This is a genomic window from Flavobacterium sp. CLA17 (assembly GCF_013112255.2).
Lineage (GTDB): Bacteria > Bacteroidota > Bacteroidia > Flavobacteriales > Flavobacteriaceae > Flavobacterium > Flavobacterium circumlabens.
On record NZ_CP068294.1, the window covers coordinates 1,211,099 to 1,268,769 of the forward strand.

Genomic DNA, 57,671 nt, shown 5'->3' on the forward strand with positions numbered 1-57,671 from the left:
AACAAAAAAAATAGAAATTGGTTTACCTTTGCCCTTATTGAAATGTAAATATGAAATTCTAATAATTCAAAAATCATATCTGTTCAGAAGAATTACAAATACCATACCTTAAAATTATATAACCTAAAGATGAAACATTTATTACCTAAATTTATTTTTATTTTTTCTTTCCTGCTCCTGGTTGGATGTAAAAAAAATGAGGAGACAGTAGCTGCCAGTACTGCAACAGCAAAAAACAGTATCGAGTATGCTTCGGGGCTTTCTATTGTGAAACACGAAGGATATTCGGTGGTAACGGTTTCAAATCCATGGCCAAATGCCAATAAAAAATTCACTTATATCTTAAAGGAGAAAGAAGCTAAAGTACCGGACAGCTTACAATCGTATACCACCATAAAAATTCCTTTGGAATCAGTTGTAGTAACTTCAACAACCAATATTCCGTTTCTTGAAATGCTGGAAGTAGAAACTAAACTGGTAGGTTTTCCTCATACGGATTATGTTTCTTCAGAGAAAACAAGAGCATTGATTGATAAAGGTTCTGTTAAAAATGTTGGACAAAATGAAAAATTAAATGTAGAACAACTAATCGAATTGTCACCGGATCTGATTGTGACTTTTGGTGTAGACAACAACAATCCGATGCTGGATAATTTAAAGAAAAGCGGCCTGAATGTTTTTATCCAGGCCGACTGGATGGAGCAGTCCCCACTTGGAAAAGCAGAATGGATTAAACTGTACGGAGCCTTATTTGGTAAAGAAGATAAAGCAAAAGAATTGTTTGATAAGATTGTTTTGAGCTACAATCAGGCTAAGAAATTAGCAGCAGATCAAAAAGCAACTTCAACAGTTTTGTACGGATCGATGTATGAAGATGTCTGGTATGTTGCGAAAGGAAACAGCTGGGTAGCACAGTTCATGAAAGATGCACATGCCAATTATTTATGGGCAGATTTAAAAGGAACCGGAAGCGAAGGTTTATCCTTTGAAAAAGTTTTGGTGAAAGCCAAAACAGCTAATATCTGGATAGCGGCCGGATCGTTTAAAACGCTGGAGGAGTTTGGGAACACGAATCCGCATTATACTCAGTTTGATGCTTTCAAAAATAAAAACGTGTACACTTTCGAAAGTCAGTTTGGAGCAACAGGAGGAATCATTTATTATGAATCGGCACCAAGCCGCCCCGATTTAGTTTTAAAAGACTACATCAAAATTTTTCATCCTGATTTGTTACCGGGTTATGAACTTACTTTTGCATCCAAATTAAATTAAGCCAATTGATTCATAAAAAGCGAAATATAGTCCTGTTTATTGTGCTGGCTGTAGCACTATTGTTTATGTTTTTTCTGGACATTAGTTTAGGGTCGGTTACTATTCCGTTTAAAGAAGTGTATACCAGTCTGACGGGTGGGAATGCCAGTAAATCGACCTGGGAATACATCATCATTAATTATCGCCTGCCGAAAGCGATTACGGCTGTGTTGGTTGGCGTTGGGTTGGCTGTAAGTGGTTTGCTGATGCAGACTTTATTCCGTAATCCGTTGGCAGGCCCGGATGTTTTGGGATTGAGTTCAGGAGCTATTTTAGCGGTGGCTGTTGTTATTCTGGGCGCCGGTTTTTTACCGTCTTTTTTCAATACCGTTTTACTATCGCCATACGCAATTGTATTAGCGTCAACTTTAGGCAGTATTTCAGTATTGCTTTTGGTTTTATTAGTGGCACAAAGGCTAAGAAACACAATGGCAATCTTAATCGTCGGACTTATGTTTGGCAGTTTTACCAGTGCTATTGTGGGGGTTCTGACTCACTTTAGTTCAGCAGAACAGTTGCAGAAATTTACCTTTTGGTCACTGGGAAGTCTTGGAAATCTTTCCTGGACGTCAATTTGTATTTTGGCAGTCTGTGTAAGTTTAGGTCTGCTTTTAAGCGCGAGCAGCATTAAACCCTTAAATGCATTGCTTTTAGGCGAAAATTACGCTAAAAGCATGGGGCTGAATTATAAGAGGGCCAGACTAATTATCATATTTGCAACCAGTATTCTGGCCGGAAGTATCACCGCCTTTGCCGGTCCGATTGCTTTTATTGGTCTGGCAGTGCCTCATATTGCAAAGCTTACTTTTCAAACCAGTAATCACAGAGTTTTATACTGGAGTACGTTTTTTTATGGTGGAATCATTATGCTGTTTTGTGATATTGCCTCACAGTTACCGGGATTGGAAACAACCTTGCCAATTAATGCCATTACTTCTATAATTGGTGCGCCTGTTGTTGTATGGTTATTAATGAAAAAAAGGAATTTTCAATAAACACAAAAAGTCAGAATCTTAGCCGCTTACAACTTTAGCACCTAAAAAAATGAAAACAATTCTATCTACTTCAGATTTAAGTATTGGCTACAAGTCCAAGAAAACAACTGTGACTATTGCCCAAAACCTGAATTTAAATCTGGGTGCAGGAAAACTCATTTCTCTGATTGGAGCAAACGGAATAGGAAAATCGACTTTATTAAGAACCCTCACAGGAATTCAGCAGCCGTTAGCAGGAACCGTTTTTCTCAATAATAAAAATATAAATACCTATAAACCTTTAGCTTTAGCACAGAATTTAAGTCTGGTGCTGACTGAAAAACTCCCGCCCAGTAATCTGACTGTTTTCGAATTAGTCGCCTTGGGCCGCCAGCCATACACCAATTGGATTGGAACTTTAACGCCCGAAGATATTACCAAAGTCAATGAGGCTTTAGCGCTAACCCAAATCAGCCATCTGGCACTTAAAAAACATTTTGAAATAAGCGACGGACAATTGCAAAAAGTACTGATTGCAAGAGCGTTATCGCAGGACACACCGCTCATAATCCTTGACGAACCTACAACGCATCTTGATTTGCTTCACAAAGTTTCGCTTTTCAAATTATTGAAAAAACTAACGCAGGAAACCCAAAAATGTATTCTCTTTTCGACTCATGATATTGATTTGGCAATTCAATTAAGTGATGAGATGATTATTATGACTCCCGATGTAATTGTTCAGGATGAACCTTGCAACTTAATTTCAAAAGGCAGTTTTGCAACTCTATTCAAAGACGAACATATTGCTTTTGATGCCGAAAAAGGGAAGTTTATTATTACTTAGATTTTTTTCAGGAGCTAATCCTGCTGTCCACTATATCTTTTGTGGTGAACCCCACCACAAAAGGATGCCGTTCCCATCAGGGCTGGGAGATCAGTTTTATAAAAAAATAGTAAGTTACAATTACGAAATATTATTAAATCTCATTTTACCATTCAATAATTGATATCAGACTAAACCTTTAATCCAATTTGTCTTTTAGCTTCACCCACTACAAAGGCAACAGAATTGGCAATATTAAAGCTTCGGATCAATTTTGACATGGGAATCGTTAAGTGGTTTTCAAAACGGGCCAGAACTTCTTTGCTTAAACCTACGCTCTCTTTTCCGAAAACCAGCCAGTCCCCATCCTGAAAATCGGTTTGCAGGTAGGATTTTTGCGCATGTGAACTCATCAGGAAGACACGCGACTGATCCGGAATTTGCTTTATCCATTCCTCTATATTGGCATACTCGGTTACATCAAGGTGTACCCAGTAATCCAGGCCGGAACGTTTCAGGTTCTTGTCATTAATTACAAAACCAAAAGGGTGAATTAAGTGCAGACGGCTTTCGGTACCCACACACAATCGTCCAATGTTTCCGGTATTATTTGGAATTTCCGGTTCTACGAGAACAACGTTTAGCATTATTTTTTTGAGTTATGAGTTATTAGTTATGAATTATAAGTTATTAGTTGTAAAAATTATCAAATTGCCTCATTATCAAATTGCCTCATTATCAAATTTAAAAAAATCCTGAACTTCAAGAACTTCTCCGGCTTTTAAGTTTTGCAAATATACATTTCCTATCCGGACCCGAACCAATCGTAAGGTTGGAAAACCAACAGCAGCGGTCATTTTTCGTACCTGACGAAATTTACCTTCATTGACCGTTATCGATGCCCATGAAGTCGGACCGTGGCGTTCGTCCCTGATTTTTTTGGCTCTTGGTCCAAAATCAGGAATTTCTGTAACGATAAAAGCCTTGCAGGGCCTGGTTCTGTACTTGCCGCCATCAAAACCAATTTCGACACCTTTTTGCAGTTGTTCGATGGCTTCGGCAGTAATGACACCATCGACCTGTACATAATATTCTTTATCGACTTTTTTGCTTCTGATTTGTTCGCTTACCTTTCCGTCGGTTGTCAGTAAAAGTAATCCCTCAGAATCTTCATCTAAACGGCCGATTGCCATTGTACCTTCGGGAAAATCGTGTAATTCCCCCAGAAGCTTTTTCTTTCTTTTTAATTCATAAATAAACTGGCTCAGATAGCCGTAAGGTTTAAAAAGAATGAAGTGCTGGTGCATGTTTTAATTTTTAGGCAAAGATAGTTTTGTTTGATTATAATTGAAAGAAGAACGTTTTATTATCCAAAAGCTATGTTAAAGCATTCCGTTTTCGGATATAGAATTCGTAATATTATAATAAGAATTTTAAAATATAAAAATATGGAAACTAATAATTTAGGCTCTAAAAAAATAAACGGAGTACAAAAAGACATTGAAGAATCTAAAGGTAAAAATGTTTCTCATGATCATAAACCGGAAACAAAATTGCAGAAAGAAGTAATCACAGATACAGATGGCAACAAAGAGGTGGTAAACCGTGCCAGAAATGAAAATGAAAAAATAGATAAAGTTTCAGATCAAACCGATAGCGAAAATTCAAATCGCGGTGTTGCTACAGAAGAAGAAGTAAAAAAAACGGTTGAAAACAAAGACAGGAATTCTGATGTCACGCCAAATCGTTACCCAAATTCCCACCCGGATAATCATGAAGACAGAGGAAACATGAAATTAGATGAATAGTATGTATTGATTTTAAATTGTGGCACTTCTTAAAATCGTTGGCATACCATGGGTTTAGATGTATTTTCGGATGTAAAATTAAAGACTTTCTAATTTTGGAAGGTCTTTTTTTTTGTTTATTTTTCACATAATAAAAATAATAATCTAAGGTTATTTCTTATAAATCACTATATTGTAAGTAAATTTTTCGGATAATGTATAATGCTGTTAAACCTTGTTATAGCTGATAATAATGAAATAAATTTGCTGATAATTTCCTTTTAGTTAGCAGATGTTCATCAATTTGGATGCAATAAGTTTAAGATTTTACAATATTCCCTTAATATTAAAGACTATAAATTTGATTTCTAAAAACCCCTATTTTCAAACGTATGAAAAACATTTACTCTTTACGCAACGTAATCGCTTATTTTAGCTTTTTTTGTTGCTTTTCGATGAGTCTTGTGGCGCAGACCATGCCGGCAGCTCAAAGTTTACCGTATACACAGGACTTTTCGTTTGCTGCAACAGTAGCGACGTATCCGGCTGGTTTCCAAGGCTGGACGGTATCAACATCAAATCCTTCAGGGACAAGTCAATATGCCACAGCTGCCACTATGGTTGCCGACAGACCTTTGGCAATTAGTAGTACCGCTGCCATAAGTAGTGGTAATTTTCATAATTACGATGGAAAAATCGGCTTCCTGAACACGGGTTCTCTTGATTTGGCTATAGGATTTGCTTTCTCAACAGTGGGTCAGACTGCTATTCAGGTTAAATATGATGCGATGACCATTCGTAATCCGTATGATATACCACCAGCAACCGGTAGTACACGTATAAATGAAATGGTGTTACAATATCGTGTTGGCACAACTGCTGCTTTTGTTTCCTTATTGCCAACTGCTTATGTTAACAATGACGTAAAACAGATCACTGCTGTTACCACACCGCAGAATTTAAAAACCATAAAAGTAACCTTGCCGGCAGAATGTGAAAACCAGCCTGTTGTGCAAATTAGATGGATTTCCAAACAAAATTCAGGCGGAGGCTCACGTCCTTCTTTTGCGATTGATAACGTAGATGTAAGAAGTGATATTGCAGCTCCGGTAAACGCAACAGGTTATCCACAAGTAAGTACTGTATTGTCAGACGGTTTTGATTTCTCTAATAAATTAGATGAAGCTGGTAAAACGTCTTATGTTTTATTGCCTTCAGGAAGTGCAGAACCAACGGCAGCCCAAATAAAATCGGGTCTTGATGCCAGTGGAACTGCAGCTTTACAATCCGGTTTTTTAGACATTACAGATCCTTCACAGGTGTATGTGAAAACCTTTACAGGTTTGGTTATTAATACTTCGTACGCTGTTTTTTCTATTTCTGAAGATCTTTACGACAATATTCAGTCCACAGTAAATAAAGTTGAGGTTACTACTTCAAGTGTTGTAATTCCGTCTTTATCCACATCAACTACTTCATTGGATTTAGGATTTTCTGAAGCAAATTTTGATTCGGAAACATTGTCTTATCAGATTCAGGGAAGCAATCTTACGAATGATGTTGTAGTTACTGCGGGAGCTAATTTTTCAATTTCTAAAGACAATATCAATTTTCAATCTTCTTTAACGTATAATGTGCCTGATTTTGTTTCAAATGCAACACCAACGGTTTACGTGAAGTTTGCTCCAAATGCAACAGGTATTTTTTCGGGTCAGATCACACATGAATCAACCGGCGCAGCAACTAAAACGGTTACTCTTAAGGGAACGGGAATTAATCCTTATGTACAGGGTTTTAATGATACCAATGTTTTTACCAACAGTGGCTGGACTCAATTTAATATTGCGGGTACCATTAATAAATGGTCAACGACTACGGTAGCAAGAAATGTGAATTCAGGAACCGGAGCGGTTCTGATGAATGGCTTCTCAGATAATGGAGCCAGTAAGGATTGGTTGGTTTCACCAAGATTACGTTTAGATAATTTTAATCAATTTCCTTTATTGTCCTTCTACACGCGTAAGTTTTATGCAGGTCCGGGTTTAAAATTGATGGTTTCGGTTGATTATGACGGGAAAAGCAGTCCTGAAACTGCTACATGGACAGAAATAAATGGTAATTTCCCAACTGCAACAGGAACTTACGTACAGTCACAATATATAAATTTAGGCGCTTATAAAACAAGTCATACTTATTTGGCCTGGGTTTATGAAACGACAGCCGGAGGATCTAATAATGCTTCAGAATGGTCTTTTGATGATTTTGCTGTTACTAATGAGACAGGTTATGTGGCTTCAAATCCTGTTTTAGATTTTGGCGACGTAAGTCCTGACACCGTATCGGCTGGTAAAGCCTTTGATTTTAAAGCGGATGGTTATGGGGACATTACCGTTACTGCCCCTTCAGATTATCAGATTTCTTTAGATAATATTTCTTTTCAATCCAGTATTGTTGTCAATGCTGCAGACGCAGTGGCGGGTAAAATATTGTATGCACGATTTACACCTTCAGTAAAAGCATTAACGATTGCCGGTGCCTTAACGGTGACCGGAACGGGGCTAAACAAACCAATCGGAGCGTTAACCGGTTCGTCTTTGCCAAAAGCAGAAACTTTTGATGTTGTGACGTATAATCTGGAGTTTTTCGGTACCGACGTAAAAGATAAAAGCGGAACTGAATTCGGCCCAACTGATGATGCTTTACAAATAGAGAATGTTGCCAAGGTAATGAATAAGCTAAATGCCGATGTATATGTGGTACAGGAAGTTTCGGATGATCCTGCTATAGATGCTTTGATCCAGAAAATAAATATAAACGGAAAAACATTCGATAAAACAACATCCACTTCCTGGTCTTACTCTTTTCTTCTTAATGCAGACCCCTATTTTCCACCTCAAAAATTAGTGGTTCTTTATAACACACAAACTACTACTGTAAAAAACACGAAAGTGTTGTTTAAGGATGTATATGATGCTGTTCGTGCCGGAACTACAGTTTTACCGGGTTATCCCGGAACAGAAACTCCTCAAATTAATGATGATAGTTTTTTCTCCTCAGGCCGTTTGCCTTATTTGGTTCAGATTGAAACTAATATTGGCGGAATCAAAAAAGAAATTAACCTGATTGACATTCACGCACGTGCCAATAGCGGAAGTGATATGATGAAATACAATCAGCGTAAATATGATGTGGAATATTTAAAAGACGCTTTAGATACAGAATATCCAAATTCAAATTTAATGATTTTGGGAGATTTTAATGATGATGTAAAAATATCAGTTGTGGGACCAACTATCCCTTCGTCTTATCAAAAAATAGTAGAAGATACAGACCGTTACAATGCATTAACATTAGGAATCAGCCAGGCGGGAGCTTATAGTTTTTTAAGTTCAGGAGGATTTTTAGACCACATTGTTATTTCGAATGAACTAACAGATCAATATATTCCGAACTCAATTGCAGTATACGATCCGCGTACGGATATTTCAGGTTATACCACTACAACTTCGGATCACGGACCGGTAATTGCCCGTTTTGAATTAAAAGCGGATAATCTGGCTACAACTGATTTTGAAAACAAAAACGGATATTTTGTTCAGGCCTATCCTAATCCTGCTTCAGATGTTGTAAACGTTACAGTGAAAACAGCTGATGATAAAAATCTGAAATTAAGAGTTTATGATCTATCAGGACGTTTAGTAGTGAATCCGATTGAAGTAAAAGGAACTCAGGAAAAAAATAATTTAGTGATTCCGGTCGGTAATCTTAAAACCGGCGTTTATATTTATACTTTGACTGAAAATAATAAGGTTATTTACAGTGACAAAATTATTAAGAAATAGACAAAATTATATTCTTTAAACCAGAAAGGCAGCTTAATTTAAGCTGCCTTTCTTTATTATTTCAGTTTTTAATCATTGTCAAGTAAACTTTTGACGTGATTTAAATCTGTAGGTGAATTAATGGGAATTTCATAGAAAAAATTCAATTGCCAATGCTGGGTTTTCTGTGCCTGCTTGCTGGTGGTCTCGTCCCAGGGCGGATAAACTCTTGTGGCTCTTATTCCTTCCCTGGCAGCGGTAGAAAATATTCCTTTCACTAATAAAACTGATTTCGGAAAAATAAACTGTCCAAACAGTTCCTTGTTTCTGACACTGATTATCACATAATCAATCGCATCTGAAGCATCAAAGGGTTCAATAGTTTTTGATGATTTATTACGTTTCCATAATGTTACAAACTGACCCGTTTTTGTGGGCGTAATTTTGGCTTCACGATAGCAAATGTCCTTCCTGTTCAATTGGAAACGATAAGCACTGTATTCCGTACTTTCTGCTTCAGGATGAGGTTGGCTGCATTCCAGATCAAGCTGGTCATAAACCAATTCCCTGGCCATAAGTAAGTCCCGCGGAATTGAGTTTGGGGCATTCCAGTTGTTTTTAATGCTCATTTTAAGAGAGTTATTTTTGTTGCTTTTTTTTTGAAAATTACAACAAAAAAGAGTCTAAAACGAAACATTCAATCCAAAATTCAATCCCCACTGAAACTGATTGAAAGACTGATTACTTAAAGGGTTTAAATAATAGTTCATAGCCGGTTCAACAAAAACATTTGTCTTTTTGTAAATGCGATATTGCACAGTGCTGCTTAGTACAGAGCCATAAACAAAGTCATTAGCGTCAATATTTTTCCCGATACTGTTACCGTCCAAAGCCACATTATTTGAAATTAGTTTCCCAACAAAACCACCTGTATTTAGACTTATACTCGTCTTGTTTTTACTAAAAACGGCATAAGAAACTTCTAAGGGCATTTCAATATATTTTAAACTCTGATCTAAATTACCAGTCTGAAGATTGTTACTTTTCAGGACCTCTTTGCTGCTGTTCGAAACAAATACATAGTCACTGTTTGTCGCAATTTGTGGCGTAGCCGAACTTTGAATGTAATAATCACTGTAGCTTGCGAGAGCATTATTTTTTTCACTCACATTCACATACGAGACATTGGCAATACTCTGACCCAATTCGTTGATTTTAAAACCGGAGCCAACTGCCCATTTTTTATTGATTTTGTATTTTGTTTTTACACCGTAGGTATTACTTTGCTTAGAGTCATTTACGTGGCCTAAAGTCTTCTCATTTTTATAATTTTCAGAATTAGCGACACCTGCAAAAACTTCAACAGCCCATTTTTCGGCATTAGATTTAGCTTTTATTCCTTTTTCTGTTTCCTTTTTATTTTCTGGATCATTGATCCCTTTTTCTAAATTCTGAAGGACTGCCAACTGAACAGAATCCTGTTTACTTAGTACAACATCGTTAAATTTTGAATTGCTTTTTTGATTCTCAACAGCTGATTTTTCAGCGATACCCAATTCGTTTTTTGATTCTTTTCCGCTTTTATCAGTTTTACTTTGCGACGCATTTAAAAATGTAGCTGAAGAATTTAAAGCGAAACTGTTATTGCTGTTTGGGTTGTTTTTCGAATTCTGCTTTCCTTCAAAAAGAGAATTTGATAGCTGATTTTTTGAATTTGCATTAAATGGATTCTGCGTTCCGGCGTTAAATGTCTTTTCGGCAAGAATCTGATTTGCTTTTCTTTTGCCAGCATCTAATGTTTGCGTTGAAGCAACATTAAATAGATTTTGCTTTTTAGTGCTAAATGTTTTCTCCGCCACACCTTGATTTGCGTTTCCTTTATCAGCAGCTGAAGGTTGATTTTTCGAAGCAGTATTAAATAGATTTTGCTTCTCAGTGCTAAATGTTTTTGCTGCTAAACCTTGATTCACATTTCTTTTCTTAGTGCTTACTATTTGATTTTTGGAAGTTGATTTTAATGCGTTTTCTTTTTCTGTTACAGCTGTATTTTCAGCTACCGCCTGATTTGCGTTTTTCTTTCCGTTACTCAGTTCCTGATTTGAACTGTCTGAATTGGTGTTGTTATTTGCGTCAGCATCAGCAACCGCTGTTTCCTGTTTTTGTACTTTTTCGTTGGAAGAACGGGATTGTTTTAAAAGCTCTTGCGAACTGCTAACAGTGCCGGATTTTGAGTTGATCGTATTTTGCTCCGCAGAAACTGTTTTGTTTGAAGTAGATTCTGCCTGGTTTTCTTCCAGAACAACACTATTGTTTTCTGTAGCATTCGTATGAACCTCTTTAATTTCAGACACTGAATTAAAATGGAAAATCGAAGGGAGCATTAAACCTAATAATAAGCATGCAGCAGCCGACCACCAAAGAATAGCTCTTTTCTTCTTTTTGGGTTTGTTAAGTTTTTCTTCAATCTGACCCCATAATTCGGGTGGCGGAACACTTGAAAAGTTTTCCATTGATGAAAAAATATCTTCTATTTTTTGCTTCTTCATGCTGTCTTAAAATTTTTTATGCTCAAAATTCTTTTTTGCAAAATTCGCTTGGCCCTGTTTAAATTTGATTTTGATGTTCCTTCTGAAATTTTCAATACTTCAGCTATTTCTTTATGTTTCATTTTTTCGAAAACATATAAGTTAAAAACGGTCCTGTATTGATCGGGTAAATCCCGAATGTACTCGAGTAATTTTTCCTGTTCGATCGGAATACTTTCCAGTTCTTCCTCTTCAGTATAATCGGTATCAGGGTCAAAAACATCCAAAAAGAAATTTTCTTTTTTCTTCTTGTTTAGAGTCTCAATAAGTTTATTGATGAAAATACGTTTCAGCCAGCCTTCAAAACTTCCTTCAAACTTGTATTGACTGATTTTTTGAAAAACAATCACGAATGCTTCCTGAAAAACATCTTTGGCATCGTCTTCGTTTTTCATATATTTCAAGCAGATTCCATACAAAACAGGAGAAAACAACTGATAAATTTTCAGTTGTCCTTCTCTTTCATTTTGCATGCATTGCCTGATATATTTTTCTAAATCGTCTTTCAAAAATGGGATTAAATTAGTTTTGGCAAAATTAGTTTTTTTTAACTCAGAAAACTATCTTTTAAAGATAGTCTGAGTTGTATTCTTAGGATCACTTAAAACTGTTATGTTTTGATTTACAGTATTTTGTGGTGGTAAATTTGGTTTTCAAGAGTAATAACTTCATTTTCTGAATTACCCGATTCCGGAATGTCAAGAGTGATCAAAACCGGAACCGATAATAAAGTATAGTATTTTGCTATTATTTCAAAAGTGTTATTTTATCCTGAATTGCCTTTTTGAAAGTTTTTATTGCTGCATTCTGATCGTCGGTGTCCGTGTTGTCAATATAGATTTTGGTAGTGACTGCCCCCTGACGCAGTTCAAAATAAACACCACCGTGACCTGCTGCATCCGGAGAACCGTATGTTTTTGTTTGTCCTTTTAAGGCAGTAATCTCAGCCGGTACATTTTTCAGGAATAAAGTATATTCACTTCTCTTGCCTGTTGCAGTGTATTTATATTGGTTAAAATCATAGCTTCCGGCTACTACATTTTGAAATTTCAGAATATTGTAATCATTCAGTTGAAAAAACTTCTGACAGTCAGCACCTGTACATTGGTTGGTAAAACTTCCAATTACGATTTTATCTGAACTTTCATTAGTTCTGTTAAAAAGAATGGTTTTGGCTGTTTTAGGAATCAGAATAAAATCAGAAGGATAAGTTGGCGTTTGTGTTATCGCCTCACCGGCCAAAGGTGCTTTTTCATAGAAATTAATAATGACTTCACAGTTGTTTTCAACAATCGATGTCATTTTTATATCATAACCGCTTGTAGGTTTTGGTCCGGAAAAAATACCTACTAAATAATATTTGGTAAAATCGATAGCCGGATCACTTGGATTTGGACAGGTATTTTCGTGTTTCGTGAAATAAGTTTCCAGTCTTTCCTTTGTATTGATTATGTAGGCAGCGGGATTTGGAGGTAGTGTTTTTACACTGTAATTACATAAAAATGGAATTCCTGTAAAAGGGGAGTCTACATTTGATCCGCAATCAACATTCAGATCATCATTGCTTATTGAACAAGCGCTAATTCCAAAAGCTATAAATAAGCCAAGTATTAATTTTTTCATGATTTTTTTAAATAGGTTATATTTAGAAGATGTAATTTTAGAAAATGGTTGCGTGGTAAAACATTTTTTATTCGAAATGTTTGTTTAATTGAGAATTGCCGGTTATTCGTGAAATTTCAATTTTAAAGATTAGGCACTACGTATTATTGCATACTTTTACTTAAAAATAAACTTGCTTATGTTTGACTTTCTTCCGGTTTTGTTTGCTTTTATAGTCGCTTTGTTCTTAGGCATATACTTAGGTAAAGTATTGTTTTCGGCCCGTTCTGAGTCGGAAAAAGTAAGCCTGAATGAGCGATTAAATGCTACTTTCAATCAATTGCAATTGCAGAAAGAACAGTCTGAAAAAGAAAGAATTGCTTTTGAAAAACAGCTTTATTCCAATAATTCGGAAAAAGAAAATATCCGTACCGAAAAAGACAGTTTAGCCATTCAGCTTTCCAAAAAAGAAGTTGATTTTGAAAATTTATGGGAGCGCCATAAAGAGCAAAAAAACGAAATAACCGAATTACAGGAAAAATTTACCAAAGAGTTTGAAAATTTAGCCAATAAAATTCTTGAAGAAAAGTCGGCTAAATTTACAGAACAAAATAGTGAAAACATGAAAAATATCCTGTTGCCCTTACAGGATAAAATTCACGGTTTTGAACAAAAAGTCGAGCAAACCCATAAGGAAAGTATCGATTATCATGCGGCCCTACGCCAACAGATTGTGGGTCTGAGTGAAATGAATGCCCAAATGAGCAAAGAAACCCTAAATCTGACCAAAGCACTCAAAGGCGACAGTAAAATGCAGGGCAATTGGGGAGAACTGGTTTTAGAACGTGTTCTGGAAAAATCAGGTTTGGAAAAAGGACGCGAATATGAAGTGCAGCAAAGTTTTACCAACAGTGAAGGCGCGAGAGTATTCCCGGATGTCGTTATTAATTTGCCGGACGGTAAAAAAATGATTGTAGATTCTAAAGTTTCTTTGGTAGCTTATGAAAGATGGATCAACGAAGAATCTGAAATTCTGAAAACGGAATTCCTGAAAGAACATGTTAACTCAATTAAAAGGCACGTTGAGCAGCTCGGCAATAAAAATTACCACGATTTATATGAAATAGAAAGCCCGGACTTTGTGCTGCTTTTCATTCCCATAGAACCCGCTTTTGCAATTGCTTTAAACGAAGATTCCGCATTGTACAATAAAGCCTTTGACCGAAATATAGTAATTGTTACACCAAGTACGCTGCTGGCGACTTTAAGAACTATAGACAGTATGTGGGCCAATCAGAAGCAACAGGAAAATGCTTTCGAAATTGCCAGACAAGCCGGTGCACTATACGATAAATTTGAAGGTTTTGTTATGGATCTGGTTCGGATTGGGAATAAAATTAAAGATACCAAAACCGAATACGATAGTGCCATGAACAAATTAGTAGACGGAAAAGGAAACCTGATTTCAAGCGTTGAGAAGTTAAAGAAAATGGGTGCCAAAGCTAAAAAAGCGTTACCCGAAAATATTATCGCCAGAGCCAATACTGACGAAAATGAACAATTGAATTAAAAATAAATACTAAAAATAATACCAAATGACTGCCGATTTCAAACCCGTTTCTTCTTCCAAAGTAAGTATTTCCGAGCTAATGCTTCCATCACACACCAATTTTAGCGGTAAAATACACGGAGGATATATTTTGCTTTTACTGGATCAGATTGCTTTTGCCTGCGCTTCAAGATTTTCCGGAAACTATTGTGTGACTGCTTCTGTTGATACCGTAAATTTTCTGAAACCAATTGAAGTGGGTGAATTGGTCACTATGAAAGCTTCTGTAAATTATGTGGGAAGAAGTTCTATGGTCGTAGGGATTCGTGTGGAGTCGGAGAATATTCAGACCGGAGCTGTAAAACATTGTAATTCCTCTTATTTTACGATGGTTGCTAAAGATAAAGAAGGGAAAAGCGTTCCGGTGCCGGGACTTATTTTATCTAGTCTTGATGAAGTACGCCGCTTTAGAAAATGCATCAAACAAATTGAAACTAAAAAAGAAATCGAAGAACATGCTAAAATTACCAGCGTAAACTCTATTGAAGATCTTGCAAGCCTCGACAAGTATAATGTGCTCCTGGAAATAGGATAGTTTTCCTGTCAGGTCAAATAAGGTTTTGTAATAACTTAAAAAGAGAGAAAAATGATAAAGTTCGGATATACTATTTTATATGTTGAAAATGTGGAAACAGCAGTTGCTTTTTACGAAAATGCTTTTGGATTTTCAAGAAAGTTTGTAACGCCCGAGAATGATTATGGCGAATTGAGCACAGGGGAAACAACCCTTTCATTTGCATCAAAGAAATTGGCAGCTCAAAATTTAAAAGAAGGTTTTATTGAAAGTAATCTGGAAGCAAAGCCATTTGCAATCGAAATAGGTTTTATCACTGACGATGTAACTGAAACAGTACAAAAAGCAACCTCTTTCGGAGCTGTATTGGTCAAAGAGCCTGCCTAAAAACCATGGGGACAAATTGTGGCTTATATCAGGGATTTAGATGGATTTTTAATTGAGATTTGCACAGAAGTGGAAGGTTAAATGAGTTATGAGTTAAAGGTTATGAGTTAGGAGTGAAATGTTATAACGATTTTTTGTATAGATGAAATACCTGTTGGGTAAACCCTATTTTCTATTTCTTTTCGTGATAGCAGCCTTTTTGATTGGTGGTTTTTTGAATGCTGAAAAAACACTGGACGTAAATATTCATGATATTTATTTCGTTATTTCTTATTGGCATTTTGCAATACTTTTGTCTTTTATATATAGCTTCATTGCCTTAATTTATTTTGTTGCAATATGTTTAAATTTTCCTTTAATTAGATGGATTACAGTTGTGCACACTGTAATATCTATTGGAGGTATTTTTTTGATCGGGTTATTTTTTCAACTTATTCGAGAAACAGCTCCCGGAGATTTTGAATCTCTCTTAGATGATATTGATTTTAATGCTAAAATGAATTGGGGAATATGGATTACTTTCTTGAGTATTCTCGGCATGCAGGCCGTATTCGTTATAAATGTATTTCAGGCTCTGTTTAAGGGAAAAAGATAATTTTTAAATCATCTTACATCTCACAAAAAAAACATTTTACAGTAGCGATTTTTTCACAAAGATTTAAGATATATCAAGAACTGTATGGCAGATAATTTCGTAACTTTAAGTACATGGTTTAGGTTACTAAGTTTTCACGGAGTATTGCCATTTGATTTTTTCAGACTTACTTAAGTTCAGTTTTTTTCTCCTCTTAAATTAAAAAGAATCGAATGACATAATTGTTTAATTATTGACGATTATGAAAAAAACTACTTTATTTATTTTTCTTTTTACCACATTCTCCTTACTCGCCCAGGATAAATTCAGAACCAATTCGGCGGTTGTAAATTTTCAGGCTTCCGTTCCTTTTTTTGAAGAAGTAAAAGCGGTAAATAAGCTCGGGACTATTGTTTTGGAACCTCAGACCAGTACGCTTATCTGTACGGTTATTATCAAGGATTTTCGTTTTAAAATGGATTTAATGCAGGAACATTTTAACGAAAATTACATTGAAAGCCACCGTTATCCAAAAGCTGTTTTTAAAGGTAAAATCGAAAAGTTTGACTTGAAAGACATTAGTGAAGATGAAAAAGAATATGATATAAAAGGGAAACTTTACCTTCATGGTAAATCCAAGGTAATTGCGGTAAAAGCTTTAATCAAAAAGGTTCCTGATGGAATACAAATCGTATCTAATTTCCCGCTCTCGGTTTCGGATTTTAATATCGAAATTCCATATGTCGTGGCCAATAAAATTTCAAAAACGGTCCAGACCGATCTGAGCGGTATTATGATGAAATGATTTTTTATTTTAAACAGCTGGAAAGTGCGATCTCGATGTCGTTGTATTGAAATTCAAAACCTGTTTTTTCTATTTTTTCAGAAGAAACCCGCTGACCTTTTAGAACGGCTTCACTCATTTTGCCTAAAACTATTTTAAGAATAAATTCAGGAACTCTGGGCAGCCATAGGTTATATCCGTAAAGATTAGCAAGTATTCTGGAGAATCCCGAATTGGTAGTATTGTCTGTAACAGCTGCGTTATACGCACCGTGCATCTCTGCGTCTGTAATCGATTTCAGGTAAATCTGAGACAAATCTTCTATATGAATCCAGGGCAGGTATTGTTTGCCGGTGCCTAAAATTGATCCAAAACCGGCTTTGAAACCTGGAGCGACTTTTTTAAGGAAACCTTCCCCTTTTCCAAAAACAATTCCGGTTCTGATTTTCACCGTTCTAATTCCCAAAGCTGCGATTGTATCGGCAGAATTTTCCCATTGCTGGCAGGTTAGTCCAAGAAAATCATTTGCGGGCTGTGTTTCTTCCGTACAGATATTCTGGCTTGTAACAGCGCCGTAAATTCCAACTGCGGAAGCGGAAACAAATGCATCCAATGATTTATTGTGTTTTTCGAGAATCGAATGAATGAGTTCGATGGGTTGGGTGCGACTTTCTAAAATTACTTTTTTACGTTTCTCTGTCCATCGTTTTTCTACAATTCCTTCTCCGGCCAGATGAATGATGTAGTCGGCGTTAAGAATTGCATTTTCATCTATATAATTCCGCGTTAAATCCCACTTGTAGTACGTTACAGCATCTGTGTTTTTCCGATCTCCGCGACTCAGTACAGACACCGAAAAACCATTGGCAGTTAATACATCTGTTAAGTATTTCCCAATAAATCCTGTTCCCCCCGTAATTAGTACATTTTTAGCCATTTCATTTATCATTTATTTAACACAGAGTTTTGTTTAACGATAAATAAAGATAGTTAAACATTGCTTACCTTTAATGCAAATTCTAAATTTTAATATGATGGCCACTAAAAAAAAGGAAATTACCAGGGATGATATCATCTCAGTGTATATGAATGAAGTTTTGGAAGCAGGAAAAAAGCCTGTCTCTGTGTTTCATTTTGCAAAAGGGAAAGATTTTTCAGAAGCAGAATTTTATAATTTTTTCGGAACGCTTGAAGGTTTAGAAAAAGAGATATTCCGATTATTTTTTGCGAATACAATTGATTTACTGCACAGAAATACGGAGTACACGGAATATGATATGAAGAACAAAATGTTGAGTTTTTACTTCACGTTCTTCGAGATCTTAACCGCAAACAGAAGTTATGTTATACAAGTTTTAAAATCAGATCCGAATCCAATTCGAAATTTGACACAATTGAGTACGTTACGAGATGGTTTTAAAGGATATGTTGCCGAAATCCTGACCGATGAATACAGACTGGAACAGGAAAGATTCCAGAAATTTCAGGAAAAAACAATTCAGGAATCGGCTTGGGTGCAATTAATGCTAACCCTGAAATTCTGGATGGATGATGCTTCGCCTGCCTTTGAGAAAACAGATATTTTTATCGAAAAATCAGTCAATGCTTCATTCGAACTAATGAAGGTTGCACCCATGAATCATCTTTTAGATCTTGGAAAATTTCTATTTAAAGAAAAAATTTACAGCAGATAATGAAAACAATCGATTATATACCCACTTCAAAAATAGAAAGAGCCACTAAACTGGTTCAGACAGGAGCAAAGGTAGGAGTGAACTATATTAAGCATTATGCCGAAAAAATGGTGAACTCTGATTTGACCCGTGATAAATTAAACGAAAATAACGCAGAAGATATTTATGATGGCTTAAAAAGCCTGAAGGGAAGTGCCCTGAAAGTTGCCCAGATGCTCAGTATGGATAAAAATTTTCTTCCGCAGGCTTATGTGGAGAAATTTTCGTTGTCCCAATTTTCTGTTCCACCGCTTTCTGCACCTTTGGTACTGAAGACCTTTAAAACCAATTTCGGAAAAACGCCCTATGAAATTTTCGACGAATTCAATGCTAATTCCGTAAACGCGGCAAGCATTGGTCAGGTACATCTGGCTGTAAAAGAGGGCAAAAAACTCGCCGTTAAAATTCAGTATCCGGGTGTTGCCAACAGTATTTCATCAGATTTGGCTTTGGTAAAACCCATTGCGATCAGAATGTTTAATCTTCAGGGAAAAGATTCTGATAAATATTTTAAGGAAGTAGAAGACAAACTTATCGAAGAAACCAATTATTTACTGGAGCTACAACAAAGTCAGGAAGTTGTTGAAGCCTGCAGTAAAATTGAAAACATTCTTTTTCCGAAGTATTATCCGGAGTTTTCGTCAGAGAAAATTATCACCATGGACTGGATGACGGGAATTCATCTTTCTGAATTTACAGCTAAAAATACAGATCAGGAAGTTGGAGATAAAATTGGTCAGGCACTTTGGGATTTTTATATGTACCAGATTCATGTTTTGAAAAAAGTACATGCAGATCCGCATCCGGGTAATTTCCTGGTCGATGAGCAGAACCAATTAATTGCTCTTGATTTTGGCTGTATGAAACAAATTCCGCAAGACTTTTATATCCCGTATTTTGAATTAATCAATAAAAATGTCATTACAGACGAAACGCTTTTCAATCAGAAATTATTTGAGTTGGAGATTCTTCGTCCGGATGATTCTCCTGCAGAAATCGAGTATTTTACCGAAATGTTTCATGATCTGCTGTCGCTTTTTACAAAACCGTTTCAAAGTGAGAGTTTTGATTTTGCAGATGAAACGTTTTTTGAAAGTATCGCTAAATTGGGAGAACGTTTCTCAAACGATACCAATCTTAAAAAGATGAATGGAAATCGTGGTTCTAAGCACTTTATTTACATGAATCGCACGTTCTTTGGCTTGTATAATCTAATGTTTGATTTGAAAGCAAAAATCGTGGTAAATAATTTTTTGAAGTATTAAGCCGGAAAATTTCAATATAAAAATTCCAAATTCCAACTATTTTGTTTCATTACAATTGGAATTTGGAATTTATTTTTTTTGGAATTTATTTGACTATCCCCTTTTTATAAGTAGCAATAGCCCGATCTCTTGCAAAAGCATGATCGACCATTGGGGCATTATAACCCAGATCAAATTCGGGAATCCATTTGCGGATGTAGCTTCCTTTTTCGTCAAATTTCTTTTGTTGAATTTCAGGATTAAAGACTCTGAAATAGGGTGCGGCGTCACAGCCCGTTCCTGCAGCCCATTGCCAGTTGCCTACGTTGGAAGCCAATTCGAAATCTAATAATTTTTCGGCAAAATAAGCTTCACCCCACTGCCAGTTAATCAGTAAATGTTTGCATAAAAAGCTGGCGACTACCATTCGTACACGGTTGTGCATATAACCGGTTTCGTTGAGCTGCCGCATGCCCGCATCGACCATAGGATATCCGGTTGTCCCGGAGCACCAGCGTTTAAAATCGTCTTCGTTATTACTCCATTCAATGCCGTCGTAAGCCGGTTTAAAATTGTGATTGACTACATGTGGAAAACTAAACAGAATCTGAATAAAAAATTCCCTCCAGATCAGTTCACTTAAAAAAGTCTGGTTTTTCTTATTGGCCCAATTCACTAATTTTCGGATACTAACAGTTCCAAAACGCAAATGCGGGGAAAGATAAGAAGTACTGTCTAACGCCGGAAAATCTCTTGTTTCTTTATAATTGGAAATTTGTGTCAGGTTATGAGGAAGGACTTTTATGGAACTTCTTTCAAAACCTATTTCAGATAATTCCGGAAATTCAAATTGATTTTTGGCGAAGTTTGAAAACAAAGGTTTGGTATCATATTCCGGAGCTTGTCCCGAAAGATGGTATTTCTCCAGCCATTTGTTTTTATAAGGCGTATAAATTGTGTACGGCAGTCCGTCTGATTTTGTGATTTCTTTCTCTTCAAAAATGACGTGATCTTTGTATGATAAAGAGCCTGCACCATTTTGTTGCACTAAGCTGCTAATCTCTGAATCGCGTTTGATGGCGTAGGGCTCGTAATCTTTATTGAATAGGACTTTCTGAATGTCAAATTGGGTTAACAGCGATTTCCAGACTTCGGCAGTTTTTCCTTTTTTAATTAAAATAGCCGATTCAATTGTTTTAAGTTCTTCGTTTATCTTCTGAAGAGAATCATAAATAAAACTTACCCTTGCATCGTTTTTTGGAAGATTTTCAAGAATGTCTTCATCAAAAATGAATAATGGAATTACAGGAAAATCAGATTGCAAGGCATGAAATAAACCTACGTTGTCTTCTAATCGTAAATCGCGTCGGAACCAAAAAAAGGTAACTTTTTGTTTCATTTTATTCTCGAGTTAAACAATTCTTCAATTTTATTCTTACGGTAAGCAAAAATCGTTTTTAGCTTCTTTTCAACAATCAATTTGTTCATAAGACGTCCTAAATAGCCAAAGGGTAAACCATAATGTACAACATCGGTCATTTTTGTTCCGGTTTCGGTAGCTTCAAAAAAGTGTTTGTGATGCCAGAATTTATAGGGGCCAAATTGCTGAACGTCTATAAAATATTTATTTTCTTCTGAAACTGTAATTTCTGTTACCCACGACATTTTAATTCCCAGAAGAGGCTTTAGGGTATATCTGATAATTTGTCCCGGATACATGCGTTTGTTGTCGAAATCCTGGATTTCAAAACTCATATTATCTAATGTTATGGTCTGAAGATTCTTTGGGCTGGAAAAAAAATCCCAGCATTCTTCTATACTGCTGTTGATAAGCTGAACAGTTTCTATTTTATATAATTTCATAATCGATTATTAGGATAGTTTTCAGGTACGGAATAGATGCACTAGGGGTTGAAGTGGAGCTCTTTTTATGTCTGGCTTTTGCCGGGCATAAAAAAGCGGGAACGTAAAACCCGACCCGCTTTTTCTGCGGGTAACGCCCAAAATAACCTACATTCTGTAATACTTGAAGGGTACGAATAACATTCCGAAGCATTCTCCGTGTTCTTTTCCCAGATGTTTATGATGTATTTTATGTGCTTTTCGCAATCCGATGAGGTATTTGTTTTTGGTGTTTTTGAACCATTTAAAACGCTGATGAATTAAGACATCATGAATTAAGAAATAACAGATTCCGTACAAAGTAATTCCGCAAGCTACAAAAAAGAGATAATTGAATCCGCCCTGCACACCCAGATAAAAAAGAACAATACTCGGTGTGGCAAAAATGACAAAGAAAATATCATTGCGCTCAAAAGTGTTTTCGTATTTTGGCTGGTGATGGTCTGCGTGAAAATACCACATTAAGCCGTGCATAATGTATTTGTGGGTAAACCAGGTAACACATTCCATGAATAAAAAAACACCTAAAAATAGTAGAAAAGAAATCATTTTATGTTTTTTAAATATTAAGTTGCCAACACAACTGATCCAAAAATAGTTTTAAAGAAAAGAATAAAGCAAAAGATTATCAGACCAGTTTTAACTTGTACGTTACAAAAGATTGCGCCAAAAGTCCGGCCTTGGTATAATTGGAAACTCTGATTCTGGAATTTCCGATTTCATAATAAGGAGTGTTTTTAAGCTTTTTCAAAAGTTTTTTATAGTAAACAAAAGCGGTATAAACGCCAAATTGGGCTTCGATAGGAAGTTTTACGATACCCTGGTACGCAATTCTGAAATCTTCCTCAATCTCGTTGATGATTTCGGTTTTTGCATTTTCATCAAAAGTTTTCAGATCGATTCCGGGAAAATAATTTCGGTTTAAAACTAAATTGTCATCTTTTAAATCTCTCAGGAAATTTACTTTCTGAAAAGCAGATCCCAATCGCATCGCTTCATTTTTAAGCTGTTCGTATTTTTGCTCTTTTCCTGCAACAAAAACTTTAAGACACATTAGACCCACAACATCCGCAGATCCGTAGATATAATCTTCGTATTCTGTTTGTGTGTTATAAGTTGATTTTATAAGGTCCAATTTCATGCTTTTAAGAAAAGCCTGAATCAGGTCGTCTGTAATATTATATTGCTTTACCGTGTGTTGAAAAGAATTTAAAATAGGATTTAAGCTAATGCCCATTTCCATTGCTTTGTAATATTCTTTTTCAAAATCATTGATCAGGTATTCTTTGTCATATTCATGAAAAGAATCGACAATTTCGTCAGCAAAACGAACAAATCCATAGATGCTGTAAATGGCTTCCCTGATACTTGGCGCCAACATATGTACCGCAAGCGAAAAGGAAGTGCTGTAACTTTTGGTGACCAATTTGCTGCATTTGAAAGAAGTAGTGTCAAATAGTGATTTCATCTTTTTATGATCTAATAGATTTACGAATTAACTCAGCAACTAATTTTCCTGAAATTAAAGCAGGAGGAACACCTGGTCCGGGAACGGTTAATTGCCCTGTAAAGTATAAGTTCCTGACTTTTTTACTTTTTAGTTTAGGTCTTAAAAAAGCGGTTTGCAGCAGGGTGTTTGCCATTCCATAGGCATTCCCTTTGTAGGCATTATAATCTTCTACAAAATCGTTTTTACAAAAAGACCTCTTAAATATAATGTTATTTTTTATCTTTTGTTGAGTAAGTTGCTCAAAACGAGTGATTATTTTTTCAAAATATTCTTCTCTAAGTGTCTGATTGTCTTCTATTCCCGGAGCTAAAGGGATCAGAAAAAAAGCACTTTCCATTCCGATTGGAGCAGCAGTCTCATCTGTTTTAGAAGGGAAATTAGCGTAGAACAAAGGAGCTTCGGGCCATTTTGGATGATCGTAAATATCACTTGCATGCTGATCGAAATCAACATCAAAAAATAAAGCATGGTGCGAAATATTTTCTATTTTTTTATCAAAAGCCACAAAGAAAAGGAGGGAAGACGGAGCAAAAACCCGGCTTTGCCAATATTTCTCGGAATAAACGCAATGTGCTTCGTCCAGTAAAGTTTCGGTGTGGTGATAATCTGCTCCGCTTAAAACAATGTCTGCCTTTATAAAATTTCCATTTATAAGTACTCCGGTCGCGGTTTTGTTTTCTACGACTATTTTTTCTATTGGGGAATCGGTTTTTATAGTGACTCCCAATTCGGTTGCTAATTTTTCTATAGCGCGAACCACATCAAACATTCCTGTTTTGGGATGCCAGGTTCCTAATCCAAAATCGGCATAATTCATAAAATTATAGAAAGAAGGCGTCTTGGTTGGCTTGGCTCCGAGAAATAAAACGGGAAATTCCAGAATCTGGATAAGTCTTTCGTTTTTAAAATTCTTTCTGACATCACGACTGACCGTGCTGAAAAACTGATTTAGTTTTAAAGCGGTCTGAGGCGTCATTAATTCTAAAGCGGAAACTCCCGGACGATATACCAGATCTTTTATGGCGATGTCGTAATTGCTTTTTGCTTCTTTGATAAAAGTGTCCAGTTTTTTGCCGCTTCCGGTTTCAATGTTTTCAAAAGTGTTTTTTATTTCTTCCAGGTTATCGTAGATATTTATAAAATCAGCAATGCCGAAATGAACGCTGTAGGCAGGATTCAGTTTTATAAGTTCGTAATAGTCTGATGTCTTTTTATTGAAATCATTGAAGAAACGCTCAAAAACATCGGGCATCCAATACCAGCTTGGGCCCATGTCAAAAGTAAAACCGTCTTTTTTGAATTGTCTGGCCCTTCCGCCGATCGTTTCGTTTTTTTCAAAAATAGTGACGCTGTTTCCTTGTTGCGCAAGGTAACAGGAAGCCGCTAATGCAGAAAAGCCTGATCCTATAATGATGATAGTTTTTTTCATTTGTTTAACAAATGTACAAAAACTTTAAACAAAATATTTATATTCTTTCTATTGTTTCGTTCATCGAACTGAAAATATGTATTCTGTCGGGTAAATTTTTAGTATCAATGTGCTCTACCATATTTCCCATAAGCCAGATTTCGTTGTTTTTCAGGAGTAATTTTTGCCCCATCGATTTTACATATTGATTGATAATGCTGCGGTCCGGCTGAATGGTCATGAAGGATATAAAAGTGATGTTGTCGAAATGTCGGGTAAGATCCTGAAGGTTTTCGATTGGCATGCTTTCTCCTAAATAAATGGTTTTGTAACCTTTGGATAAAATTTCATATTGCAGGTACAGTAACCCGATCTGATGAATTTCATTTAAAGGTAAGGAAAGTACAAAAACGCGATCGGTTCTGGTTGGCTTTTGTATTTGAAGGCTTTCGGTATAAATTAATATTTTTTGCTGGATCAAATGACTCATGAAATGTTCATTTGCCGGAGTTATAGTTTCAGATTGCCATAGTAATCCGAGTTCTTTCAGTAGAGGAAGAAAATTTTCTTTGAAAACTTCCTTAAACGTTTTTTCAGAAATCAGCCAGTCAAAAGTGTTGAAGAATATTTCCTGGTCAAAATTCATCATTGCCATTTTAAAGGAAGTAATGGCATAATTCTGTGAATTCTTTTTTGAGATGATTTCACGAACAAGTTGTGGAATCTTTTCTTCGGAATAGGTTGCGATTTTAGAAATTTTATAACCGTATTCGTGTAGTAATGTTATGTTTAGAAGTTTCTGTAGATTTTGTAGATTGTAAAGTCTGATATTGGTATCTGTTCTCATAGGTTCAAGAATGTTATATCTTTTTTCCCAGATACGAATCGTGTGTGCTTTTATTCCAGATAAGTTTTCAAGATCTTTTATGCTGAAAACAGTCTTTATGTTGTTTATCATTATACTACAATTTGGTAAACAAAAATAGACTAAAATCTGAGATTACCTTTAAATCTTAACTAAAATCAAGGAATATAGGGAATTATGTAGTCTCATACTGATTTAATTTGTCCAGATGTAAAATAGTTTTAGAGCCATCTTTGCTTCTGTTGTACATGGTTTGGAATTTTGCACCATAAATAATTTCATCAAAAGTATAGGATGTTCTTGCGGCAACAGTATTGCTGAACATGTCATCGAAAGTAGTAATGAAAACCAAAATTTCACCGTGATTTTTCCTGAAATCTTCTTCTGTATAGTTATACAAAGGGCTGTTTTCAGTGATCGGATGTACTAAGGTCCAGCTTAATGAAAGGGCGTTTATTTTGTCCAGTTCCAGTTCTAAATTGTAGAATTTGTTCGTCATTTTCCCGTTTTCTTCAACAGTCATTCCAAGTGTTACTTTTGCTTTTGCATCTGTTAAATTGGTATTTTTAAAGGGTACAAGCCGTATCATTAATCCTTTATGGTCGCCATAAGGTGAAATCAGGGCGTTATGTGAAAACTTTAAGAAAGCTGTCGGCTTACTGAATCTTCCAAAGAACAAACCGGTTGCAATAGCAAAACTCAGCAGACCGATTAATGCTTCAGCGGCAGATAAGGCACTTGTCAAAAATCCTGTAGGGCTGATGTGTCCGTAGCCTACGGTAGTGAAAGTTTGTGCGCTAAAAAAATAAGCTTGTCCAAATTGGGTCAGGAAGTTTCCGGAAGCCGCTATGCCGTCGAGATGTTGTATTCCGATAGCATAATAAACAATCGCAAAAATAAAATTGATGATGATGTAAAAAGAAAACAGAATAAGCATGAATTTCCAGTTTGGCATTTCAATCATAGTGTGGTACCAACTGATGCGGCGCAATAAATGCATGCCCCTTTTTTCAATATTGGGCGTTCCGTTTTTGTTTACAAATCTTCCGCCGTAACTGCTTGCGTTCGTTCCGAATCCGGAATTTACATCCGTTTTAGCGTTGTTGTTTATTTTTTTAAGGAGCGCCATTGAAATTTAGTTTAGGATAGCAAATGTAATAATATTTTAAGATGAAAACAGGTAAGCATATAAACGGAAAAGCAATCTGGAAAAATGAACTTTCGCAGATTGCTTTTCAATTAAAAACTTTGTTTTTTGATTTTATTTACAAAAGGTCGCTTTGTTTTTTATGGCGCTTTTGCTTCCTAGCTCAATTGCTTTTGTGAAGTCATTGCAGGATTTTTTCTTATCTCCAATTTTATTATAAGCCAAACCTCTTAAGTTATAAGCAATATAATCTTTAGGATTCATCATAAGGCAGTACGAACAATCTTCAATTGAGGCGTCGTAATTCATTAGTTTGTAGTTGACATTGGCTCTTCCTGTAAAAGCATCAGAATTCATTGTGTCTAATTCGATTGCTTTAGTAAAATCAGCCAAAGCTCCTGTTAAATCATTGAGTTTGTACTTGGCAACTCCTCTGTTTTGGTAGGCTTCAACAAATTTAGAATTCATGCTTATTGCTTTGGTGTAATCGGCAATAGCACCTTTAGTGTTTCCTGATTCTGCCTTTTTCATGGCTTTATCAAAATATCCGGTTGCAGATTGTGCAATACCAGAGCACGTAATCATAAGAAATGATAGTAATAATAAATGTTTCATAGACTAATTTGGGATTAGTAGGTTAATTAATTCTGGACGAATTTAAGAAAGATTTATTTGTAAGAGAATTTCTTTTGTGAAATAATAGTTAGTAAATAAAAAATTTTATTGTTACCAGGATTATTTATGTTGGCGGAATAGCTATTATGTCATTATTTTAAACCGAAATAAAATTGGACAAAAGATGTTTCTGCTTTGTTCCATTTAGTGACCTGTAGAAAGTTTTTTATGTAAATAAAAGCCAGAATGTAAGATTAAGAATTAAACTCCCGCTAACACACGTTTTAATCGATTTGTAGATTTAGTAGAATTACCTTTTTATTTTATAATTTAGTGTAGCAGAAAATACGCTGCTGCAAAGTCCACAAATCGATTGAAGTTTGGGAATGTTATATGCGATGTAAAATGACAGCTAGTGTAACAGACAATAACAATTTAAAATATTTAATATTATGAAAAAGTTACAATTCAAAGTAAGTATCAATTCACCTGTTGCCAGGATATATGATTTTATGCTTGGCATTACTAGTAAATCAACTTATGAGCAATGGACTTCCTTGTTTAATCCTACATCTACCTATGAAGGAAGTTGGGACAAGGGAACTAAAATTCTGTTTATTGGTGTAGATGAGAAAGGAGAAAAAGGAGGTATGGTTTCCAGGATAGCTGTAAACATTCCCAACCAATTTGTTTCTATTCAACATTATGGGCTTTTAAAAGCTGATCAGGAAATAACAGAAGGACCGGAGGTAGAAAAGTGGGCAAACGGATTTGAAAATTATACGTTTGAAAAAAACAAAGGGATTACAACCGTTACTGTTGACTTAGATACAGCGGAAGATTTTTCAGGTTATATGAACGAGACTTACCCAAAAGCACTCGACAAACTGAAAGAACTTTGTGAAAAATAGGAATTACATCACTCTTTTGTGGGGATATGGTGGTCAAATAAAAAAGCTATACAAAACAAAAGCCTCGTAATGAGGCTTTTGTTTTAAAAATAAAGTAAAAAATGTGACCACGGTGGGATTTGAACCCACACGCCCTTACGAGCACCACCCCCTCAAGATGGCAAGTCTACCGTTTCTCCACGTGGCCGTAAATGAAAAAAAGGCCAAGTAATATAAATTACTCGACCTTTTGTGACCCGACTGGGGCTCGAACCCAGGACCCCATCATTAAAAGTGATGTGCTCTACCGACTGAGCTATCGAGTCATTGCTTTCAAGGAATTTAATTTGTTAATCACAAAATTTGTGACCCGACTGGGGCTCGAACCCAGGACCCCATCATTAAAAGTGATGTGCTCTACCGACTGAGCTATCGAGTCATTTAATTCCTTGAATGCGGGTGCAAATATAAGGAGTTATTTTCGAAGTTTCCAAGCATTTTTATTATAAATTTGTCTTTTTTTACGAAAAGTTCACAACGTCTTAGTTTATAAGGTTTTATTAATATGAAAAAAATTGTGTTATTAGGTTATATGGGGTGCGGAAAGTCAACAATTGCCCAAAATTTGTCAAAAATCACAAATATTCCGTTTCTCGATTTGGATAAATGCATCGAAAAAAAAGCAAATTTGTCCATAAATGAAATTTTTGAACAGCATGGTGAGATCTATTTTAGAAAATTAGAGCATGAAATTTTTGTAGAATTGCTTCAATCTTCAGAAAACAGCATAATTGGTTTAGGCGGAGGAACGCCTTGTTATGCCAATAATCATGAATTATTGAAAAGAGAGGATGTAAGTTCAATTTATTTAAAAGCTTCCATAGAGACTTTATATAATAGACTAATTCATAATAAGAGCAAGCGGCCTTTGATCGCTAATATGAATGAAGAAGAAATGAGGGAATTTATCGCAAAACATTTGTTCGACAGAAGCTTTTATTACAACCAGGCAAAACATAAAGTTTCGGTTGATAATAAGTCCGTCGAAGAAACAGTTCAGGATATTGTAGCGCTGCTAGCTTAAAAAAGCGTAATCATCGCCATTTTCATCAAAAACAACCTGAACGTGCTCTAATAATGAAGTCGAAAGGGAGATTCCTTTAAAATCGGCTTTTACAGGGTACTTCTTATGATTTCTGTCTACAAGTACTGCAGTTTTGAATTTCTTAAGCGGAACGTCTAAGAAATGACGAACTGCATATATTAAAGTCGTGCCGGAGTTTAAGACATCGTCTACAAGGACTAATCCTTTATTCGAATATTCACTGGCTGGTAAAGACGTCTGTATAGGCAACTGAGGATTTTGTTTGTCAACCCTGACTTCACAAAGAGAAACTTTAAGAGTAGATATGTTGCCTAAAGCCAAGGCTATTTTTTGAGCAAAAACAGATCCGTTAGAGGCGATTCCGGCAATCACAACTTCCTCTTCATCAACAAAAGTCTCGTAAATTTGGTACGCGATACGTTTTATTTTATGGTCGATTTCCTGATTCGTTAAGATGATGTTCTTGTTCATGATTATTTTTTTTTGCTAAAATACAAATTTACGTTTTCAAATTCCAATACTATAAAATTCTAAATTCCAATTTTGAAATTCCGATATAGAGAATTTATTGTTTCATTAGTTTTGGAATTTGGAATTTGAAAAATTGTGAGTTATTCTGTTTCTTCTTCGTCAACAATATCATTACCATATTCGTCAATATCTCTTCGGTCTTTTTTGGTGGGTCTTCCTGTTCCGCTTTTGCGATAATGTTCTTTGGAGAGTTTTAATAATTCCAAATGCGCATAAGCTTCAGCCGGAGTTTCGTTTTTTCGGTATATATCAACAAGTTTTGCCCCGACACGACTTTCCGGAATGTCAAGTACGGTTATGATTTGTGTAATCTGATCTTTTCTAAAGGTGATCCTGTCGGTAGGGAAAACCTCTTTTGATGGTTTTGCAACCAGTCCGTTTACAGTAATATGGTTCTTTTTGCAGGCTTCAGTAACCATATTTCTGGTTTTGTAGTAACGTACGCACCACAGGTATTTATCTATTCTCATAATTTTTCTAAAATAGAAGTTAAAATCTTTACAAAAATAAATCAATATTGTATCTTGCGCACCTAAAAAATTAAGAATAATGAACAAATTTAAATATTATTTTATTTTATTACTTGCAGGTATTGCTATAGTTTCTTGTAATAAAAGTGATGACGATGCGGAAATAGTTCCCTTAAGAGATTATAAGGAACAATATAAAGCTGATAGTGATTCAATTATGAAATATTTAAAGAATAATTATATCGAAAGCGTTTCGGCTAATTATGATATTAAGATATCTAAAATTCCGGCAGGAGGCACTCAGGTTTCTATTTTCGATCAGACTCAATATCCTATACAATCAAGAGATGTTTATAGTAATGATGTAACTTATAAAGTGTATTATCTGGTATTAAGACAAGGTACAGGGCAGGCTCCTACTAATTACGATAAAATTTCGGCTTCCTATTCAGGCAATACCTTAAACGGAAAAGTTTTTGATACCTCTTATGGGGTAGCGAGAGATTTTAGCTTAGAACCTTATTTGACTACTTCTGTAATAGAGGGCTGGTCAGAAATTTTTCCTAAGTTTAAAACAGGAACAACGACAGTAGCAAGCGATGGCAGCGGAACTATAACGTATGATAATTACGGAGCAGGTGTTATGTTTTTACCTTCGGGCTTAGCCTACTATGGTTCCGGACAGACTGATATACCGGCTTATTCTTGTCTGGTATTTAGTTTTAAATTATTGGGTCTTCAGCGATTAGATCATGATTTTGATGGCGTTTATGATTTTGAAGAAGATCTGAATAAGGATGGTTATCTTTATGATTTGAGAAATACAACAAAATATCCTAAACCGCCGACTAATTTAGCTGATGATACAGATGGTGATGGCCTGGCTGATTTTATTGATGTTGACGATGATGGGGATGGATTTACGACTTTACTGGAGATTACTAAACCAAAAGATAAAGTGGGTATTGTTATAGAAGAGGGTGTTTCAGTTAACTACGGAATAAGTAAATATTATCCTTTCACAGCCCCTGTTGCAGATAATCCTAATACTCCCAATACAGATGAAACGGAGCCTAGAGGTATTCCTGCATTTGCAGCAACTGGTGAGCCGGATTATACTTCTCCAAACCGATTAAGACTTCATGTGGATAAAGCGCATCATACGCCTAAGCCGTAATGACTTTTAAATAAAGAAAAATATAGAAAACCCCGAAATCACTTTCGGGGTTTTTTTATGGAGTTGTTTGTCTTGTGTAAAATAGTTAGAAGTTTATTGGCTGAAATTTTAAAACAATAAACGTCTTTGATTTCTGTCGCTGCTTTTTAGCTAATTTGTAGTGCGACTATTTGATTTAATGTAGAAAAAAAAGCACAAAAAAACCTCGAAATCACTTTCGAGGTTTTGTATATAAAGTAAGAAAATTTAAATTATTTTCTTTTAATAACTCTTTCTACAGCTTCAACAATCGCCTGATTGTTTAGTTTGTATTTTTCCATTAGTTGCTCCGGAGTTCCAGACTCACCAAAACTATCGTTTACAGCAACAAATTCCTGTGGAGCAGGAGTGTTTAAAGCCAATACTCTTGAAATGCTTTCTCCAAGACCTCCAAGAATGTTGTGCTCTTCTGCAGTTACCACGCATTTTGTTTTAGCTAATGATTTTAGAATCGCTTCTTCGTCAAGTGGTTTAATTGTATGGATGTTGATTACTTCAGCAGAAATTCCTTTAGCTTCCAAAGCTTCAGCAGCGATTAGCGCTTCCCAAACTAAATGCCCTGTTGCTACAATAGTAACATCAGTACCTTCGTTTAATAAAATTGCTTTTCCGATTACGAAAGGCTCGTCAGCAGGCGTAAAGTTAGCTACTACCGGACGACCGAAACGCAAATAAGCCGGGCCATGGTGATCTGCCAATGCAAGCGTAGCCGCTTTGGTCTGATTGTAATCGCAAGTATTAATTACAGTCATTCCGGGTAACATTTTCATTAAACCAATATCTTCAAGGATTTGGTGTGTTGCTCCGTCTTCACCAAGTGTTAAACCAGCGTGAGAAGCACATATTTTTACATTTTTATCCGAGTATGCAACAGATTGACGAATCTGATCGTAAACTCTTCCTGTAGAGAAATTAGCGAAGGTCCCTGTAAATGGAATTTTCCCGCCAATGGTTAAACCGGCAGCAATACCAATCATATTGGCTTCAGCGATACCAATCTGGAAAAAACGTTCCGGGTGATTTTTCTTAAACTCATCAAATTTTAATGAACCAATTAAATCGGCACATAAGGCAACAACGTTTTCATTTTTCTGACCTAATTCAGTCATTCCCGCTCCAAAGCCCGAACGGGTATCTTTACTTCCTGTATTTGTATATTTTTTCATTTTTTTTCTTTTGCTGTACGCAATAGGCTGTAGGCAATAGGCATAAAGCTTACTGCTTAAGGCTTATGGCTTTTTTTAATAATCGATTTGATCTGCAGAATAGTTTTGAGTCAATGCATTTGCCAATTGGTCATCGTTTGGCGCTTTTCCGTGCCAAGCGTGCGTATGCATCATGAAGTCAACTCCGTTACCCATTTCAGTATATAATAAAATACAAACCGGTTTTCCTTTTCCTGTTCTTGATTTGGCATCATTCAGACCTGCAAGGATAGCATCGATATTGTTTCCTTCTTTAATTTCAAGAACATCCCAGTCAAAAGCTTCAAATTTGGCACGAATGCTTCCCATTGGTAAAACTTCGTCAGTTGTTCCGTCAATTTGTTTCCCGTTAAGGTCAATAGTCGAAATAATATTGTCTACTTTTTTAGCAGAAGCATACATGATCGCTTCCCAGTTTTGACCTTCCTGTAATTCACCATCACCGTGCAGGGTATAAACGATATGATTGTCTCCATTTAATTTTTTAGCCTGAGCAGCTCCAAGCGCTACAGATAAACCTTGTCCTAATGAGCCGGAAGCTATACGAACACCAGGTAATCCTTCGTGAGTGGTTGGATGCCCTTGTAAACGAGAATTTAATAATCTAAACGTAGCTAATTCTGAAACAGGGAAATAACCGCTTCGGGCTAAAACGCTATAAAAAACTGGAGAAATATGACCGTTTGAAAGGAAGAAAATATCTTCTCCGATTCCGTCCATATCAAAACCTTCTTTACGGTCCATGATGTTTTGGTATAAGGTTACCAAAAATTCTGTACAACCTAGTGATCCACCCGGGTGGCCTGAGTTTACAGCATGTACCATACGAAGAATATCTCTTCTTACTTGGATAGTTAAATCGCTTAATTGTTGTGTGTTAGGCTTCATTTTATGTGTAAAAGTTAAACTACAGCAAAAGTAATCGTTATTTTGCGGGGAGACAAATGATTTTTTGCTTTAGTTTGTCAGAATTGTTAAATTTTGTTTCTTTTTTTATTGATCTTAAAAAAAGACTGAAGTATTGTTGTAGTGTATAAAAGTTTTGCCACAGATTAAAGGATTCCATTGATTTAAAAAAATCAGTGCTAATCCTTTAATGTGTGGCAAATAAACTTTTGATAAATAATTGTATTGTTATTTTAATTAGTGTCGCTTTCGCTGTAATAATTATTTTCTTCATCTTCAGACCCAATTTCTTCTTGCTGGTCATCCAGTTCAGAACCAGGTACATCAAGATCTTCTCCGGTCTGGTTTTCTTTGTCGATGTTGAAGGAATTCTCATTCCATTCTCCTTCTTTCTCATCAATTGTTTTGCCATTGGTAATATGATCCGGATCGATGTCTTTTGTTTTTTCTTCCTTATTATAAATGTCTTCTGATGCCGGATAATCCAACTGTTCCAGGTTTTTTTCAATCTGATCTTCTTTTATGGCGTCTTTTTCTTCTGAATTTATCATGATTTCTATATTTTAAAATTTTACTTTTCTTTTTACTAAATTAAGCAATCAGGCATCCAATCCTGTTACACTTTTAGTACTTAGATCTTGTACTTTTTACATTATTTGATGTTATTATTTTGGGCGTTCCCCAAGGGTCGGGCTATCCGCTATATCTTTTGTTCCGGAAAAAATTATTGTTAATTAAGACCGGACCTGTGTCACAAAAGGATGTCGCTGCTATCCCTAACGCAGATGGAGTCGGGTTACTCCGATCTGAGACAATTATCTCATTTTCTAATTGACTAATTATCTCATTTTAAACCAGGTTTAAGCACAATCAAAATCATTATCTCATTTTCTAATTGACTAATTTTCTAATTAATTAGATTTTCCTCAAATTAGCCTATCTTTGCCGACTGAAAAAAGAAACAGATGAAGTTTGATTTATTACAAAAAGATCCGCAATCTAAAGCGAGAGCGGGGAGTATTACTACAGATCATGGCGTAATTGAAACGCCTATTTTTATGCCTGTCGGAACGGTAGCTTCTGTAAAAGGGGTGCATCAGCGTGAACTGAAAGAGGATATCAATCCGGACATTATTCTTGGAAATACCTACCATTTATATTTACGTCCGCAAACTGAAATTCTTGAAAAAGCGGGTGGATTGCATAAATTTATGAACTGGGATCGTAATATTTTGACAGATTCTGGTGGATATCAGGTGTATTCACTTTCGAATAACAGAAAAATTAAGGAAGAAGGGGTGAAATTTAAATCACACATTGATGGATCGTATCACTTTTTTTCACCGGAAAGTGTAATGGAAATTCAGCGTACCATCGGAGCTGATATTATTATGGCTTTTGATGAATGTACACCTTATCCTTGTGATTACAGATACGCACAGCGTTCGATGCACATGACGCACCGTTGGCTGGATCGTTGTATCAGTCATTTAGATAAACTGCCTTATAAATACGGATACGAACAAACTTTTTTTCCAATTGTTCAGGGAAGTACATACAAAGATTTGCGTCGTCAGTCGGCAGAATATATTGCAAATTCAGGTCAGCAGGGAAATGCAATTGGAGGTTTGTCAGTAGGGGAGCCTGCCGAAGAAATGTATGCAATGACAGAAGTAGTTTGCGAAATTTTGCCGGAAGATAAGCCCCGTTATTTAATGGGAGTAGGAACTCCGATCAATATTCTGGAAAATATTGCGCTGGGAATTGATATGTTCGATTGCGTAATGCCAACGCGTAATGCCAGAAATGGTATGTTGTTTACGGCAAACGGAACGATTAATATTAAAAATAAAAAGTGGGAAGATGATTTTTCTCCAATCGACGAAATGGGGCATACTTTTGTAGATACAGAATATACAAAGGCCTACTTGCGTCATTTGTTCGCAGCGAATGAATATTTGGGAAAACAAATCGCAACGATTCATAATCTTGGTTTTTATATGTGGTTGGTTCGTGAGGCCAGAAAACATATCTTAGCAGGCGATTTCAGACCATGGAAAGAAATGATGGTTAAAAATATGAGTCAAAGACTATAAAAAAGTTTCAGGTTATTTTTGTTTCAGGTTTCAGGTTCTCTCCAACAGAACCTGAAACCTGAAACATGAAACAAGAAAAACAAAAAAATCTATGCTAACAATAATAGATAAGTATATTTTAAAACGCTATTTAGCCACTTTCTCGGTGATGATCATGTTATTTATTCCGATTGGAATTGTAATTGACGTTTCTGAAAAGGTGAATAAGATGTTGGAGAACAAGATTCCGTTTATGGATATTGCGATCTATTATTACAATTTTACCATCTATTTTGCGAACTCCTTATTTCCGATATTTTTGTTTTTATCGGTGATCTGGTTTACTTCAAAACTGGCGAATAATACCGAGATTATTGCGATTCTGAGTTCAGGAATTTCATTTACACGATTTTTAAGACCTTATATTATCGGGGCCAGTATTATTTCGGTTTTTGTGTTGTTAATGGGGTTTTTCATTGTTCCTGCGGCCAGTGAAGGTTTTAATAATTTCAGGTATACCTATCTGAAAGGAAATGGAAAACAACTCATGCGGGGTGAGAACACCAATGTTTACAGGCAAATTAATGATAATGATTTTATCTTCGTTAATAGTTTCAATGAAGAATCGAAAACAGCATTTAATTTTTCGTTAGAACATTTTGACAAGGATAAGCTGAAGTATAAAATCACGGCGAGCCGTATCAAATGGGATCCGAAGAAAAAAATCTATATACTTTACGATTATACAAAAAGAACAGTTAATGAACTAGATGATGTAATTGAAAAGGTTCCTGAAAAAAATATGGCCTTTAAATTTGAGTTAGAAGATTTAACTCCGGTGGTTTATATTGCTGAAACTCTAAGTTTAGGGAAACTTTATAAATTTATTGAAAAAGAAAGAAAAAGAGGTTCAGGAAATATTAATACTTATTTGGTAGTACTCTACAAAAAATACAGTGTTCCTGTTTCTGCCTTTATCCTTACTATTATTGCCGTTGCGGTTTCTGCTATGAAACGTCGTGGTGGTATGGGAACAAATCTGGCGATAGGAATTGCAATTGCTTTTTCTTTTGTGTTTTTTGATAAAATATTTGGTACTCTTGCCGAAAAATCAACTTTCTCACCTTTATTAGCAGTCTGGTTTCCAAATATTGTTTTTGGAATTTTGGCCATTTACCTCTTACGTAATGCGAAACGATAATTTAAAAAGTTACTTAAATCTTCATTTGATTGTTTTTATCTGGGGATTTACAGCCATTTTGGGTGCTTTAATAACTATTGATGCTGAAAATCTGGTTTGGTACAGAATGCTTCTTGCCGGGATTTTTCTGGGAATTTTTATTGTCTGCAAAAGACAATCGTTTAAGGTTCCCGTGAAAGAATTTTTTAAACTTATTTTTGTCGGACTGCTGATTGCCTTGCATTGGATTTTCTTTTTTAAAGCCATTCACATTTCTAACGTTTCCATTACGCTTTCGATTTTTTCGCTGGGGGCATTTTTTGCGTCTTTGTTAGAGCCAATATTTTACGGAAGAAAGATATTGTGGTACGAAGTTTTCTTCGGACTGATCATTATTGGCGGTTTAGGCCTGATTCTGCAAGTGGAAATAAAATACCTTCAGGGCGTTTATTTTGCTTTGGCTTCTATTATTCTGGGCGTATTGTTTACGCTTATGAATGGAAAATTAATAGCAGATCATGAACCATCAGTAATTACCTTTTATGAGTTTGGAGCCGGTGTTTTCTTTATTTCGGTCTATTTTTTGTTTCAGGGAAAATTTAATGCGGATTTCTTTTCAATGTCTGTGAATAACTGGGTTTTGCTGCTTGTGCTGGCATCAGTTTGTACGGCCTATGCTTTTACTGCTTCTGTAAAAGTAATGCAGAGATTAACGCCTTACACCGTTATGCTAACCACTAATTTAGAGCCAGTATACGGGATTATCCTGGCCTATTTTATTCTTGGAGGAAAAGAAAAAATGAGCACCGAATTTTATATCGGAGCGGTAATAATTGTCATTACAGTTATTTTAAACGGGGTTTTTAAACATTATCAAAATAAGAAAAAAGTGTAATATTTACCTTATTTTTAAATTGCATTTTTATATATTAAACAACATTTAATTCTGCCAATGATATAATATTTTTATATTTGCGGTTCGATTTACAAACAAAATTCAAAAATCCATGGAATATTTAGATTTTGAGCTTCCAATAAAAGAACTTGAAGAACAATTAGAAAAGTGCGTGATAATTGGAAAAGAATCTGACGTTGATGTTACACCAACTTGTAAGGAAATCAACAAGAAATTAGAACAAACTAAGAAAGAAATATATAAAAACCTTACGGCCTGGCAACGTGTACAATTGTCAAGGCATCCGAACAGGCCTTATACGTTAGATTATATCAGGGCAATATGCGGTGATACTTTTTTAGAACTTCATGGAGACAGAGGTTTTAAAGACGATAAAGCAATGGTTGGTGGTTTAGGAAAAGTAAACGGCCAGTCTTTTATGATTGTGGGTCAGCAAAAAGGATACAATACCAAGACACGTCAATACCGTAATTTCGGTATGGCAAATCCTGAAGGATACCGTAAAGCCCTGCGTTTGATGAAAATGGCAGAGAAATTCGGTATTCCGGTTTTAACTTTAGTAGACACTCCGGGTGCTTATCCGGGTCTGGAAGCTGAAGAAAGAGGACAGGGAGAAGCTATTGCAAGAAATATTTTTGAAATGGTTCGATTAAAAGTGCCAATCATTACCATTATTGTTGGTGAAGGTGCTTCTGGAGGAGCTCTAGGAATAGGGGTAGGAGATAAAGTATATATGTTGGAAAATACATGGTACTCTGTAATCTCTCCGGAATCCTGTTCTTCTATTTTATGGAAAAGCTGGGAATACAAAGAACGTGCAGCGGATGCTTTAAAATTGACATCCTCTGACATGAAAAGACAAAAATTAGTAGATGATGTAATTCCGGAACCACTAGGAGGAGCGCACTATGATCGCGAAACTACTTTTAAGACCGTAGCAGAATATATCACTAAAGGTTATAATGAATTGAAAGACTTATCAACAGCCGACTTAATTGCCCAAAGAATGGACAAGTATAGTAAAATGGGTGAATATAAAGAGTAAATTCTTACAAATTATTTAAGAATCCGAAGCCCTACAGTTTCGGATTTTTTTTTGGTTATCAACAAAAAAAACATATTTATAAACAATTAATAGTTATAACTCGATAGCATTGTTTTTTTAAATTTTGCTACTTTCGCTATATGGAAAATTTCAAAAATGTAAATCCTGTAAAGGTAGATAAAACCACAATTATTAATTTAGAAAGAGGGAAATTACCACCGCAAGTACTTGATTTAGAAGAAGCTGTACTTGGGGCAATGATGATTGATAAAAAAGGGGTAGATGATGTAATTGATATTTTACAGGCCGATGCTTTTTATAAAGATGCTCACAAATTTATTTTTGAAGCGATCGTCCAGCTTTTTACAGAAACGCAGCCAATTGACTTGTTAACCGTTTCGACCCAGCTTAAAAAAAATGGAAAATTAGAACTGGCGGGTGGTGATTTTTATTTAATTCAGCTTACCCAAAAAATAGCGTCTTCCGCGCATATCGAATTTCACTCCCGTATTATTCTTCAAAAGTTTATTCAGAGAAGTTTGATTCGTATTTCAACTGAAATTATCGAAGACTCTTATGATGAAACAACAGACGTATTTGATTTGCTGGATAAAGCTGAATCAAAACTCTATGAGGTAACACAGGGAAATATTAAACGTAGTTCTGAAACTGCCCAGAGTTTAGTACTTCAGGCCAAAAAACGTATTGAAGAAATTGCAAAACAAGAAGGTCTGAGTGGTGTTGAAACCGGTTTTACCAACTTAGATAAGCTGACTTCCGGATGGCAGCCGAGTGATTTAATTATTATTGCGGCCAGACCGGCGATGGGAAAAACGGCATTTGTACTTTCAATGGCCAGAAATATGGCTATTGATTTTGGACATCCCGTAGCATTGTTCTCTCTGGAGATGGCATCTGTTCAGTTAATCACAAGGTTAATTTCATCAGAAACCGGATTGTCATCAGAGAAATTACGTACAGGTAAATTAGAGCCTCATGAATGGGAGATGCTGAGTACCAAAGTTAAAAACTTAGAGAAAGCACCTTTATTTATTGATGACACGCCTTCGCTTTCTATTTTTGATTTAAGGGCAAAATGTCGTCGTTTGGTTTCACAACACGGTATTAAAATTATCATTGTCGATTATTTGCAATTGATGACTGCGGGAGGAAATAGTAAAGGAGGAGGAAATCGTGAGCAGGAAATTTCTACAATTTCCCGAAACTTAAAGGCTTTGGCAAAAGAGCTAAACGTACCGGTAATTGCACTTTCGCAGCTATCGCGTGCCGTTGAAACGCGTGGTTCCAGTAAACGTCCGTTGCTATCGGATCTTCGTGAATCCGGAGCTATTGAGCAGGATGCTGATATTGTTTCGTTCTTATACCGACCGGAATATTATAAAATTGATGAATGGGATGATGATGAGGCTTCGCCAACCACTGGTCAGGCAGAAATAATGATCGCGAAACACCGTAATGGTGGTATCGAAAACGTTCGATTGAAATTTATAGGGCATCTTGGAAAATTTGATAACCTTGATGATTTTTCAGGTAATTATGACGATTTGCCTTCTAAAATGAATCACGAAGAAAATCCGTTTATAACTAAAAATCTCCCTTCGGCAAATGAAGCCTTTGGCAGTAACTTAAATGATGACGATGACGACAGTGATGTTCCGTTTTAAGAAATTGTAAAGCCTTATTTTAAGGCTTTTTTTTTATCTCTTATTGTGAATTTTCTTAATATAATTCTGTAGTTTAGCAATGCAGTTAATAAAATAATTGCATATTAACTTGTAACCAAAAACAAATTATATTATGTTAGAAAAAGAGAATTTAGGAAGTGTAGAAGTTCCTGTGGCGGAAGGTAAAGTATGGGCCGAAAAATACAGAAGAGCATCGGGTCTGGAGGAAGATGGCAAAAACAAAGTTGACGCCTATTTAATTCCGTTAGAAACCCTGAAACAAGTATTGGACCAGGATATTGATGCCGTACGTGCTTACAAAGGAATTAATAATGCAGGTCAGCAGGTTTTAATGTTTGTGGGTACAAAATTAGATGCTAAAACAGGAATCTACAAAGATGTATTCAAAACAGGAGCAACCGCCGCTAAAGATGGTGAAGCTGACGGTGGTGGTGTTGTGTATGATATGACGCAGCCATGTCCTCCAAACGGAGATCCTTCAAGTCCTATGAATCCTTAAAAAATGTATCAACTAATTGCAAATACAGGTTATTTCTTTTTAATACTTAACCTTATTTTATATATCACAGGCTTTTCCAAATTTGGAAAAGCCTATAAAATTTTTACCTGTTACCTGGCTTTATTGGTTACTGTGCAGCTTATTTGCGTCATTTTGCTTTATTGTAAAAAAGTAAATCTTTTCATGTCTCATTTTTACTTTGTCGGACAGTTAATATTATTGGCAATATTCTATTTTTTGCTGGTGAAAGATGTCGTAAAAAAGAAAATAATACTGATTGGAACTTCTGCAGGTTTATTGGTTTTAGCAATTCAGTATCTCTTTGACCCGGGTATGTTTTCTAAGTTTAACTTATTCGAAATTACGATCACTTCTTTACTGGTTGTGTTTTTTGCCCTTTTGCATTTATATGATATGCTGACGGATAAAAAAGAATATTACTTTATCACAGTCGGCATCATAATTTATTTACTGGCAAGCACAATTTTGTTTTTGGTTGGTAATTTAACAATCGGATTAAGTGAAAATCTGAAATTTCTAAGTTGGACATTAAATGCTGTTTTAGTTTTAATAAATCAGCTGTTTATTTTGTACGAATGGAAAAAAAGTTTTTATAAAAAAGCCGCTTTATTAGTTTAAATTTTTTTGTTTAATCGTTGCTGTTATAAAAGTGAAATAAATAGGTTTATATGAGTATAAATTCAATTCCTGAAAAAGAGATTGTTGCTATAATATTATACACATCGCTTTTTTTTGTGGTTATGGCTATTGCATTGGTCGTATTTTTCTATTTTTCAAGAAAAAAAATCATTCAGCAAGAACTGGAAAAGAAAGATTTGGTATTACAGTATCAAAAGGAACAATTACATGCTGTTATTATAACCCAGGAAGAAGAACGTAAACGTATTGCTCAGGATTTACATGATGACATCAGTTCTAAACTGAATATTGTGTCCTTAAACAGTCATTTACTGACGGCTCCTAACCTTACTGAGAAAGAAACTTTTGAAATTACCGAGAATATCATCAATCTCACAACAAAGGCTTTAGAGAATTCCAGAAAAATTGCACATAACTTATTACCGCCCGTTTTTGAGAAATTTGGACTTAATGCTGCTGTTGAAGAACTGTGTGAAGAGTTCGAAAGTTCAAAAGCGGTAAAGGTATATTATAAAAATGAAATTGATTTTGATGACAAGGATATCGATCGCCATCTGCATGTTTTCAGAATCCTGCAGGAATTAATGAACAATTCCATGAGACACGGGAAAGCCAGCGAAATCTGGATTGCCTTCAGGAATGATAATCAGATTAAAACCTGTAGTTATGAAGATAACGGAGTAGGTTTTGATATGGAAAAATTGGAAAATCAAAAAGGTCTTGGTATGAAAAATATAGACAGCCGTGTATCATTTCTGGACGGAACAATCCAAATAAATTCACAATCAGGCAATGGTATTGCTGTAATGTTTACTTTTTAAAGTAGAATTTAAGACAAAAGTCAAATTTTTACTAATAAACAAAGGTATTTTTCTTTTTTTTCAAAGCATATTTTGTAATTTCGGCAGAACTAAACGACCAAAACCAAATAAAAATGAGCGGTGCTATTAAAATTGCTTTAGTTGATGACGAAATTTTATTTCGGAAAGGAATTTCTTTTTTACTGCAAAGAGAAGAAAATATCGAAATTATTTTTGAAGCTTCCAACGGAGAAGAACTCATTTCCCGTTTAGAAGACAATGAAATAAAACCGGATATTATTATCATGGATTTGAAAATGCCTGTTCTCAATGGAGTTGAAGCCACAAAAATTATCCGGAAAATTTATCCGGACATAAAAATAATAGCTTTAACAAGTTACGATACAAAATCGTTCGTTGCCAATATGATTCAGGTTGGAGCTGTTGCTTATCTCATAAAAAATACCACTCCAAAAGATTTAATTCACACCATTAATGAGGTATCCCGAAAAGGGTTTTACTACAGTCAGACTGTTTTAAAAACAATCCAGGACACCATCATTTCCTCAAAAAATAATAAGTGTAACTTAGAAACCGGGTTTCTGTCACCACGTGAAATAGAAATTCTTCAGCTTATTTGTCAGCAAAAAACAACTTCTGAAATTGCTGATCAGCTTTTTTTAAGTCCAAGGACTGTCGAAGGCCACCGAAATAATCTATTATTAAAAACAGAGTCCAGGAATATTGCCGGATTAGTCGTTTATGCAATTCAAAATGAAATTGCAGTTTTAACCATTTAAATTCAACTTGCCAGAAATTGAATCGATAAAACATAATACACTATTATAGTTAAGACAAGTAAGCAAATACCTATTTTCTGTATTACATTTAATCCCTTTGGTTCATTGTTGCCATCATTGGGTTTCATGATTAAATTTTTCATTGATTTATATAATTGGTTATTAGTCCACAAATTTAATTAGAAAGTGTAGTTGAAATACAGGTGTTTTTACGTGATTTTGCACATTCTTCTGACAAATTTTCCTATTTTACTAACACGGCCTTAATAAAACAGGTATGCAGTTGCATTTTTTACTCCTTCCTTTATATCTTTACTAAAATAATTTTCTGATGAATAAAGGATTGGTTTATATTTTCATACTTCTATTTTCATTAACTGCCAAAGCCTCTTTCCTATTAGTGCCAATGGATGAAACTACACAACAGAATCATCTCAAAGCTTATGGAATTACCTACTGGTGTTTAAGTAAAGATTACAAAGCCAGCTGGCTGCTGAATTACCGCGGAGGTTCATTTTTATTGCCTGATGTAGAGGAAATTAGAAAGGAATGTAAAATCAGGGGAGTTAGTTTTGAAATAATTTCAGATAGTGAAGAAGCTTCTATCTTAAATGATATTTCGAGCCCTTCTCAGAATATGGAATCCGTAGTTCTTGAAAAAGCACCCAAAATTGCCGTTTATACACCAAAAGGAAAACAACCCTGGGATGATGCCGTAACGCTGGTTTTAACGTATGCTGAAATACCTTTCACCCCAATTTATGATGAAGAAGTTCTGAGTGATCAGTTACTGCTTTACGATTGGCTGCATTTGCATCACGAAGATTTTACGGGCCAATATGGGAAATTTTACTCCGCTTATAAAAATACACCCTGGTATATTGACCAAAAAAGGGACGCTGAAGCACTGGCCGCTAAATTAGGCTATGCCAAAGTATCACAGGAGAAAGGTGCGGTTGCAAAAAAAATCAGGGATTTTGTAGTAGGCGGAGGATTCATGTTTGCAATGTGTTCTGCAACCGATAGTTTTGATATTGCACTCGCTTCAGATGGAGTTGATATTTGTGAAGCCATGTTTGACGGAGATGCGAGTGAATCCAATTATCAGTCCAAACTAAATTATGCCAATTCTTTTGCGTTTAAAAATTTCACTTTAGAACGAAAACCTGAAGTATATGAGTTTTCAGATATTGATATGACTTCAAAACGAAAAATTCCAATGGAAAAAGATTATTTTTCTTTAATGGAGTTTTCTGCAAAATGGGACCCAATTCCAAGTATGTTGTGTCAAAATCATACACAGCTGGTAAAAGGTTTTATGGGACAAACGACCTCTTTTGATTCGGCTTTAATAAAATCCAATGTTTTGGTAATGGGCGTTTGCGAACTTAACGGGGAGTCCAGATACATTCACGGAGAAAAAGGGAAAGGAATGTTTACCTTTTTCGGAGGTCATGATCCGGAAGATTTTCAACATCAGGTAGGAGATCCGCCAACCGTTTTAGATTTACATCCAAATTCTCCGGGTTACAGGTTAATTCTGAATAATGTATTGTTTCCCGCAGCAAAAAAGAAAAAGCTTAAAACGTAGCTTATCGGATTGAAAATTCAAACCATATAGGAATATGGTCCGATATTTTTCGGGCTTCTTTCAGGGAAACAAACTTTTTATAGAACAGAATTATGCCGGAATTGAGGTTAGATAAAGAATTTGTTCGGTAAAAGATATTGTCAAATTCTGAGGCTAAGCAATTTTCAGCTATACATTTTTGTTTTAAAGTTGTTTTTTGATTTTGAAAAACGGTAGTATACCCCATTTTTTTCAACGGATTAAAAACAGTATGTGATTGCGGACAATTGTAATCACCAATAAAAACCAAATTTAAAGCGGGGTATTCCTGTGGCAGAAATTTAAAATACTTTATTTCTGTTTCAGGTTGTTTACTTTTTGTAATCGCATGAAAAGTAACTAAGGTGACTGTTTTTTTACCAATTGCAAAACTTGCAAAATAAGGTTCACGATCAATTTCCAGCGTATATTTTTTTTCCAGCCAGGCATTTCCCTTCAGTCGTGCTTTATTGGTTTTCCAGATAAAGGCATAACGTTCTTTTTTATAACTGCTGCCACTGGTAGGATCACTTACACGATAATCCCATTTGGAACCTTTTTCATTTAAAATTTCAACAAGTTTTGCTACCGCCTGAGCGCCGCCATGACCTGCTACAACTTCCTGAATGGTTATAATGTCATACTCGCAAAGGGTGCCTGCGATAAAGTTTAATTGAGCTTCTGTTTTTGATTTCCCAAAATTCTCTAAGTTCCAGGACAGGACTTTTACCTGTGAAAAAGACTGAAAAGTAAGGAATAGTATTAAAAGACTTAGAATATTTTTCATGCAGTATTTAAAGGATCAAATATAAGCATTTCAAAATTTGCTGCTTCTTCTTGCGAATAAATGGTTTTTTTAACCAGTACTTTAATGTTTCTTATATCTGTTTTTTAGGGCCGTTGTTATAATTATTATTTGTAAAACTAAAAGTGCAGGGATAAAAATAATATTCCAGTCTACCTCTATCCATCCTGTTTTCTCTGATACAAAAGCAAAAGAAATTGAAAGAAAAAGACAGAGTAACATAGCTTTGATGACAATTTTATTTTTAGGCGTATTAATTCTGGACAAAAATTTCCGGCTTTTATTGTTCTCTAAATTAATTCTGGATTTTGGTTTCATTGATGTTTTAATAGATTCTACACAAATTTAAAGTTATAAAAGCTGATTTCCTTACGGGAAACCGTAAGTAGACTAAAACTAAATCAATCCAAAATCCTTTGCAATAGCAATTAAATGAACATTGTTGTTAGCTTTAAAATATATTTTTAGTTTATTGATTCTTTTTTCAATACTGCTTGTCCCGTTTGGAGTTATTGAAATGACTTTAAATTCATTTGAGATATTTTCTAAAGTATAACCCTTAGCCAAAAGGTTTAAGATAGAGATATCGTAAGATTCAATTTCAATTAAAGCCTTGTCATTAAAAATAAGTGATAAGTCAGAGGATACTATTTTCTCTTCATTTCTAAAAGTTTTCTCAATTGCGGTTTTGAGTTCATCAATACTATTGCGTCCTTTAGTTACGTAGGCATTGATTTTTAAATCATCAAAAAGAGATTTTATACGATACGATTTATCTTCTATCGAAAATATAATCTTTTTTATGGAAGGCTGTACCTTATTTACAGCCCCTATGAGTTCTTCACCCGAAGAAAGCTTTGTTTTTCTGTGATCCGACTTAAATGACAAATCGCTTATTAGTAAGTCATAAGGACTGTTCTCGGTCATTCCTTTTTTTATTTTTAATAACGCATCATCACAATACTTTACATGATCAATTACAGGAATGTTCAAATCTTCAAGAACCTGAATAATTCCTATGCTTATACTATCTAAATCTTCTGCAACTAAAACCTTTTTGAACATACTACTGTTTTTTTATATAGAAAAAGAAAAACTTAATTTAAATCCACTTTGGGAATAAGTGCCAAAATTAATCGTTCCGTTGATAGTTTTTATACGGCTTTCCACATTTTGTAGTCCATTTTTTAAAATAAATGTATTTTTTGTAATCCCAACGCCATTATCAGTGTAATTTACGGATAATTTTTTATTATTTATTTTAAAAGTGATGCTGGCCAAAGTAGCTTCACTATGCGTTTTCATGTTGGCAAATAACTCCTGAATTATTCTGTAAAGAATTATTTTTTTGTTCTTATCAACTTTGTTCCAGTCAATTGTATCCAGACCATTCAGTAAAATATTTACATTCGGAGTTTTAAATCCGGCTATCATTTCTTTTAAAATAAAAACATAATTTTCATCAGTTACAATATAACTGTTCTCTTTTGAGATATTTCTGGTGCGTGAATATATAATTTCTAAATTGTTTAGTAATTGTTCTTTATTTTCGCTTTTTTCGAGATTTTCGCTCTTTACAAAAGTAATAGTATTGTAAATATTGTTTGAAAGTTCACTTTTTAGTTTCTCTGAAATTCGTATTTCACTGTTGTAAATGGCTTCATTCTTTTCTCTTCTTCCTTTTAGCAGGAGATGCAAAGAGAGAAATGATATAAAGATCAGAATGCAGAAAATAATGATATAAGATATTATATTCCGGTTTTTTTGTCGTTCCAGTTGTAATTGGTTTTCTGCCTGTTGCATTTTTAACTGTAGATTTTCTGCCTTGTCCAGTTCTGAATCGTATTTAATCTGGGCAAACGAATTTTTTGCTTTCAGCCTGACTTCTTTAATACTATCAATAAGATGAATGTATTCGAGAGCGTATTTTTTCAGATCTTTTCCGGTACTGCATTTTACTAATATGTTTAAAAAATTTGCTCTCTTTGTAGGGAAATGGTTTTTACGGGATATTTCGTAAGCTATTTTTGCATGTTGATTAGCAAGCTCAGGATGTTTTTTTAGATAATAGAGCGAGATAAATCTGTGATTGAACATTATACCTTCCTGATCATTTATTTGAAGGTTAATTTTCAAGCTTTCATTAAAACACTGTAATGCCTTACGATTATTAGTTTTATAGTAGCAATACCCCAGATCATTCAACGCTATTGCATGATTTCTTTTGCTGAAATCTAAATTGTTTTTATCTATGTATTTTTTTTCAACCAACGGCAAATATATTTTTATGGCTTCATCGTATTTTTCCTGATTACCGTAAATACCTGCAATATTACTTAAAGTCTGATTCTTTTTTAAAGTAGAAATAGTGTGCTCTAATGCTTTTTTGTGGTATAGGACCGCATTTTTAAAATCGTAAGTATTGTTATAATTATTAGCCATTATAGTGTATACATACCATTTAAATCGGGGCCTAGTTGTTTTGCTTAAATAAGGCATAGTTTTAGTCAGCAGGTACTCACTTTTGATGAAGTCTCCTTCAAGCTGTACCATTTCAGCCATACAGGCTAAAGAATAAACATACTCATCAGGATTTTTTTTAGGTTCAATAATTGCCAGAGCTTTATTAAAGTACTTGTAAGCACTGTCTCTTTTATTATTGTCAAATAAAGCATCTGCAGCATCCATGATTTTTTTAATTTCAGCAGTATGATTTTTTTCCTTAGGTTTAATATGATTATCTCTTCTGCAGGAATGAACAGAAGAAATAATCAATAACAGTATAACCATCTTGACCGGAAAGTATTTGACAGATGTTTTTTTTAGAAAAAGATTTATATATTTTTTCATTATTGCAACGGAAATTTAATAAAGATTTTAAAGCCTTTTCCTGGATTTGATTCAATATCAATACTTCCCTTTATCGAAAAAATTCGATTTTCTACATTATGAAGTCCATTCTTCAGGACTATTTTGTTAAGGTCAATACCCTGTCCATTATCAGTATAATTAATTAGGATGTTAGTAGTGATTTTTTTGAAAGTAATTACCACTAATGTTGCCTTACTGTGCTTTTTCATGTTTACAAGTAATTCCTGTATTGTTCTGTAAATCGTTATTTTTTTTGTTTTTTCGATTTCATCCCATGCGATTGTGTCTAAATCATTTACTAAAAGATTAATATTCGTGGTATAGAATCCCGAAATCATTTGTTTTAATGAAGTTTTATAGTCTTCTTCAGTATTGATTGGAGATTTTTCCTTTGAGATGTCACTGGTTCGGGAATAAATAGTATCCAGATTATCTAATAATTGCTTTTTGTTTTCCGGTATCGAAAGGTCTTTATTTTCAGCAAAAACCATGGCATGATACACATCATTAGCGAGTTCATCATGTAATTTTTTCGAAATTCTGGTTTCACTATGATAAGTTGCTTTGAGTTTTTCGCGATTTGCTCTTGAAATTAGATAAAAATACAGAATAATAATGAAGACCAAAGCCAGCAAAATGATAACATAAGAGATTATATTCCGCGTTTCTTGTCTTGCTAACTGCAGTTCGTTTTTGATTTTTTGAGACTTTAATTTTAAGTTCTCTTCTTTTTCTTTTCTCGAATCATATTTAATCTTTGCAAATAGATTTTTTGCTTTTTGCTTTATTTCAAAAATACTATCAGTTAATTGAACATAGGTAATTGAATTTTTTTTTAATTCTGTATCGGAATTGTTTTTGATAAGAAGCGCAAGAGTCCTTAATTGATTGTCAATGCAATTGGTAATCGTATATTTATCGTAACTCAAATTAGCATATTTCGTCGATAAAGCCGGATTGTATTTTTGATAATACTCCGCAAGATAATAGTAGGTTTTGCCCAATTCAGAATCATTTTTCAGTTCAGATTTTATTTCTAAACTTTTGGTGTAGAATGACAAGGCCACCCTGTTTTCGAGTCTAAAATAGCAAAAGCCTGTCCTGTCCAGTATTTTAGAGTAAGTTTCCGGATTCTCCTGAATGTTTTTATTGATACTTAAAGCAAGTAATAGTTGTAATGCTTCACTGTATTTTTTCTGTTTTATAAAAACAGAGGCAATATAATTTTTTGTTTTTAGTTTTCTGATCTCATCTGTTTTTAAAGCTAATGCCTTATTAAAGTAGTAAAGGGCATTGTCATAATTGTAGATATTGGTATTGTTAGTGCCGAGAATAGTATAGATTTTCCAGTCGGCTGAATCTTCTATGTAATTTAAAAACGGCAAAGCTTCCTTGACAGTGGTCTCACTGCCAATAAAGTCATATTGATCTTGCTGTATCTCTGCCATATTGGACAGGCAATGAACATAAGCATCGGTGTTATTTTCGGGATTACAATTTATTTTGGCTTTATTGTAATAATAAAAAGCGCTGTCAAATTGTTTGTTGGTATTAAATTTATCAGCAGTTACAATAAGCTTTTGAATTTCTGTTTTGCTTTTTGTTTCTTTTGGAATGAGAATAGTTTTCTTTTGACAAGAAGAAAAGACAGTGAGAGTGAAAAATATGTAAAGGTAAATTAGTCTTTTTGGTATCATTGCGCCAAAAATAGAAAATTCTATAAAATGGGAGCACGTATAAATACGGTATTTTAGATATTCATTAAAATAAAAATGATGAAATTCTCATATACAGCTATATACAAATAAACCCTCGAAGTTGAGGGTTTGTATTTGCAATTTTTTTGTAAAACTTATCTTTAAAATTATACGGCTCTCATTCCCGTAGCAATTCCAATTCTGTTCCAGGCATTGATGGTAATGATCATCATAATTATTTCCGCAAGGGATTTTTCATCAAAATATTGGGCTGCATTGGCATATGTTTCTTCAGAGACATGGTGGCTAATTAAGGTCACCTCTTCAGTCAATGCCAAAATTGCTTTTTCTTCTTCTGTGTAGATATCAGCTTCGCGCCAGGCACTTAATAAATAAATACGTTGTTCACTTACACCTAATTTTCGGGCATCTGCAGTATGCATGTTAATACAATAGGCACACCCATTTACTTGCGATGCTCTAATTTTAATGAATTCCTTATGAACAGGATTTAATGATGTTGAAGCGATGTATTTTTCTAAACTTAACATGGCTTGATAGGCTTCCGGGGCTACTTTCGGGATAACGATTCTTGGTTTCATTGTACTTGTTTTTTAAGTTTGATACAAAGTTCAGCTATATCTGCTTTTCAAAACTTGAACTACTTCAAGAAATTCCGATTAGATTTTTCCCGCCCTTATTTTACTCATAAACTCAGCCGAAAAATCTAAATAGGAGGCAAGCATGTATTGAGGAACACGTTGTACAAATTCAGGAAACAGGTTATTAATATGATGGTACCTTTCTTCTGCAGACATTGTAAACAAAAACTTAATCCGCATTTGCGCTGCCCCAAATGATTTTTGTGAAACAATTCTAAAGTACCGTTCCAGATTTGGAATCTGAATAAGTATAGACTCAAGGGCTGGTTTTTCGATAGCAATAACCTCGCAGTTTTCTACGGCCTGAATATAAAAATGGGAGGGAGTGTGGTTATGATAACTGAGGTAGTCCGTAATCCACCAATTTTCTATGCCAAATTGAAGTGTTTGTTCGGTTCCTTTTGAATTAATGATATATTGCCTCATGCAGCCTTTTACAATAAAGTAGAGCGTATTGCAGATTTGCCCCTCCTGTAATACATGTTCCTTCTTTTTGATTTTAGACAAACTTAAACACGACTCCAAAGTATCAATTTCTGAAGGTTCTAATGTGACAAATTTTTCGATGTGGTCAAAAAGGGACTTGTGCATAAAGTAAGTTTTGCTCTTATACAAATGTACTTTTTAAATTCAGAAGGCTAAATAATTTCATTGTAGAAGTTAATCTTAAAGGAGCTGTTTACTTTTATACCGCCAGAGACAGCAGCTTTCCATTTTGCATTCTCAATGAAATAAATAAGTTAATTAACGATATCATTATAAAATTTTTGATTTTCGGGATTTTCAAATTCAAGATTTATCTTGATATCAGAGACTTTGTCATCTTTATTTATTGTAAACATGGTTTTCGCCATAAAATCTCTTTTATGTATTAGATGCATAAAACCAGCCGGATATTTGAAATTGGAAAAAAAATCTTTTTGAATTTGAATTTTCTGATCAAGGAAATCTGCGGCTTTTGGATATACTATACAATAGTTGTCGACTCCGATAGGATATTGAAAAGGATCATCTATTCTACTCATTACATACATACTGTCAGCTGCTTTTTCAATGTCTTTTGTAAAGTTGCGACCGTACTTTAGATTTAATAATTCATTAAATGCCTTACAGTAGCAGTTGGTTATTGCGGGATAACTTTCTACATCATCTCCTATATGGAATAACGCAAATTCTGTTTCAGAAGATTCACGAAATTCAATTCCTCTTTTTTTTAGTAACTTATTTAAATAAGGATGGTGTCTTTTAGAATCGCTATCAAGATATCCTTCGGGTTCAATATAATAAAAGATTTCTTGAAACCTAAAATCCATTTTTGCTCTTTCAATTTCAGATTTACAATTGACATCTCGCTTGTCAATTACACCAATTATGGTATTGATAGTCTTTTTGTCAAGATTATTTACTTGTGCGATGGTAGACAAGCTATGTATTGTAAATAATAGGATTAGAAAATTTTTCATCACGAAGCTATCTTTTAAACTGATTAATTTAAATGGTGATTCTATAAAAACAAAAACCCAGTCGTTTGACTGGGTTTTCTATGATAAGTAAGTAATCTAAATTGAGTTTATAAAACGTTTATTTTACTTTATTAAGTATTGCTTTGAAAGCTTCAGGGTGGTTCATCGCTAAATCTGCAAGAACTTTACGGTTCAATTCGATTCCGTTAGCTTTAACTTTACCCATGAATTGAGAATAAGACATTCCTTCTAATCTGGCTCCAGCGTTGATACGTTGAATCCATAAAGCACGGAAATTTCTTTTGTTTTGTTTTCTATCGCGGTAAGCGTAGCACATTGCTTTCTCTACTGCATTCTTAGCAACTGTCCAAACGTTTTTACGTCTACCAAAGAAACCTTTGGCTTGCTTCATTATTTTTTTTCTTCTTGCTCTTTTAGCAACTGAATTTACCGATCTTGGCATAATTTTAATGTGTTTTTGTAGCAGGCGTCCTGAATTAAATCAAAGGAACTTAAAAGCCATACTCCAAGGTTATATTTAAATGATTTTTAACCTAAAGAATTATTAGATAATTCTTAATTGTTGTTTGATGCTTTTCATATCTGTAGAGTGAACTAGCGCTGAGTGTGTCAAAGCTAATTTACGTTTTTTAGATTTTTTAGTCAAGATGTGACTTTTAAAAGCATGCTTTCTTTTAATCTTTCCAGAACCAGTAACTTTGAAACGTTTCTTGGCGCTAGATTTTGTTTTCATTTTAGGCATTTTTCCTAGTGTTTTAATTTATTCTTACTTACTTATATTTTTGTTTCAAGTTTAATGTTTCAAGTTCACAACTGAACACTGAGACTTAAAACTGAACACTATTTCTTTTTCTTCGGAGCAATGAACATAATCATTCTCTTTCCTTCTAAAACAGGCATAGCTTCTACTTTACCGTGCTCTTCTAAATCAGTTGCCAAACGTAATAATAAAATCTGACCCTGATCTTTATAGATGATAGAACGTCCTTTAAAGAAAACGAATGCTTTTAGTTTAGCACCTTCTTTCAGGAACTTCTCAGCATTTTTTCTTTTAAATTCGTAATCATGCTCATCCGTTTGAGGACCAAATCTAATTTCCTTTACGACAACTTGTGTTGACTTAGCTTTTAATACCTTATCACGTTTCTTTTGTTCGTAAACAAATTTCTTGTAATCCATGATTTTACAAACCGGCGGCTCAGCGTTTGGTGAAATCTCAACCAAATCCAATTCAAATTGATCCGCTAAACGTAAAGCCTCTGCAAGTTTAAATACACCTGGTTCGATGTTTTCGCCTACTAGTCTTACTTCTTGTACACCACGAATAAGGTTATTTATTCTGTGTGCATCTTTTTTTTCTACTCGAGGTTGGTAACCTCTGTTGCTTCTTATTGCTATGACTTTATAATTTAAGTTAAACTGTAAAAACTTTTAATGTCTTTTTTATTTCTTCGTTTACAATAGCGACAAATTCCTCAATTGTAACTGTAATATTCCCTTTTCCTTCCTGACCGTGACGACGAATTGAAATTGTTCCGTTCTTCTCTTCTTCCTCACCTACAATAAGCATAAACGGTATTTTCTGCATCTCTGCATCTCTAATTTTCTTACCAATAGTCTCGCTTCTGTTGTCAATTAGGGCGCGAATTTCGTGATTTTCTAGCAAATCTAAAACTTTTTTAGCATATATTTCATATTTCTCGCTCAAAGACAAGATTATAGCCTGTTCCGGCATTAGCCAAAGCGGGAAATTTCCTGCAGTGTGTTCCAGTAAAATTGCGATAAAACGTTCCATTGATCCAAAAGGAGCTCTGTGAATCATTACAGGTCTGTGTAATTCGTTATCAGCACCTTTGTAAGTCAATTCAAAACGCTCAGGAAGGTTGTAATCCACCTGAATTGTTCCTAATTGCCATTGTCTGCCTAAAGCATCTTTTACCATAAAGTCAAGCTTCGGGCCATAAAAAGCAGCTTCGCCATATTCTACAACAGTATTCAGTCCTTTATCGGCAGCAGCATTGATAATGGCATTTTCAGCTTTCTCCCAATTTTCGTCTGTACCAATGTATTTGTCTCTGTTTTCTTTATCTCGCAACGAAATTTGAGCAGTAAAGTTTTCAAAACCTAACGATCCGAATACATATAATACTAAATCAATTACTTTTTTAAACTCTTCATCCAATTGCTCCGGAGTACAAAAAATATGCGCATCATCCTGAGTAAATCCTCTAACACGAGTTAAACCGTGCAATTCACCAGATTGCTCATATCTGTAAACAGTACCAAATTCAGCATAACGTTTAGGTAAATCCTTGTAGGACCAGGGTCTTACATTATAGATCTCACAGTGGTGAGGACAGTTCATCGGTTTCAATAAAAACTCTTCACCTTCAGCAGGAGTATTGATCGGTTGAAAACTATCTGCCCCGTATTTTGCATAGTGACCGGAAGTTACATAAAGTTCTTTCTGTCCAATATGTGGAGTAACTACTTGCTCGTATCCCGCTTTCTTTTGCGCTTTTTTAAGAAATTGCTCAAGTCTGTCTCTAAGTGCAGCACCTTTTGGTAGCCAAAGAGGTAAACCAGCACCCACTTTTTGAGAAAAAGCAAACAATTCTAATTCTTTACCTAATTTACGGTGATCGCGACGTTTAGCTTCCTCAAGAAGTTCAAGATACTCAGTTAAGTCCTTTTGTTTAGGGAAAGAAGTTCCGTAAACACGAGTCAGCTGTTTGTTTTTCTCATCACCTCTCCAATAAGCACCGGCAACGCTCATGATTTTAAAGGCTTTGATGATCCCGGTATTCGGAATATGTCCACCTCTGCATAAATCAGTAAAAGTAGCATGATCACAAAATGTGATTGTTCCGTCTTCAAGATTCGAAATCAATTCAGTCTTGTAAACGTTGTCTTTATATAGCTCTAATGCATCTGCCTTGCTAACAGGGCGCATTTTGAATTCATGTTTCCCTCTCGAAATCTCAAGAACGCGATCTTCAATCTTTTTAAAATCAGCATCAGTGATTTTTTGATCTTCAAAATCAACATCATAGTAGAAACCATTAGAAATTGCAGGTCCAAGCGTTAATTTAATTCCCGGATACAATTCCTCAAGTGCTTGTGCCATAACGTGCGAAGTCGAGTGCCAGAAAGCTTTTTTGCCTTCAGCATCATTCCAGGTGTATAATATAAGACTACCGTCGGTCGTCAATGGAGTTTCGGTTTCAATTGTTGTACCATTAAAAGATGCAGAAATCACGTTTCTGGCAAATCCTTCGCTAATGCTTTTCGCAACCTCCATTGGAGTTACGCCTGAAGCAAACTCTCTAATTGACCCGTCGGGTAAAGTAATCTTAATCATTGTTTTTAATTTTGTGAATGCAAATATAACGCATTACAAAAATACATACAATACATATCGGCATGTTTATACTATAATATGTAAGAAGAATGTGAATTGTAATAATGTAGGCCGTTTTGTCCTAATATAGTAAGGGTGAAATTCTCCTATATATAAGGTAAGATTTCGGTTCTACACCCCGACAGGTTTTGAAAACCTGTCGGGTTTGTTTTTTATACATATAGGTATATAGGAATTATTCTTTCCAGCTGAGCGCAGTCGAAGCTTTTGGATTTGGTATTTAAAAAATTGGTTCTTAACAAGGAGCTTAATCCCGCTGTCCGTTCCAATCTTTTGTCCGCCGCGGCGGACAAAAGGATTTCCACTTCCATCGAGGCTATGGCAGTAGTTTTCAAAAGAGATGCACGTTATACATATGAAAGAAAATAAACTTTCCGCCTTTGCGTGAGCTAAGACTTTAAAGTTGGCTTTTTAAGGGGCTCCGTAACAATACAGGCGTGAAAACCCCCGTTTAGCCCCAAAGAAAGACAAAAGAGGTTATTTGTTAAAAGGGCAGAAAAACGCTTTAGAATTGGAAGACCCGCTAAAAAGGGAGGCTAAGATAAAGTGTTGGTTGGATTAATCGCAAAGACCTGTTGAAATTCCTTACAAATGGTAAAAATGTTTAATTTGTAAAAACTCTGTTATCAGAGAGTTAAGAAAAAGTTTTGAAAAAGATGTAAATTATATAAGTAAAAGCCTTGTAAATGTAAATAAAGGGACTACTTTTGCACCCGCAACAGTGACAGACGTTCATCGAAATACTGACAGGCATTACAAATCAAGACGAAAATTTATTTTCAAAAAAGATTTAAAAAAGCTTGTGAGATTTGAAAACAGATGTTACATTTGCACCCCGCAAAACACGGAAAGTTCATTGATAGATTGGTAGGGATTTGGAGGATGCGAGACTTGAAAAAAGTTTCAAAAAAAATCTTCATAAAGTTCTTGCTAATTAAAAAAGAAGTTGTAGTTTTGCACCCGCTTTGAGAAACAAGCGAAAAGAAGAAATACACGTTCGTAGACATATTGAATTGACAGCCGCTTTAACAGAGATGTTAAGGCAAAAGAATAAAGAGTAAGATAATCGAGAGATTAGAAAGAACCGATAGAGACTGATTCGAATAACAAAACGATCTGATTAATCAGATCAACAATATACGATGAAGAGTTTGATCCTGGCTCAGGATGAACGCTAGCGGCAGGCTTAACACATGCAAGTCGAGGGGTATGGTTCTTCGGAACCAGAGACCGGCGCACGGGTGCGTAACGCGTATGCAATCTACCTTTTACAGAGGGATAGCCCAGAGAAATTTGGATTAATACCTCATAGTATAATGACTCGGCATCGAGATATTATTAAAGTCACAACGGTAAAAGATGAGCATGCGTCCCATTAGCTAGTTGGTAAGGTAACGGCTTACCAAGGCTACGATGGGTAGGGGTCCTGAGAGGGAGATCCCCCACACTGGTACTGAGACACGGACCAGACTCCTACGGGAGGCAGCAGTGAGGAATATTGGACAATGGGCGCAAGCCTGATCCAGCCATGCCGCGTGCAGGATGACGGTCCTATGGATTGTAAACTGCTTTTGTACAGGAAGAAACACTGGTTCGTGAACCAGCTTGACGGTACTGTAAGAATAAGGATCGGCTAACTCCGTGCCAGCAGCCGCGGTAATACGGAGGATCCAAGCGTTATCCGGAATCATTGGGTTTAAAGGGTCCGTAGGCGGTTTAGTAAGTCAGTGGTGAAAGCCCATCGCTCAACGGTGGAACGGCCATTGATACTGCTGAACTTGAATTATTAGGAAGTAACTAGAATATGTAGTGTAGCGGTGAAATGCTTAGAGATTACATGGAATACCAATTGCGAAGGCAGGTTACTACTAATTGATTGACGCTGATGGACGAAAGCGTGGGTAGCGAACAGGATTAGAT

The 57,671-nt window shown here is 35.2% G+C and carries 55 protein-coding genes, 3 tRNA genes, 1 rRNA gene and 1 pseudogene (1 of these 60 cut by a window edge); 26 read left to right on the top strand and 34 right to left on the bottom strand.

From position 1 onward, the window contains the following. Nucleotides 1–129 precede the first annotated feature (129 nt). Genes HAV12_RS05340 through HAV12_RS05350 form a run of 3 tightly spaced genes read left to right on the top strand, consistent with a single transcriptional unit; the run spans nt 130 to nt 3,132 of the window. Entirely contained in the window at nt 130–1,272 is a 1,143-nt protein-coding gene (locus tag HAV12_RS05340; RefSeq protein WP_171568773.1) for an ABC transporter substrate-binding protein, read from the top strand. A 5-nt stretch (nt 1,273–1,277) separates the two neighbouring features. Beyond that, complete coding sequence (locus HAV12_RS05345) at nt 1,278–2,306, top strand: iron chelate uptake ABC transporter family permease subunit (protein ID WP_370528477.1); 1,029 nt, start codon at nt 1,278–1,280, stop codon at nt 2,304–2,306. Nucleotides 2,307–2,355: 49 nt separating this feature from the next. Then, nucleotides 2,356–3,132: an ABC transporter ATP-binding protein gene (locus HAV12_RS05350; RefSeq protein WP_132036595.1), complete on the top strand. Its 777-nt coding sequence runs from the start codon at nt 2,356–2,358 to the stop codon at nt 3,130–3,132. Between the two features lie 170 nt (nt 3,133–3,302). On the opposite strand, the gene HAV12_RS05355 is transcribed toward HAV12_RS05350, so the two are convergent. Next, nucleotides 3,303–3,758 (bottom strand): tRNA (cytidine(34)-2'-O)-methyltransferase, encoded by a 456-nt coding sequence (locus HAV12_RS05355; protein ID WP_171568774.1) that lies wholly within the window; start codon nt 3,756–3,758, stop codon nt 3,303–3,305. Between the two features lie 75 nt (nt 3,759–3,833). Continuing rightward, nucleotides 3,834–4,418: a pseudouridine synthase gene (locus HAV12_RS05360; RefSeq protein ID WP_171568775.1), complete on the bottom strand. Its 585-nt coding sequence runs from the start codon at nt 4,416–4,418 to the stop codon at nt 3,834–3,836. Nucleotides 4,419–4,559: 141 nt separating this feature from the next. Between HAV12_RS05360 and HAV12_RS05365 the strand changes: the two genes are divergently transcribed. Then, nucleotides 4,560–4,919 (top strand): hypothetical protein, encoded by a 360-nt coding sequence (locus HAV12_RS05365; protein WP_171568776.1) that lies wholly within the window; start codon nt 4,560–4,562, stop codon nt 4,917–4,919. A 371-nt stretch (nt 4,920–5,290) separates the two neighbouring features. Next, nucleotides 5,291–8,740 (top strand): T9SS-dependent choice-of-anchor J family protein, encoded by a 3,450-nt coding sequence (locus HAV12_RS05370; RefSeq protein WP_171568777.1) that lies wholly within the window; start codon nt 5,291–5,293, stop codon nt 8,738–8,740. A 68-nt stretch (nt 8,741–8,808) separates the two neighbouring features. Here the strand turns inward: HAV12_RS05370 and HAV12_RS05375 are convergent, their stop codons facing one another. From HAV12_RS05375 to HAV12_RS05390, 4 genes are all read right to left on the bottom strand, one after another. Then, on the bottom strand, nt 8,809–9,348 hold the full coding sequence (locus HAV12_RS05375) for a MepB family protein (RefSeq protein WP_171568778.1): 540 nt from the start codon (nt 9,346–9,348) through the stop codon (nt 8,809–8,811). Nucleotides 9,349–9,402: 54 nt separating this feature from the next. Continuing rightward, nucleotides 9,403–11,265, bottom strand: a complete 1,863-nt coding sequence (locus HAV12_RS05380) for a hypothetical protein (protein ID WP_171568779.1) — start codon at nt 11,263–11,265, stop codon at nt 9,403–9,405. Beyond that, nucleotides 11,262–11,813 carry an RNA polymerase sigma factor gene (locus HAV12_RS05385; protein WP_132036602.1) on the bottom strand — a complete coding sequence of 184 codons (552 nt, stop codon included), beginning with the start codon at nt 11,811–11,813 and terminating at the stop codon, nt 11,262–11,264. Before HAV12_RS05385 ends, HAV12_RS05380 begins: the two co-directional genes overlap by 4 nt. A gap of 238 nt (nt 11,814–12,051) precedes the next feature. After that, nucleotides 12,052–12,927: a protease complex subunit PrcB family protein gene (locus tag HAV12_RS05390; RefSeq protein ID WP_171568780.1), complete on the bottom strand. Its 876-nt coding sequence runs from the start codon at nt 12,925–12,927 to the stop codon at nt 12,052–12,054. Between the two features lie 178 nt (nt 12,928–13,105). Between HAV12_RS05390 and rmuC the strand changes: the two genes are divergently transcribed. The 5 genes and pseudogenes from rmuC (at nt 13,106) to HAV12_RS05415 (ending at nt 16,795) form a co-directional block, all read left to right on the top strand. Continuing rightward, nucleotides 13,106–14,476, top strand: coding sequence for a DNA recombination protein RmuC (gene rmuC / locus HAV12_RS05395; protein WP_171568781.1), 1,371 nt, complete (start codon nt 13,106–13,108; stop codon nt 14,474–14,476). A gap of 25 nt (nt 14,477–14,501) precedes the next feature. Next, nucleotides 14,502–15,050: an acyl-CoA thioesterase gene (locus HAV12_RS05400; RefSeq protein ID WP_132036605.1), complete on the top strand. Its 549-nt coding sequence runs from the start codon at nt 14,502–14,504 to the stop codon at nt 15,048–15,050. Nucleotides 15,051–15,101: 51 nt separating this feature from the next. Next, nucleotides 15,102–15,497: pseudogene (locus HAV12_RS05405) on the top strand (VOC family protein). Between the two features lie 103 nt (nt 15,498–15,600). Then, entirely contained in the window at nt 15,601–16,011 is a 411-nt protein-coding gene (locus tag HAV12_RS05410; RefSeq protein WP_171568782.1) for a hypothetical protein, read from the top strand. 241 nt (nt 16,012–16,252) lie between these two features. Then, nucleotides 16,253–16,795 (top strand): YceI family protein, encoded by a 543-nt coding sequence (locus tag HAV12_RS05415; RefSeq protein ID WP_171568783.1) that lies wholly within the window; start codon nt 16,253–16,255, stop codon nt 16,793–16,795. 4 nt (nt 16,796–16,799) lie between these two features. Here the strand turns inward: HAV12_RS05415 and HAV12_RS05420 are convergent, their stop codons facing one another. Further along, on the bottom strand, nt 16,800–17,723 hold the full coding sequence (locus HAV12_RS05420) for a TIGR01777 family oxidoreductase (RefSeq protein WP_240345236.1): 924 nt from the start codon (nt 17,721–17,723) through the stop codon (nt 16,800–16,802). A gap of 85 nt (nt 17,724–17,808) precedes the next feature. On the opposite strand from HAV12_RS05420, the gene HAV12_RS05425 reads away from it, so the two are divergent. Next, nucleotides 17,809–18,468, top strand: a complete 660-nt coding sequence (locus HAV12_RS05425; RefSeq protein WP_171571636.1) for a TetR family transcriptional regulator C-terminal domain-containing protein — start codon at nt 17,809–17,811, stop codon at nt 18,466–18,468. After that, nucleotides 18,468–19,772, top strand: coding sequence for an AarF/ABC1/UbiB kinase family protein (locus HAV12_RS05430; protein WP_132036609.1), 1,305 nt, complete (start codon nt 18,468–18,470; stop codon nt 19,770–19,772). Before HAV12_RS05425 ends, HAV12_RS05430 begins: the two co-directional genes overlap by 1 nt. An 85-nt stretch (nt 19,773–19,857) precedes the next feature. Here the strand turns inward: HAV12_RS05430 and HAV12_RS05435 are convergent, their stop codons facing one another. The 8 genes from HAV12_RS05435 to HAV12_RS05470 form a co-directional block, all read right to left on the bottom strand. Continuing rightward, nucleotides 19,858–21,150: a deoxyribodipyrimidine photo-lyase gene (locus tag HAV12_RS05435; RefSeq protein ID WP_171568785.1), complete on the bottom strand. Its 1,293-nt coding sequence runs from the start codon at nt 21,148–21,150 to the stop codon at nt 19,858–19,860. Beyond that, nucleotides 21,147–21,614: an SRPBCC family protein gene (locus HAV12_RS05440; protein WP_171568786.1), complete on the bottom strand. Its 468-nt coding sequence runs from the start codon at nt 21,612–21,614 to the stop codon at nt 21,147–21,149. The genes HAV12_RS05435 and HAV12_RS05440 overlap by 4 nt, the downstream gene beginning before the upstream one ends. 147 nt (nt 21,615–21,761) lie before the next feature. Further along, nucleotides 21,762–22,202 carry a sterol desaturase family protein gene (locus HAV12_RS05445; RefSeq protein WP_171568787.1) on the bottom strand — a complete coding sequence of 147 codons (441 nt, stop codon included), beginning with the start codon at nt 22,200–22,202 and terminating at the stop codon, nt 21,762–21,764. A gap of 79 nt (nt 22,203–22,281) precedes the next feature. Then, nucleotides 22,282–23,121, bottom strand: a complete 840-nt coding sequence (locus tag HAV12_RS05450; protein ID WP_132036613.1) for a phytoene/squalene synthase family protein — start codon at nt 23,119–23,121, stop codon at nt 22,282–22,284. A 4-nt stretch (nt 23,122–23,125) separates the two neighbouring features. Continuing rightward, nucleotides 23,126–24,592: an NAD(P)/FAD-dependent oxidoreductase gene (locus tag HAV12_RS05455; protein WP_171568788.1), complete on the bottom strand. Its 1,467-nt coding sequence runs from the start codon at nt 24,590–24,592 to the stop codon at nt 23,126–23,128. 37 nt (nt 24,593–24,629) lie between these two features. Further along, nucleotides 24,630–25,529: a MerR family transcriptional regulator gene (locus tag HAV12_RS05460; protein ID WP_171568789.1), complete on the bottom strand. Its 900-nt coding sequence runs from the start codon at nt 25,527–25,529 to the stop codon at nt 24,630–24,632. Nucleotides 25,530–25,611: 82 nt separating this feature from the next. Then, nucleotides 25,612–26,565 (bottom strand): ion channel, encoded by a 954-nt coding sequence (locus HAV12_RS05465; RefSeq protein ID WP_171568790.1) that lies wholly within the window; start codon nt 26,563–26,565, stop codon nt 25,612–25,614. Nucleotides 26,566–26,697: 132 nt separating this feature from the next. Beyond that, nucleotides 26,698–27,198: a tetratricopeptide repeat protein gene (locus HAV12_RS05470; RefSeq protein WP_238698727.1), complete on the bottom strand. Its 501-nt coding sequence runs from the start codon at nt 27,196–27,198 to the stop codon at nt 26,698–26,700. 452 nt (nt 27,199–27,650) lie between these two features. On the opposite strand from HAV12_RS05470, the gene HAV12_RS05475 reads away from it, so the two are divergent. Then, a complete protein-coding gene (locus HAV12_RS05475; protein ID WP_171568791.1) occupies nt 27,651–28,109 on the top strand; it encodes an SRPBCC domain-containing protein in 459 nt (152 codons plus the stop codon). Between the two features lie 104 nt (nt 28,110–28,213). On the opposite strand, the gene HAV12_RS05480 is transcribed toward HAV12_RS05475, so the two are convergent. From HAV12_RS05480 to HAV12_RS05490, 3 genes are all read right to left on the bottom strand, one after another. Further along, nucleotides 28,214–28,296 (bottom strand) — tRNA-Leu (locus HAV12_RS05480). 45 nt (nt 28,297–28,341) lie between these two features. Further along, nucleotides 28,342–28,414, bottom strand: a tRNA-Lys gene (locus HAV12_RS05485). 40 nt (nt 28,415–28,454) lie between these two features. Further along, a tRNA-Lys gene (locus HAV12_RS05490) sits at nt 28,455–28,527 on the bottom strand. A gap of 126 nt (nt 28,528–28,653) precedes the next feature. Between HAV12_RS05490 and HAV12_RS05495 the strand changes: the two genes are divergently transcribed. Next, nucleotides 28,654–29,172 (top strand): shikimate kinase, encoded by a 519-nt coding sequence (locus HAV12_RS05495; protein WP_132038326.1) that lies wholly within the window; start codon nt 28,654–28,656, stop codon nt 29,170–29,172. Here HAV12_RS05495 and HAV12_RS05500 read toward each other — a convergent pair. Next, nucleotides 29,164–29,664, bottom strand: a complete 501-nt coding sequence (locus tag HAV12_RS05500; protein ID WP_171568792.1) for a phosphoribosyltransferase domain-containing protein — start codon at nt 29,662–29,664, stop codon at nt 29,164–29,166. The genes HAV12_RS05495 and HAV12_RS05500 overlap by 9 nt on opposite strands. Nucleotides 29,665–29,804: 140 nt before the next feature. Next, complete coding sequence (locus HAV12_RS05505; RefSeq protein WP_132038324.1) at nt 29,805–30,194, bottom strand: RNA-binding S4 domain-containing protein; 390 nt, start codon at nt 30,192–30,194, stop codon at nt 29,805–29,807. A gap of 79 nt (nt 30,195–30,273) precedes the next feature. On the opposite strand from HAV12_RS05505, the gene HAV12_RS05510 reads away from it, so the two are divergent. Next, nucleotides 30,274–31,371, top strand: a complete 1,098-nt coding sequence (locus HAV12_RS05510; protein WP_171568793.1) for an FKBP-type peptidyl-prolyl cis-trans isomerase — start codon at nt 30,274–30,276, stop codon at nt 31,369–31,371. A gap of 251 nt (nt 31,372–31,622) precedes the next feature. Here the strand turns inward: HAV12_RS05510 and HAV12_RS05515 are convergent, their stop codons facing one another. The 3 genes from HAV12_RS05515 to HAV12_RS05525 form a co-directional block, all read right to left on the bottom strand. Beyond that, on the bottom strand, nt 31,623–32,576 hold the full coding sequence (locus HAV12_RS05515) for a transketolase family protein (protein ID WP_171568794.1): 954 nt from the start codon (nt 32,574–32,576) through the stop codon (nt 31,623–31,625). 75 nt (nt 32,577–32,651) lie between these two features. Beyond that, nucleotides 32,652–33,503 carry a transketolase gene (locus HAV12_RS05520; protein WP_171568795.1) on the bottom strand — a complete coding sequence of 284 codons (852 nt, stop codon included), beginning with the start codon at nt 33,501–33,503 and terminating at the stop codon, nt 32,652–32,654. 251 nt (nt 33,504–33,754) lie between these two features. Further along, nucleotides 33,755–34,072, bottom strand: coding sequence for a hypothetical protein (locus HAV12_RS05525; RefSeq protein ID WP_171568796.1), 318 nt, complete (start codon nt 34,070–34,072; stop codon nt 33,755–33,757). Between the two features lie 414 nt (nt 34,073–34,486). On the opposite strand from HAV12_RS05525, the gene tgt reads away from it, so the two are divergent. From tgt to HAV12_RS05575, 10 genes are all read left to right on the top strand, one after another. Further along, on the top strand, nt 34,487–35,617 hold the full coding sequence (tgt, locus tag HAV12_RS05530) for a tRNA guanosine(34) transglycosylase Tgt (protein WP_132038319.1): 1,131 nt from the start codon (nt 34,487–34,489) through the stop codon (nt 35,615–35,617). Nucleotides 35,618–35,708: 91 nt separating this feature from the next. Next, nucleotides 35,709–36,797, top strand: coding sequence for an LptF/LptG family permease (locus HAV12_RS05535; protein ID WP_171568797.1), 1,089 nt, complete (start codon nt 35,709–35,711; stop codon nt 36,795–36,797). Further along, a complete protein-coding gene (locus HAV12_RS05540; RefSeq protein ID WP_132038317.1) occupies nt 36,784–37,671 on the top strand; it encodes a DMT family transporter in 888 nt (295 codons plus the stop codon). Before HAV12_RS05535 ends, HAV12_RS05540 begins: the two co-directional genes overlap by 14 nt. Before the next feature lie 112 nt (nt 37,672–37,783). Beyond that, nucleotides 37,784–38,737 (top strand): acetyl-CoA carboxylase carboxyltransferase subunit alpha, encoded by a 954-nt coding sequence (locus HAV12_RS05545; protein ID WP_132038316.1) that lies wholly within the window; start codon nt 37,784–37,786, stop codon nt 38,735–38,737. A 140-nt stretch (nt 38,738–38,877) separates the two neighbouring features. After that, nucleotides 38,878–40,422, top strand: coding sequence for a replicative DNA helicase (gene dnaB / locus HAV12_RS05550; RefSeq protein ID WP_132038315.1), 1,545 nt, complete (start codon nt 38,878–38,880; stop codon nt 40,420–40,422). A gap of 133 nt (nt 40,423–40,555) precedes the next feature. Continuing rightward, nucleotides 40,556–40,942, top strand: coding sequence for a hypothetical protein (locus tag HAV12_RS05555; RefSeq protein WP_132038314.1), 387 nt, complete (start codon nt 40,556–40,558; stop codon nt 40,940–40,942). A gap of 3 nt (nt 40,943–40,945) precedes the next feature. Beyond that, nucleotides 40,946–41,581 carry a hypothetical protein gene (locus tag HAV12_RS05560; RefSeq protein ID WP_238698792.1) on the top strand — a complete coding sequence of 212 codons (636 nt, stop codon included), beginning with the start codon at nt 40,946–40,948 and terminating at the stop codon, nt 41,579–41,581. Nucleotides 41,582–41,631: 50 nt separating this feature from the next. Further along, nucleotides 41,632–42,423 carry a sensor histidine kinase gene (locus HAV12_RS05565; protein ID WP_171568798.1) on the top strand — a complete coding sequence of 264 codons (792 nt, stop codon included), beginning with the start codon at nt 41,632–41,634 and terminating at the stop codon, nt 42,421–42,423. A 113-nt stretch (nt 42,424–42,536) separates the two neighbouring features. Next, on the top strand, nt 42,537–43,202 hold the full coding sequence (locus tag HAV12_RS05570; protein ID WP_171568799.1) for a response regulator transcription factor: 666 nt from the start codon (nt 42,537–42,539) through the stop codon (nt 43,200–43,202). Between the two features lie 331 nt (nt 43,203–43,533). Next, the gene (locus HAV12_RS05575; RefSeq protein WP_171568800.1) at nt 43,534–44,793 is read left to right on the top strand and encodes an asparagine synthetase B; all 1,260 of its coding nucleotides are present in this window, start codon (nt 43,534–43,536) and stop codon (nt 44,791–44,793) included. A gap of 1 nt (nt 44,794) precedes the next feature. Here HAV12_RS05575 and HAV12_RS05580 read toward each other — a convergent pair whose 3' ends face one another. From HAV12_RS05580 to thrS, 11 genes are all read right to left on the bottom strand, one after another. Then, nucleotides 44,795–45,598, bottom strand: coding sequence for an endonuclease/exonuclease/phosphatase family protein (locus HAV12_RS05580; protein ID WP_171568801.1), 804 nt, complete (start codon nt 45,596–45,598; stop codon nt 44,795–44,797). A gap of 414 nt (nt 45,599–46,012) precedes the next feature. After that, on the bottom strand, nt 46,013–46,681 hold the full coding sequence (locus HAV12_RS05585) for a response regulator transcription factor (protein WP_171568803.1): 669 nt from the start codon (nt 46,679–46,681) through the stop codon (nt 46,013–46,015). Nucleotides 46,682–46,693: 12 nt separating this feature from the next. Beyond that, entirely contained in the window at nt 46,694–48,466 is a 1,773-nt protein-coding gene (locus HAV12_RS05590) for a tetratricopeptide repeat-containing sensor histidine kinase (protein ID WP_171568804.1), read from the bottom strand. Beyond that, entirely contained in the window at nt 48,466–50,184 is a 1,719-nt protein-coding gene (locus HAV12_RS05595) for an ATP-binding protein (protein WP_171568805.1), read from the bottom strand. Before HAV12_RS05595 ends, HAV12_RS05590 begins: the two co-directional genes overlap by 1 nt. A gap of 167 nt (nt 50,185–50,351) precedes the next feature. Further along, nucleotides 50,352–50,786, bottom strand: coding sequence for a carboxymuconolactone decarboxylase family protein (locus tag HAV12_RS05600; protein WP_171568806.1), 435 nt, complete (start codon nt 50,784–50,786; stop codon nt 50,352–50,354). Between the two features lie 78 nt (nt 50,787–50,864). After that, nucleotides 50,865–51,437 carry a Crp/Fnr family transcriptional regulator gene (locus tag HAV12_RS05605; RefSeq protein WP_171568807.1) on the bottom strand — a complete coding sequence of 191 codons (573 nt, stop codon included), beginning with the start codon at nt 51,435–51,437 and terminating at the stop codon, nt 50,865–50,867. 149 nt (nt 51,438–51,586) lie between these two features. After that, nucleotides 51,587–52,309: a hypothetical protein gene (locus HAV12_RS05610; RefSeq protein ID WP_205423352.1), complete on the bottom strand. Its 723-nt coding sequence runs from the start codon at nt 52,307–52,309 to the stop codon at nt 51,587–51,589. Nucleotides 52,310–52,427: 118 nt separating this feature from the next. Continuing rightward, the gene (gene rplT / locus HAV12_RS05615; RefSeq protein ID WP_007810721.1) at nt 52,428–52,772 is read right to left on the bottom strand and encodes a 50S ribosomal protein L20; all 345 of its coding nucleotides are present in this window, start codon (nt 52,770–52,772) and stop codon (nt 52,428–52,430) included. A 102-nt stretch (nt 52,773–52,874) separates the two neighbouring features. Next, a complete protein-coding gene (gene rpmI / locus HAV12_RS05620) occupies nt 52,875–53,072 on the bottom strand; it encodes a 50S ribosomal protein L35 (protein WP_007810722.1) in 198 nt (65 codons plus the stop codon). Nucleotides 53,073–53,170: 98 nt separating this feature from the next. Beyond that, nucleotides 53,171–53,668 (bottom strand): translation initiation factor IF-3, encoded by a 498-nt coding sequence (gene infC, locus HAV12_RS05625; RefSeq protein WP_213308157.1) that lies wholly within the window; start codon nt 53,666–53,668, stop codon nt 53,171–53,173. A gap of 76 nt (nt 53,669–53,744) precedes the next feature. Next, nucleotides 53,745–55,691: a threonine--tRNA ligase gene (gene thrS / locus HAV12_RS05630; RefSeq protein ID WP_132038303.1), complete on the bottom strand. Its 1,947-nt coding sequence runs from the start codon at nt 55,689–55,691 to the stop codon at nt 53,745–53,747. Between the two features lie 1,199 nt (nt 55,692–56,890). Here thrS and HAV12_RS05635 point away from each other — a divergent pair. Next, nucleotides 56,891–57,671, top strand: a 16S ribosomal RNA gene (locus HAV12_RS05635); it runs 733 nt beyond the window's last position.

Excerpts from the sequence above, each read along its gene's own strand:
- rmuC (WP_171568781.1), top strand. The coding sequence starts at position 13,106 with ATGTTTGACTTTCTTCCGGTTTTGTTTGCTTTTATAGTCGCTTTGTTC.
- HAV12_RS05575 (WP_171568800.1), top strand. The coding sequence starts at position 43,534 with ATGAATAAAGGATTGGTTTATATTTTCATACTTCTATTTTCATTAACT.
- HAV12_RS05570 (WP_171568799.1), top strand. The coding sequence starts at position 42,537 with ATGAGCGGTGCTATTAAAATTGCTTTAGTTGATGACGAAATTTTATTT.
- rpmI (WP_007810722.1), bottom strand. The coding sequence starts at position 53,072 with ATGCCTAAAATGAAAACAAAATCTAGCGCCAAGAAACGTTTCAAAGTT.
- HAV12_RS05545 (WP_132038316.1), top strand. The coding sequence starts at position 37,784 with ATGGAATATTTAGATTTTGAGCTTCCAATAAAAGAACTTGAAGAACAA.
- rplT (WP_007810721.1), bottom strand. The coding sequence starts at position 52,772 with ATGCCAAGATCGGTAAATTCAGTTGCTAAAAGAGCAAGAAGAAAAAAA.
- HAV12_RS05470 (WP_238698727.1), bottom strand. The coding sequence starts at position 27,198 with ATGAAACATTTATTATTACTATCATTTCTTATGATTACGTGCTCTGGT.
- tgt (WP_132038319.1), top strand. The coding sequence starts at position 34,487 with ATGAAGTTTGATTTATTACAAAAAGATCCGCAATCTAAAGCGAGAGCG.
- thrS (WP_132038303.1), bottom strand. The coding sequence starts at position 55,691 with ATGATTAAGATTACTTTACCCGACGGGTCAATTAGAGAGTTTGCTTCA.
- HAV12_RS05380 (WP_171568779.1), bottom strand. The coding sequence starts at position 11,265 with ATGAAGAAGCAAAAAATAGAAGATATTTTTTCATCAATGGAAAACTTT.
- HAV12_RS05510 (WP_171568793.1), top strand. The coding sequence starts at position 30,274 with ATGAACAAATTTAAATATTATTTTATTTTATTACTTGCAGGTATTGCT.
- HAV12_RS05465 (WP_171568790.1), bottom strand. The coding sequence starts at position 26,565 with ATGGCGCTCCTTAAAAAAATAAACAACAACGCTAAAACGGATGTAAAT.
- HAV12_RS05445 (WP_171568787.1), bottom strand. The coding sequence starts at position 22,202 with ATGATTTCTTTTCTACTATTTTTAGGTGTTTTTTTATTCATGGAATGT.
- HAV12_RS05420 (WP_240345236.1), bottom strand. The coding sequence starts at position 17,723 with ATGATAAATGAAATGGCTAAAAATGTACTAATTACGGGGGGAACAGGA.
- HAV12_RS05355 (WP_171568774.1), bottom strand. The coding sequence starts at position 3,758 with ATGCTAAACGTTGTTCTCGTAGAACCGGAAATTCCAAATAATACCGGA.
- HAV12_RS05450 (WP_132036613.1), bottom strand. The coding sequence starts at position 23,121 with ATGAAATCACTATTTGACACTACTTCTTTCAAATGCAGCAAATTGGTC.
- HAV12_RS05400 (WP_132036605.1), top strand. The coding sequence starts at position 14,502 with ATGACTGCCGATTTCAAACCCGTTTCTTCTTCCAAAGTAAGTATTTCC.
- HAV12_RS05605 (WP_171568807.1), bottom strand. The coding sequence starts at position 51,437 with ATGCACAAGTCCCTTTTTGACCACATCGAAAAATTTGTCACATTAGAA.
- HAV12_RS05370 (WP_171568777.1), top strand. The coding sequence starts at position 5,291 with ATGAAAAACATTTACTCTTTACGCAACGTAATCGCTTATTTTAGCTTT.
- HAV12_RS05390 (WP_171568780.1), bottom strand. The coding sequence starts at position 12,927 with ATGAAAAAATTAATACTTGGCTTATTTATAGCTTTTGGAATTAGCGCT.
- HAV12_RS05340 (WP_171568773.1), top strand. The coding sequence starts at position 130 with ATGAAACATTTATTACCTAAATTTATTTTTATTTTTTCTTTCCTGCTC.
- HAV12_RS05525 (WP_171568796.1), bottom strand. The coding sequence starts at position 34,072 with ATGATAAATTCAGAAGAAAAAGACGCCATAAAAGAAGATCAGATTGAA.
- HAV12_RS05495 (WP_132038326.1), top strand. The coding sequence starts at position 28,654 with ATGAAAAAAATTGTGTTATTAGGTTATATGGGGTGCGGAAAGTCAACA.
- HAV12_RS05375 (WP_171568778.1), bottom strand. The coding sequence starts at position 9,348 with ATGAGCATTAAAAACAACTGGAATGCCCCAAACTCAATTCCGCGGGAC.
- HAV12_RS05610 (WP_205423352.1), bottom strand. The coding sequence starts at position 52,309 with ATGAAAAATTTTCTAATCCTATTATTTACAATACATAGCTTGTCTACC.
- HAV12_RS05520 (WP_171568795.1), bottom strand. The coding sequence starts at position 33,503 with ATGAAGCCTAACACACAACAATTAAGCGATTTAACTATCCAAGTAAGA.
- HAV12_RS05425 (WP_171571636.1), top strand. The coding sequence starts at position 17,809 with ATGGCCACTAAAAAAAAGGAAATTACCAGGGATGATATCATCTCAGTG.
- dnaB (WP_132038315.1), top strand. The coding sequence starts at position 38,878 with ATGGAAAATTTCAAAAATGTAAATCCTGTAAAGGTAGATAAAACCACA.
- HAV12_RS05585 (WP_171568803.1), bottom strand. The coding sequence starts at position 46,681 with ATGTTCAAAAAGGTTTTAGTTGCAGAAGATTTAGATAGTATAAGCATA.
- HAV12_RS05415 (WP_171568783.1), top strand. The coding sequence starts at position 16,253 with ATGAAAAAAACTACTTTATTTATTTTTCTTTTTACCACATTCTCCTTA.
- HAV12_RS05515 (WP_171568794.1), bottom strand. The coding sequence starts at position 32,576 with ATGAAAAAATATACAAATACAGGAAGTAAAGATACCCGTTCGGGCTTT.
- HAV12_RS05455 (WP_171568788.1), bottom strand. The coding sequence starts at position 24,592 with ATGAAAAAAACTATCATCATTATAGGATCAGGCTTTTCTGCATTAGCG.
- HAV12_RS05535 (WP_171568797.1), top strand. The coding sequence starts at position 35,709 with ATGCTAACAATAATAGATAAGTATATTTTAAAACGCTATTTAGCCACT.
- HAV12_RS05600 (WP_171568806.1), bottom strand. The coding sequence starts at position 50,786 with ATGAAACCAAGAATCGTTATCCCGAAAGTAGCCCCGGAAGCCTATCAA.
- HAV12_RS05560 (WP_238698792.1), top strand. The coding sequence starts at position 40,946 with ATGTATCAACTAATTGCAAATACAGGTTATTTCTTTTTAATACTTAAC.
- HAV12_RS05555 (WP_132038314.1), top strand. The coding sequence starts at position 40,556 with ATGTTAGAAAAAGAGAATTTAGGAAGTGTAGAAGTTCCTGTGGCGGAA.
- HAV12_RS05430 (WP_132036609.1), top strand. The coding sequence starts at position 18,468 with ATGAAAACAATCGATTATATACCCACTTCAAAAATAGAAAGAGCCACT.
- HAV12_RS05565 (WP_171568798.1), top strand. The coding sequence starts at position 41,632 with ATGAGTATAAATTCAATTCCTGAAAAAGAGATTGTTGCTATAATATTA.
- HAV12_RS05540 (WP_132038317.1), top strand. The coding sequence starts at position 36,784 with ATGCGAAACGATAATTTAAAAAGTTACTTAAATCTTCATTTGATTGTT.
- HAV12_RS05595 (WP_171568805.1), bottom strand. The coding sequence starts at position 50,184 with ATGATACCAAAAAGACTAATTTACCTTTACATATTTTTCACTCTCACT.
- HAV12_RS05440 (WP_171568786.1), bottom strand. The coding sequence starts at position 21,614 with ATGAAATTATATAAAATAGAAACTGTTCAGCTTATCAACAGCAGTATA.
- HAV12_RS05500 (WP_171568792.1), bottom strand. The coding sequence starts at position 29,664 with ATGAACAAGAACATCATCTTAACGAATCAGGAAATCGACCATAAAATA.
- HAV12_RS05460 (WP_171568789.1), bottom strand. The coding sequence starts at position 25,529 with ATGATAAACAACATAAAGACTGTTTTCAGCATAAAAGATCTTGAAAAC.
- HAV12_RS05435 (WP_171568785.1), bottom strand. The coding sequence starts at position 21,150 with ATGAAACAAAAAGTTACCTTTTTTTGGTTCCGACGCGATTTACGATTA.
- HAV12_RS05505 (WP_132038324.1), bottom strand. The coding sequence starts at position 30,194 with ATGAGAATAGATAAATACCTGTGGTGCGTACGTTACTACAAAACCAGA.
- HAV12_RS05590 (WP_171568804.1), bottom strand. The coding sequence starts at position 48,466 with ATGAAAAAATATATAAATCTTTTTCTAAAAAAAACATCTGTCAAATAC.
- HAV12_RS05365 (WP_171568776.1), top strand. The coding sequence starts at position 4,560 with ATGGAAACTAATAATTTAGGCTCTAAAAAAATAAACGGAGTACAAAAA.
- HAV12_RS05350 (WP_132036595.1), top strand. The coding sequence starts at position 2,356 with ATGAAAACAATTCTATCTACTTCAGATTTAAGTATTGGCTACAAGTCC.
- HAV12_RS05580 (WP_171568801.1), bottom strand. The coding sequence starts at position 45,598 with ATGAAAAATATTCTAAGTCTTTTAATACTATTCCTTACTTTTCAGTCT.
- HAV12_RS05360 (WP_171568775.1), bottom strand. The coding sequence starts at position 4,418 with ATGCACCAGCACTTCATTCTTTTTAAACCTTACGGCTATCTGAGCCAG.
- HAV12_RS05475 (WP_171568791.1), top strand. The coding sequence starts at position 27,651 with ATGAAAAAGTTACAATTCAAAGTAAGTATCAATTCACCTGTTGCCAGG.